Below are 56948 nucleotides of genomic sequence, written 5' to 3'. Positions count from 1 at the left end.
AGAAAGCGTGGCGCAGCTGGAAGGCGGGCACGCCGCCATTGTGTTTCCCTCGGGCCTGGCCGCATGCACCACTTCCTTGCTGGCACTCGTGCGGACCGGAGACCATGTGCTGCTGTCGGACAGCGTGTACGGGCCGACCCGCCAATTCGCCCTGAGCGTACTGGCGCGCATGGGCGTGGAGGTCGAGTTCTTCGACCCGTGCCTGGGCGGCAACATCCGCCATCAGGTGCGATCGAACACGCGGGTGGTGTTCCTTGAATCCCCCGGGTCCATGACCTTCGAGGTGCAGGACACGCCGGCCATTGCAGAGGTTGTGCACGGCGTGGGTGGTTTCGTGGTGATGGACAACACCTGGGCCACGCCGTTGTACTTTCAGGCGTTCGAGCACGGTGTCGACATCTCCATCCAGTCGGCCACAAAGTACATCGTTGGCCACTCCGATGCGCTGCTGGGTGTGGCGACGGCCAACCGGCGCGCCTGGGACTTGCTGCGTGACGGCGCACATGCGCTGGGCCAGACGGCAGGACCGGATGACCTGTTCCTGGCGCTGCGCGGCCTTCGTACGCTGTCGGTCCGGCTGCGCCAGCACGAGAAGAACGCCCTGCACCTGGCCCACGGTCTGCTTGGGCATCCCGCGGTGGCGCAGGTGCTGCACCCGGCGTTGCCAGATAATCCCGGCCACGCCTTGTGGAAGCGCGACTTCAAAGGTTCCAGCGGCCTGTTTGGTCTGGTGTTGAAACCGATGGAACGCGAACAACTCTCCCGCTTCTTCCTGCATTTGCGCCTGTTCGGCATCGGTTTGTCGTGGGGCGGCTTCGAAAGCCTCGCCCTGCCGGTAGGCCAGCCAGTGCGGTCGGTCTCGACGTTCTCTGCGGAGGGCCCGCTGCTTCGCATTCACGCTGGCCTGGAAAATGCTGAGGACCTTCTCCTCGATTTCACCGAGGCCTTGCACGCAGCCTGTTGCAGGTCGCCCGCGTAGCTGCTCAGGCACCCGGGCGCTTGACTCTGTTTTCCCCGCTCTTGCCATTTCTTCCTCCCCTTCAAAGGACTTCCCCCATGAAAGCACTTTTCCTGCGCGTGGCGATCGTCGCGGCCGCCACGCTGACTTGCTCCCTGGGCATCGCCCAGAACGACGCTGTCGACAAGCGTCCGGTGCGTCTAGTGGTTCCGTTTTCGGCCGGTGGTCAGCTGGACGCCCTTGGGCGTTACTTCGGCCAGAAGCTGGCGGCTGCGCTCGACGTGACTGTGGTGGTGGACAACCGTCCGGGGGCCTCCGGCATGATTGCCGCCGCCTACGTGGCGAACGCGCCTGCCGATGGAAAAACCATTTTCTTCACCACGGGTGGCCCGGTATCCATCGCACCGTCCCTGCACAAAAAGATGCCCTACGACCCCGCCGCCGACCTGGTGCCGGTCGCGATGGTCGCGGACATGCCGATGGTGTTCGTGGTGCGACCGGACAGCCCCTACAAGTCCATGAGCGACCTGCTGAACGACGCACGTGCGAACCCCGGCAAGATCACCGTGGGCAACACGGGCATCGGTGCGGTGTCGCACCTCGCGACGGAGTTGCTCTCGCAAAAAACGAATGCCCGTTTCATCCAGGTGCCCTACCAGACCACGGCCACCCTCACGGACCTGATGGGTGGGCAGCTCGACGTCCTGTCCACCAGCGCCACCTCGGTGGAGAAGCTGGTGGCTACGCACAAGATGCGCCCCCTGGCCACGTTCACAGAGAAGCGGCTGAAGACCATGAACGACGTGCCCACGGTGGCCGAGGTCACAGGGGTCAAGGGCGTGGCGTTTCCCGTCTGGCTGGGTGTGATGGTTCGCCAGGGCACGCCGAGCGCGGTCGTCGAGAAACTCTCGAGCGAGCTCATGGCTGCGTGTGCACTGCCAGAGACCAGCGCGCGCTTCACCGACATCATCGTCTGTGCCAACGCGAAACAACTTGGACAAGTCATCAACGAAGACACGGCTCGTTGGCGCGACATCATCACCCGTGGAAACATCAAGGCAGAGTAATCATGATTCGATTTACGGACGAGCATGTCTGGGTCACGCTGGACGGCGGCATCGCCACGGCGGGCATCACGGCTCATGCGCAAGACACCCTCGGCGAAATCGTCAGCGTTGAACTGCCTTCCGTGGGTGCCCGGTTCGAAGCCGGAGCCGCTGCGGGCGTGGTGGAGTCGATCAAGACGGCATCGGACGTGCACATGCCATTGGCAGGCGAGATCCTCGAGCTGAACGAGGCATTGGTCAACGACCCCTCGCTCGCCAACTCGGATCCGCTGGGTGCGGCCTGGTTCTTCCGGTTCCGTCCGGACGAGCCTGCCGCCATCGAAAGCCTGATGGACGAGGCCACCTACACGGCCCTCACCCGGTGACCAACGACCGACCATTCCCCCTCGCCAAATGACCACGCCTTCCATCCTGCTGATCCAGGGACCGAACCTGTCGTACCTGGGCAAGCGCCAGCCCGAAATCTACGGCACCACCACCGCCGCTCAACTCGACGACATCTGCCGCGCACACGCTCAGTCCCGCGGTTACAAGCTGGACATCTTCTACACGCACAGCGAGAGCGCGGCCATTGAGCGCATCTATGCCGCCGAGGGCGAGGGCGTGCAGGGCATCGTCATGAATCCCGCCAGCTTTTCCCGCAACGGCTACGCCATCGCATCGTGCCTGCGCGCCGTGCCCATGCGTTACGTTGAAGTGCACATCTCCAACATCGAAGCACGCGGCTTTCCATCCATGCTCGCCGCCGTGGCCGACGGCGTGGTCTATGGCTTTGGCCTGCGTTCCTACACCATCGGTCTGGACGCCATGCTCGGCCTGCTGGAAGACAAGCCCACACCATGACCCAGAACACATCTTCCGATACCGGCAGCGGACTGGCCGGGCTGGAGGCGCGCCTGGCCGAAGACCTGGATCGCCTGGCTCTGCCTGCCAAACCGTGGCTGCTTGCGCACTCGCACGAGGGACAGCCCGTTCTCGACGTGGCCGTCATCGGTGCCGGGCAGTTCGGCCTGGCCGCCTGCGCGGCCCTGCGCCATCTGGGTATCGAAGCGATCGCCTTCGACGCGGCGCCCGAGGGCCTCGAAGGGCCGTGGGCCACGACGGCGCGCATGGAAACACTGCGCTCACCCAAGGAGCTGACCGGCCCCGCGCTAGGCTTTGCCAGCCTCACGTTTCGCGCCTGGTTTGAAGCTCAGTTCGGCAGGCAAGCCTGGGCCACGCTGGACAAGATTCCGCGCCTGCAGTGGATGGACTACCTGCGCTGGTACCGCAAGGTGCTGGCGCTGGACGTGCGCAATTTGCACGAAGTCATCAAGGTCGAGCCGCTGCCTGGCGGTCTCGTCCGGCTCCGCATGAACACGCCTTCTGGCGAGATCGTGCACTTCGCCCGGCGCGTGGTGCTCGCCACCGGTTACGACGGGCTCGGCGGGCGGCGCCTGCCCGCATTTGTGGACGGGTTGCCAACCGATCGCTGGTGCCATTCATCGGATGTGTTCGACTTCAATCGCCTGCGTGGCCTGCGCGTTGGCGTCGTGGGGGCAGGCGCTTCGTCGATGGACAGTGCGGCGTCGGCATTGGAAGCCGGAGCGGCCAGCGCCGACCTGCTGATCCGGCGCCACGACATTCCGCGCATCAACAAGGTCAAGGGCGCCAGCAATGCCGGTTTCATGATTGGCCACTGGGATCTGCCGGATGAAGACAAGTGGCGCATCCGCCACTACATCAACGTTCAGCAGGTGCCACCGCCACGCGCCAGCATGTTGCGGGTGTCCCGCCACGCCAACGCGCGGTTTCATTTGGGCTGCCCGGTGCTCGACGTGCAATCGGTGGCTGACGGCCTGCGCGTCGTCACACCGGAACAGTCCTTCACCTTCGACTTCATGGTGTTCTCCACCGGCTTCCACATCGACTGGTCCGAGCGCGATGCGTTCGCGCCATTCGCTGCCCACGTGCGCTCGTGGGGTGATCGCTTCTTGCCAGAGCCTGGTCAGGAAGATGCCGAGCTGGGCGCTTCGCCCGACCTGGGCCGGGCGTTCGAGCTGCAGGAACGCGTTGCTGGTGCGTGCCCGGGGCTGGATCACATCCACTGCTTCAACTTCCCAGCGTCGCTCACACACGGCTACATATCCGGCGACATACCGGGCATATCGGTGGCCGCGCGCCGGCTGTCCGAGGGCATCGCCAGCCTGCTGTACCGCGAGGACTTTGCGCAGCATTTCAAGGCCATCGAGGCATTCGCCGAACCCGAGGTGTTTGGCGACGAATGGACCGATCAACGAAAACAGAAAGAGAGCTTTCCTTCATGAACAACGCTACGAACCCCGTCTTGGAACAGGACCTGATCGATGCCATGGCATCGCTGGCCGAGGGCTCTCCCGCTCATGTGTTGCGACACCAGCGCGACAAGGTCGTCGCCACGGCCTCCCGCTCCTATGAGGCGTTCTTTGGCAACAGCGTCAGCGATGAAGGCCCGCTGTCCCTCCAGCGCCGCCTGGCGATCGCGCTGTATGCCTGCCGCCTGACACCGGCAGAAGCGTTGTCCGGCCACTACCGGGACCGCTTGCTCTCGTGCGGTGCCGATACCGCCTGGGTTCGACTGCTCGAATCGGGCGCACCCGCCGACATCGCGGCCAGCACCGACGCGCAACTCGCCGCGATGCTGAACTTCACGCGCATTCTGGTCGCTCGCCCCATCGAAGGTGATCGCGAAGAACTCATGAAGCTGCCCGCAGTGGGCCTGAGCACACCGCAGATCGTGTTGCTCGCGCAACTGGTGTCGTTCCTGTCGTACCAGACGCGCATCGTGGCGGGCCTGCTTGCCATGGACGCTGACGACGGCGCGCCGGACACGGCGATCACCGCGGCCCCGGATCACGCCATGCTCTCCAACGACATGCTGCGTGTGAGCGCGGACGTGGAAGCCAACGGGTTCAGCAACCGCATGCTGCTGTGGCGCGCCTGGCTTGACGTGGTGAATCTCGAGACGGCCACACCCGAGCAGATCGCCGTGCTCGAAGCGAGCCACCAGTCGGCAAAGACCGCCGACTACTACCTCACGCTGGCGCACTGCCCGGATATCCTGGACATCCGTTCGGCCGCGTTCAACGCCGTGATGTACGCGCCACGCGGGCTCTCGCGCGCCGAACGCGAGCTCTGCGCCGTGGCGGCGTCGCGGGTCAACGGCTGCGTGTATTGCTGCTCGGTACACTCGCGCTTTTTCGAGCAACTGGCCAAGCGCAACGATGTGATCGCACAGGTTTACGCCGACCCGTCCACGGCGGGAACCAGCGCCCGTGAGCGCGCACTGATCGCCTTCGCCATCGAATTGACCCTCACGCCGCAGACCATCAATACGGCCAGCGTTCGCAAATTGAGAGAGGGCGGACTCGCGCCGCTGGAAATCCTCGACGCCATCCACGCCACCGCCATGTTCGGCTGGGCCAACCGGCTGATGCTCAACCTGGGTGAGCCCTACGAGGCGGAACCCGCCGCCTGAGCTCACTCCCCGTCACCCACAAGGAATACCGATTTCATGACCGTTTCAAACACGCCCTCCACCCCATTGCGCCTGGGCATTCTGGGATGTGCCAATGTGGCCAAGCAGTTCGCTCGCGACGTAACCCCAAGCGAGAGCGTGAGCCTGGTGGCCGTGGCCAGCCGCGATGCGGACAAGGCACAGGCCTTTGCACAGGCACAGGGCATCGACAAACACCATGGCAGCTACGAAGCACTGTTGGCCGACCCCGACATCGAGGCGATCTACCTGCCGCTGCCGAACAGCCTGCACGCCGAGTGGGCCATCAAGGCCGCGGCGGCAGGCAAGCATGTTCTGTGTGAAAAGCCCTTGGCGATGGGACCGGACGAAGCCCGCGCCATGTTCGATGCAGCCCGCCAGAACCGCGTGTTGCTGCTGGAGTCCTACCCATATGCCTTCCAACCCCAGACAGCAGCGATGATGCGTCTGATCGAAGACGGCGCGATCGGCCAGGTGCAGTCCATGCAGGCGGTGTTCGGCTTCCGGTTGATGAACCTCCAGAACATCCGCATGCAGCCCGAACTCGGCGGCGGGAGCCTCCTGGATGCCGGCAGCTATGTGCTGAGCCTCATCCGTCTCGTGATGGGGGCTGCGCCTGTGCGCGTGATGGCCGACGCCACCTGGACCGACAGCGGTGTGGACATCAGCACCATGGCCACGTTGACCTTTGCCGATGGGCGCCGAGCGCAACTGTCCTGCGCAATGGACGTGGCCAACGTGCGTCGCGCCACCATCTCGGGCTCGGACGGCACCATCGAAACCGAGTTCCTCAACCACACCAGCGCACTCCCTGCCGGCAATGACGTGGGTTACCTGCCCAGCGAGCTGCGCCTGCGCCGAGGCATTGCCGCGAACCTCCCATTCGAACTGCAGCAGACTGCCACGGGCAGTGGTTTCCGCCTTGCTGCCGAGGCATTTGCACGCATGGTGCGCGAGGGCAACACCCAGGCGATGGAAGACGCAGCAGTGGTCAGCATTGAGAACGCGGCCACGCTGGTGGCCTTGACGCAAAGCGCCAAGCTGGGCCAATCGGTCGACGTGCGCTTGTGAGCCCCGTCACTTTGCCCATTTCTTCGGGGCATGTGTCGCCATGAGCGACAACGGCGTCTTCGCCATCTACTGCAGGGACAGGCCAGACACGGCCTCCCTGCGGGCCGAGAACATGCACCTGCACCGCGCGTACCTCGGCGCCACCACCACCCGCATTCTGTTGGCGGGCCCACTCATGAATGAAGACCGCACGCAAGCAACGGGCAGCCTCTTCATCATCGAAGCCAGGGACCATGCCGAGGCCCGGGCATTCAATGCACAGGACCCGTTCCACGGCCTGGGTTTGTGGAAATCGATCGATATCGTGCCCTTCGTGGTCGTTCGCCACGACTTCCACGCCGACTGAGCTGAGCGTTCTTGCCGCATCGCCCGGCCGTCAGGAGCAGGTCCGGGATCCGATTCAGCACCGCCTTTGCAGGCGGCGCTGGAGTGCGATCTGGCACTCCTGGCGCAACCGTCCGATTTCCCGGTTCAATCGAAGTCGCGTTTGAGGCCGCGCTTACAGGCCCATTTGCCAGCACCCTGGATGGAGCCCGTTGCCGGTCTGCGGTCTGTGTTGAACGCGGCAAATTCCCAGCTTGCGACAGCCCCCTCAAAACGCGCATCTCACTCGGTTTGCTTGGGGACAAGCGTGCTTTGCCTCAATGATTCCCAGTGAGCTTGCGCGTCTTCACCGCGGGCTCTCCTGACTCAAAGATGGGCCCTCGATCATGCCGACTCCCGGTTGCCGAACAGCACGAAAACCGCGAAAGGGTCACAGGCATCCCCAAACGACGAAGCCCTTGAAGATCAAGGGCTTGGACGTGGTTGGTGCGGCTGGCGGGGATTGACCCCAACTCTCTCGCTCCCTGTGACAACTCAGCTACGCCCCTCGCATTTGCACCACGAGGTTGCTATAGCGAGATTTTATCGCTGTCTCTTTCCAGATCCCTGCCCGCCTTGGTCATGGTCTCTTTTACCCAGTCCGCGATCGTGTCTATGCCCATCCCAATGTTGTCCACGCTGCAATGCTCCGACGTCCCCCCGTTTTCAGTAGCACTGGGCTTTGGAGTCCGGGGGGTAATTTAACGGGTTTTGTATCAACTGCTTGGCGTAGGCTGCCGGGGTCAATCCGCCCAGGGTCTTCTTCGGGCGTTCCTCGTTGTATTCCCGACGCCAAGCATCGACGATCACACGGGCGTGTGCCAGGCTGGTGAACCAATGCTCGTTCAGACATTCCTCCCTGAATCGGCCATTGAAGGATTCGATGTAGGCGTTCTGGTTGGGCTTGCCGGGTTCGATGAGGAACAGCTGAACACCCCTGGCGTGGGCCCAGTTCAGCATAGCCCGGCCGCAGAACTCTTTCCCGTTATCTGTCCTGATCGCTTTGGGCAGTCCCCTCGTGGCGGCGATCTGATCCAGGATGCGCGCCACCTGGTTGCCACCCATCGCACGCTCGGCCACGATGGCCACTGCCTCGTGAGTCGCGTCATCGATCACCGTCAGGTTCTTGATGCTGCGTCCTTCGGCCGTGCGGTCAAAGACGAAGTCCATCGACCACACCTGGTTGGCTGCCATCGGGCGCTGCAGTGGGTGACGATCGGCCAGCGGGATCTTCTTGCGCTTACGCTTTCTGACCTGCAGACCCGCCTGGACATACAGGCGCTCGACGCGCTTGTGGTTGACCACCTCACCGGCCTGACGCAGCTTGAGGTAGATCATGCTGGCCCCATACCGTCTATGACGCTGAGCCAGAGTCATGATCTTTGCCTTGAGTGCACCGTTGCGGTCTGCAGCGGGTTCGTACCGGTAGGCGCTGGCGCTCATGCCGGTGATGCGCAGTGATCTGCGTTCGCTCAGTCCGCAGCCGATCATGTGGCGCACCAGCTCGCGCCGTGCGGGTGCGCTCACCACTTTTTTCTCAAGGCTTCTTTCGTCACCTCGTTCTCCAGCATCGACTCGGCCAGCAGCCGCTTGAGGCGTGTGTTTTCAAGCTCAAGTTCCTTAAGGCGCTTGGCGTCCGAGACGCTCATGCCGCCGAACTTGTTGCGCCAGAGGTAGTAGCTGGCCTCCGAGAAACCGTGTCGTCGACACAGCTCGGCCACCGGTAGACCCGTCTCGGCTTCGCGCAGGAAGCCAATGATCTGTTCTTCCGTAAATCTCTTCTTCACGTCCAATCTCCTGTCTTCGGGATTGGACTACATCACGGCCCACGCGGCGAAAGTGTGGGGCCTACCCGTCGAGCTCGCCGTGCTGGCCGGCACCGCTTTCGCTGCGCTGCTCGGCGCGGCCATCGGCGCGCTGGCCATACGCCGACAAGGCATCTACTTCGCGATGACCACCCTCGCTCTGGCGCAGATGGTCAGCTTCCTGGCCCTTCAGTTGCCATTCACCGGAGGTGAGGATGGCATCCAGGCAATACCGCGCGGCAAATTGCTCGGAATGTTCGACCTGGAGAATCCGCTGGTGCTCTACCACGCGGTGCTCGCCGTCTTCGGCCTGGGTCTGTTCGCTGTGTGGCGGATCGTGAACTCGCCTTTCGGACACGTGCTCAAGGCGATCCGCGAAAACGAACCGCGTGCCGTGTCTCTGGGGTACCGTACGGCGCGCTACAAACTGCTGGTCTTTGTGCTGTCGGCCGCACTCGCCGGCCTGGCGGGCTCGGTGAAGACCATTGTGTTCCAGTTGGCCAGCCTTACAGACATCACCTGGCACATGTCTGGCGTGGTCGTCCTCATGTCCCTCCTGGGCGGAATGGGAACGATGGCAGGCCCCGTGGTCGGCGCGGCGATCATCATTGGCATGGAACACTTTCTGGCCGACACCAACTTTCCGGTGGATGTCGCCAACGGATTGCTGTTCATGGCATGCGTCCTCGCCTTCCGCAAAGGTATCGTCGGAGAGGTCGGCAACTGGCTGAACCACGTGAAGCGCCGCAGCGCCACGGCAGACAAACAGGAAGGCGCCAACACATGAAAGACTTGATGGGGAAGCACGCCGTGGTGACGGGCGCAGGATCGGGCTTGGGGCGCGCCATCGCATGCGGCCTCGCTGCTTCGGGAGCACGGCTGACGCTGCTGGATCTGGATGCCGACGGGCTGGCCGGCACCGCCAGATTGGCAGACCAGGCAGCCGCCGCCATCCAGGCATCGGTCGACGTCACCGACGCAGCGGCAATTGGGCAGGCACTGATCAGGGCCACGGAGATTCATGGGCCTATCGGTGTGGTCATCAACTGCGCTGGCATCATCGTGCGGCAGGGATTCGTCGAATCCGACGCAGCCGTCTGGCGAAAAGTCTTCGACGTCAACGTCATTGGCTACGTCAACGTATTGCAAGGTGCTCTGCCCTTCATGGAGGAAGGTGCCTCCGTTGTCCAGGTGGCCTCCAGTTCGGGCCACCGTGGCGGACATGGCTATGCCTCCTACTCGGCATCCAAAGGAGCCGTGCTGGCACTGACGCGTCACCTCGCCGGTGAGCTCGTGCCAAGGCAGATACGGGTCAACTCCATCAGCCCGGGACCCGCCGTCACAGGACTCAATCGCGACGTGTTCGCCAGCGCCGACGCCGTAAGGTCGATTTCGGATGCCGTGCCTCTAGGGCGGATCGGCGCGCCTGAGGACGTCGTGGGCGCAGCGATTTTCCTCGCAGGCCCCCAGAGCCGTTACGTGACGGGTATCGACATACCTGTGGACGGGGGCCTCACCAGCCAAATACGTCTCGGCACCACCGCCAGCGCTTATCTAGCGTTTCGAGCCGAAACCTGATCGTGAAGCACAACAGCCTTGACGACTCGGAACGCCTCTACTAACTGGTGCGCTGCATCGCAAGCAGCCACATTGGAGCAGCGCAAACTAACTCTGAAGCTATTGGGGGGCTTATTCGGTGCACAGTGGGCCACGCGCACAAGCATTATCACTGAACGCCCCTGGTCCGGTAGACTAACCCCTCCTATCCTTTGAGCATAGGAGGGAGTGTATTGACCCAGCAGAACCTGCACAGGTCAGGCCGCTAATGCGAATGCCTCAGCGAGGTTCTCATGTGGAGCGCTTGGTGTGGGCGCCTGTAGTTGTAGAAGTGAATCCAATCGTCGATCAGGCGGTTGGCGTGCTGCAGCGATTCGAAGCGGTGGCGGTGCGCGCACTGCTCCTTGAGGGTGCGGATCACCCGCTCGACCAGGGCTTTCTGCTCGGGGCTGTGCAGCGTGATGAACTCCTGGCGCAGCCCGTAGCTTCTGACCAACGCCGTGAAGCTGCGACTGGTAAAGACCAAGCCATTATCCGAACGCAGCAGGAACGGCTCTGGAACTCGGCCCAGCGTGCCGAAGCGCGCGATCAGCGCTTGCTCCAGCGCCGACTCGGCCGTCTTGGATCGGCCGCTGCGCGAGAGATGCCAGCCCAGCAACTCTCGGCTGGAACTGGCCACGCTGGAATGGGTGGCTTGGTTCAACCACCACCGATTGATGGAGCCGCTGGGCTACATCCCGCCGGCTGAGTTCGAGGCCAACTACCATCAACAACGCGCTGGTCGGACCGCAACCGTCTGACTTAAACCAACGGGCCTCCGCGATACCCGGGGCGGTTCAGGAGACGCAACGGTGATTCTTGACTAGGGAATGGCTCAGGGGCTTTAAAAAGTGGGCGCGCGTACAAACTGGCCGACTCTGGCAATCTGGCTTTGCATCGCCTGCTAGCGGACGCTTTCAACAACGACGCCAAGGTCCCTTGAAACCGCGCCGAACGCATTTTGCAGCGTCAGCATGCGAATGCGCCCCCGTACGACAACCCCGCAACCCATCGGCGATGCATCGCAATGCAGAAGCATCGACCTAGAGTCCCTCGTCGCCTCAGTAGTAACAAGAGGGATTAAGGCGCTTGGAATGCTATGCGCGCGTTCAGTCCACATGAGCGCGGCGAGTTGACTAGAGGCAAGACGCTTGCCTTTGCCAACGTACACCCCATACACGGCAACCTTAGTGCCTTGCATCTTCGCCGCATCCAACGCGAAGTCCTCAAACGACAGGTGTTTGTACCCCGCGCGCTCATCTTCCTGCACTGCGGCCTTTTCGCGCACTTCTTCCTCACGCAGCCGCTGCCGCTCGAGCTCTCTACGTGCCATCAGCTCCGTTTCACGAGCCGCAGCAAGGGCTTGCGCATCTGAGCGGCGTTTTGCCGCCTCAGAATCATCGCGTGCCTTTGCCCAATCGAGACAGTCTGTCGTCCAAGAGTTGATCTTTTCCTGCTCGACACACTTTTGCTTCAACTGCTCGGGCGCAAGTCGGGGTTTCGACTCATCCTGTCCCATCAACTGCTGAAACGCCGTCATGTCTGCACAGCCCACCAACAAAACCGACGAGAGCCAAACTTGGGCTAGCGCCAATGGAGCGTTCTTCATCTTGTTTTTCCTCGACCTTGAATGGATGCGGTTTGCAGCAGCGAGGAAACTCCCGCCACCTCCTTTTCATCTCCCTGGTACGTAACGTGCAACAGCGCAGGGCGGTTCCAGTATCCCCAACTGGATGGCTTGCACTGCTTCCAGATGCGCCTCATGAGTTGAAGATCACCTGCCGTGATGCTGACCGCCGGCGATTGCGGTGCCTGCCCTGGCGAAGCTATGACGCCGCCTACGCGTATGTCCAAGGCCCCTACCAGATTGCACACCTCGGCCGCGTTGTTTTCAACACAGGCCCCCGTGCCGCACTCTGCATTCAGATGCCCGTACAGACGGCTTTTGACGTCACCTACGGAGTGAATCGAGGCAACATAGACCTCCACCCCACTTTCAGCCTCCGTGGCCCACAAAGGGCTCATGAAGACCAGGCAGATCGCCGGAGTGACTAAGAGCTGAAGTTTCATCGCGGTTCTCCACCAGTTGGCTCAAACAAGAAATTCGAATTTCGAATTATTGTAATCAGAACAGATAAAGGCGGCTTCCAACAGCGAACCGCCCTTGAAATCCAACCGCGACACCGCCTACGTCGATTTGCTGAAGAAGCTGAAGGCGAAAAGAAATCAACTTGGCTGGACCCAAGCGGACCTGGGGAAGAAGCTTGAACGTCCCCAGCCCTACGTGGCCAAGATCGAAACGGGGTCACAGCGCGTGGACCTTTTGGAGTTCTACAGGTGGACCAAAGCGTTGAAACTTGATCCCCTTGCATTGGCCGAGGTGCTGTTCTCCGCACTGGGATCGTTTCCTAGAGGGCAGTCATCCATCGCCACCAGCAAGGAAAGCACCGAATCGCCCACGCGCAGGGTAAAGATTGTCAACACAGCGCACCCTACCCTTGCTTCAGCACGTCAGTCAGGTAGTCAGCGCAAAGCCCAATAGCGCTTGCCACTGATCAATGCCTGAGGGATGAGAAACCACCTATCAGGTCATCACATGGCGATGGTCGGCAGCAATGCTTATTCGCAATCGCGATGTAGAAAGCACTTCCTAGAACAGGCTAGCCATCCTGCGGATCACCTACTACGAGATGCTCGGAATAAATAATTGCCAAAACCTCAGCGTCTTAAGGAAGGGGCTTCAGGCTATGAGCCGACTGACGAGCTTCGCCACAGCCTCGTAGTAGCGAACGGTGTGCTGTCAGTGCGTATTGATTGTTTTCATGAAATCAACCTCCCACCGGCCTCGCCGCTTCAAGGCAACAAGTACTCCACCTACTGTTGCTCGCCGTGTTCGGGACTCAACGCTGCGCGATAGCTAGCGAGCGACTGTGCATGCTTCGAGGATCCCAGCTCATGGGAGGTGATCGTCCGCCACCTCCCGAATCAACTGGCGGAACCACCGGTGCAAGCTCGCCCGATGGCTGCGCCCGTGCCACACCATGGATACCGTGTACTCGTAGGACGGAAACGGTAGATCGAGCACCTGCAGCGGGAGCCTTTTCGCGTACCGAAGCGCCGCTTGGCGAGGATAGGTGGCAATGAGATCGGTGCATGCCACCACCTCGGGCAATACGGTCGAACTGGACGCGGAGAATCCGATATCTCTCGAAACGCCCAATGACTTCAGAGCGCGGTCGGTCATCATCTCGAGCGTGCTGTTGAACAGCGGAGAGGCGCCGAGATAGACGTGCCGATTCTCGCAATAGACGGCCAGGGAGAGGTGGCCTGCGATCAGGGGATGTGGGTCGCGCGCGATGCAGGCCATCCCGTCCTTGCTCAGTTGGGTGGCATAGAGTCCGTCGGCCATCTCGACAAAGAAGCCGATCGACACGTCGCACACGCCATTCTCCAGCAACTCCCTCAGGCGCGGCGCATCAGGCGGAACCATGTTCAACCGCACACCGGGAGCTTCGCGGGTCAGGCGCTCCATGAGGGGTGGAACTAGCGAGGTGCCGATGTAGTCGGTGGCGGCCACCGTGAGCGTGCTCACAGCCAACGCGGGCTCAAAGTCGCCTGGGTCGGCCAGCGCTTCCCGGATGTGTTTCATGCCGGTGCGAATCTGCAGCCGAAGCTCGATACCACGGGGTGTGGCCACCATGCCCTGGTTCGTGCGCACCAGCAATGGATCGTTGAACACCACGCGCAAGCGCGTGAGGGCCTTGCTCATGCCAGGTTGGCTCATGCCCATCACCGTCGCCGCCTTCGTCACGGAACACGTGTCGACGAGCGCCTCGAGGCAGCCCAGAAGGTTGAGGTCGATCCTGCGCCAGTCCGCAGGCGATGGAGGAGGACTTTCGGCCGGAGGTTGCATCGTGGTTACCAGGTTCGCTGCCAGGGACGTCAGCCTCCCTTCGGCAAGCCGCCGTGTGAGCGCGGGAGGACCTGCCAGCGACCCTATCACGCTTCGGGCCGATCGACATGCGATGCCCGGCGGTGGCGGGGTCGCAGCGAGACTGAACACCGGATCGCGCATGCCGGGCAGTTATGCGGGAATTCCACCGCCTTTATTGAAGTTCGTCGACCAGGGACCTCTAATGCCCTGCACAAGAACCCAGGAGACATTTCATGACCCCATCGCCTCGCTTCTCACGTCGCCAACTGCTGGCCGCCGCGGCGGCCGTGTGCGCCACGGCGCACGCCCAGCCTGCCCCGTGGCCGGGTCGTTCCATCCGCATGGTCACGCCGTCGCCGCCCGGCATCGCCCCCGACGTGTTTGCCCGGTTGTACGCCGACCACCTGTCCAAGGCCCTGGGCGTCAGCGTGGTGGTGGACAACCGCCCCGGCGCCTCGATGATCATTGCGACCGACCACGTCGCCAAGGCCGCCCCGGACGGCTACACCGTGCTGTACGGCTTCAACTCGCCCTTGACGATGAATCCGGCGCTGTTCTCCAAGCTGCCCTACAACGCGCAGAAGGACTTCACCCCCATCGTCCAGAACATCACGGGCGCGTACTTCGTCCTGGCCAGCAGGGACTTCGGCCCCAGCCATCCCACCGAGCTGGTGGAAGCGGCCCGGGCACAGCCTGGCGAAATCACCTACGCCTCATACGGCGCGGGTTCGGCGGCCCACCTGGGTTTCGAGCTGTTGCAGGACGCCGCGAAGATCCAGTTGCGGCACGTTCCCTACAGGCAGGGTGCCTTGCAGGACGTGATCGCCGGGCGGGTGCCGCTGGTCATCGAACCCGCGGCCACCGCGCTGCAGTTCCTCAAGGCGGACAAGGTGAAGGCCCTGGCCTTCACCGGGACCGCACGCCACCCACTGGCGCCGATGGTGCCCACGCTCACGGAGCTGTTTCCCGGCGTCGAGCTGCTGGGCTGGCATGGCGTTTGGGCACCGGTCGGCACACCGCCGGCGATCGTCGCCCGCCTCAACACCGAACTTAACCGCATCACACAGAGCCCGGAGATGCGCACCCGGGTGATCGAGATGGGATTCGAGCCCACCACCAGCACCCCCGAACAGCTCGGGGAGATCGTGGCGCGCGAGTCGGCGGCCTGGGGCCGCCTCATCAAGGCCAAGGGCATCCGCCTCGATTGAACGCGCCCGTCTTCAACCATTTTTTGGAGTTCCGATGCAAACCATCCCATGCACCCCTGAGCAGATGAAGGAACGCATTGCGCGGTTTCACGAAGTGCCATCGCGGAAGAGTAGCGCACTGGAGCGCCATGAGATTCCGGTGGAGGCCATGGAGATGGTCGCCGCCAAGGACATCCGCTACTACCTCGGCCCGGTGGATGCGCTGGCCCGACGGGCCCTGCCGTTGCGGGCACCTCCGGCCTCTCCGTGTTCGTGGTGGAGTGTCCGCCGGGCAATGGCCCGATGCTGCATGCCCACATGCCCACATGCGCACGCGCGAGACCTTCTTCTGCGTGGACGGCCGTTTCGAGGTCCGCTATGGCGGCCCGGGGAAGCACCGCACAGAGCTGGTGCCCATGGACATGATCGCCGTGCCCACCGGCGTCAGCCGTGCCTTCAAGAACGTTTCACAGGCACCCGCCCACCTGCTGGTGATCATCCAGGGCGATCCCAACGACATGGCCGACATCGCCTATGCCCCGGAGGTCGGCGAGGAAGTGGTCCGCCAGTTCGGGCCGGGGGCCAAGAGCGGCTTTGAAAAGACAGGCATCACTTTCGACGCAGGGGTCGCCAGCGGCTGACCTGACACCTTGCGGCCCTCGGGTCGCACCCCTTCCTTTTATCTCCAGGAGCCACCATGACACTTCCCGTGATCCGCCCCACCGACGACGACATGCAACTCTGCATCGCCCGCGCGAGCGATGTCGACGGCACCTTCGATGGGTTTCCTGACAGCGATATGCCCGGCTGCCGCCGGCAAATGTTCAACTACCTGGGCTTCGCTCCCCCGCGGGATGCACTCAGCCCGGTCGGGGCCACTGCGCAGCCGGTGATCCGCCATCTCCACGCGGGCTTTGGCGTAGCCTTCATCAAAGCCATGCCAGGCAACGGCGTGCCTTTTCACGTGCACGACACCAATGAGACCTTCATGGTGCTCGCGGGACGCTGGCGCGTGGAATGGGAAGGCGCGGAAGGCGTGGGCGGGCAGGACCTTGGGCTGCACGATCTGATTTCCTACCCTCCCGGCGTGCAACGCCGCTTCGAAGCCACCGCGCTGGCCGACGACGGATCGGAAGCGATCCTGCTCGGCGTGGTGCAGGGCGAGAGCCCCAAGGCGGAGTATTCCCCCGAAGCCCAGGCATGGTTGCAGGCGGCCGGCAAATTGGCGCCTCCTGCCAGTGCGGCCCAGCTCGCCGAGGCCTGAATTGGGATCAAGCAAGTTCGCCCCACCGGCGCTGAAAGCATTTCAGGACAGTCATCCCGAGATCGAGGTGGGCGTGCCCGGTGGCCCGTGGCGATACCGCGAGACGGCCCGCGAGGGCGACGCGCTGATTCTTCTGCCCGGGGCGCAGGGCACGGCCGACATGTTCTACCGCATCGCCCCCGCGCTGGGCCAGCACCTGCGCGTAGTCACCGCCACGCCACCGCCAGTCGCGGATTGCGCCGCGCTGGCGCAAGCGCTGCCCGCCTTTCTAAATGCGATGGGCCTGACCCGGGCGCATCTGCTGGGCTCATCATTGTCAGGCCACGTGCTTCAGTTGTTCGCGGCACAGCATCCGCACCGGGTTAATACACTGTTTCTGGCCAACACCTTCTGCGATGCGAGCCCCTACCAGGGCAGCATGCCCACGGCCGAGGCCATCGCGGCAACGCCTGCGACCCAACTGCTCGCCGGCATGCTGGCAAGGATGCAGGCAGGCCCCGATGACGAGCCCTCCCAGCGGGAACTGAAACAGGCGGTACAGGCGCTCATGGGCCGCCATCAAAGCCCCGAGGCCCTGCGCACGCGCCTGCTGGCGCTGAGGTTGTCAGGAACGGCGCCGGTGGTGCCCTTGCCCTCGAATCGCATCGTGCTGATCGACGGCGACGACGATCCGGTAATCCTGCCCGTGATGCGCGAGGCCTTGCGCCGACGCTATGCACAGGCCGAACACCACAACCTGGCAGGCGGCGGGCACTACCCGTACATCCTTCGGGCTCCGCAATACGCCGATGCGATCGCCATGCGCCTGCTGGGTCGCACGCCGTGAGTTGGCAGCGACCGTGACGCCACACCGTTTCATTGCCAGTTGCCCGACGAACTGTTGCGGGACCTGGAGCACCGCCTGTCCCGTGCGCGCTGGCCCGACGATCCGCCAGACGGGCAGGCGGACACCGGCATCTACGGGGACCACCTACGCGACCTCGTGAGGCATTGGCGGCACGCGTTCGACTGGCGCCGACAGGAAGCGCTCATCAATGGCGTCACGCACCACAGGGTAACCCTGGAAGCCCAACCGATTCATTTCATCCACGAGCCGGGCCGCGGCCGCCGCACCTTACCCCTGCTGCTTTACGGGTGGCCGGGTTCGTTCTGGGAATTCCACAAGGTCCTGCCCATGATGACGGACCCCGCGCACTTCGGCCTGGAGACGCCATCGCCTTCGACGTGGTGGTGCCTTCGTTGTCGGGCTTCGTCTTTTCCCACGAGCCCGGCCAGCGCAGGCTCGATCGAGCAGGCATGGCGCGCGTGCTGGTCCTGCTCATGCGGGACGTGCTGGGATATGCCCATTTCGGCATTCAGGGCGGCGACCTGGGCGCGCACATTGCCACCAGGATGGCCGAGCAGGAGCCCAAGCGGGTGACCGGCCTCCATCTCAACTTCCTGGGGTTTCTGCGCAGCCTGCCACGCCCCACCCACCCGAGCCGCGCCGCGCCGCGCCGAAGCGGATCACTATCGCGCGCTCGACGCATGGCTGTCCCGGGAGTCGGGCTATCAATGGATCCAGGGAACGAAACCCCAGACGCTGGCGTACGGATTGACGGATTCACCCATCGGGCTGGCGGCCTGGATGGCGGAGAAGTTCTCCAGCTGGACGGACCACGGCGAATGACCGGCTGCCGCCCGCTCGATGGACGATCAACTGACGGCCATCATGCTGTACTGGGCCACGCGGACCGTGAACGCCTCGTTCTGGCTGTACCAAACTGCACAGCGATGTGCTGGCGCCGCAGGCCCGGCGTATCGAACCACCACTGACCTACATCGAGTTTCCCGAGGAAATCATGCGGCCTCCGCGCTCCATCGGGGAGCGCGTCTTCGATGTGCGCCGTTGGACGATCGCCGAACGTGGCGGGCATTTCGTGGCGCTCGAACAACCTGCGGCGCTGGCGGAGGACTTCCGCGGGTTCTTCGCCACGCTGTGAGGCATGGACTTCGTCCCTTGCGCTCTCCATTCGCGGCAGTCATGTGCGCATGAGCGCGCGGTTATGGCATTGCGGCGCGCTTGCCCATGTAATCTGGGTGAGGAGACCTCCGAATGAATGTACTGATCGTGCACGCCCACCCCGAACCGGCATCGTTCTGCGCCGGCATGAAGACCGCCGGGGTTCGATCCCGTGGCCAAGCGCGCCGACTTCTCGAACCCGGCCAATTCCGACTACCTGGTCTATGCGCTCGAGCAGCGGCATGCGGTGCAAAGCGGCACGCTGGCCCCCGATGTGCGCGAAGAACTCGACAAGCTGATGCGCTGCGACCTCCTGGTGCTGAACTTCCCGATCTACTGGTTCTCGGTGCCTGCGATGCTCAAGGGCTGGATCGACCGCGTGCTCGTTTCCGGCAGGGTGTATGGGGGCATGCGCTTCTACGACCGCGGCGACCTCAAAGGCAAGCGCGCGCTGGTCTGCGCCTCACTGGGCGGGCAGCCGCACATGTTCGGACCCGGCACGGTCCATGGCACCCTGGAGGACATGCTGCGCCACCTCCTGCGCGGCACGCTGGCGTACAGAGGGCTGTCCGTGCTGCCGCCGTTTTTCGCCCACCACGTGCCCTACCTGAGCGACGCCGACAGGGCCGCGATCATGCAACGCCTTCGTGAGCGGCTGCGAACGCTCGACATGCACGAGGCGTTGCCCACTCCCACGCTCGACGACTTCGACGCCCGCCTCCATCCGCTGCCAGGCGGTCCAATCCGTTTCCCTTTCGTCATGAACGCCAACACCCACAAACCGATCGACACGACGATCACCCTCGACGACAAATACACCGCCTCTTCGGGCCGCGTCTACATGAGCGGCACCCAGGCGCTCGTGCGACTGCCCATGCTGCAGCAGGAGCGCGATCGCCAGCGCGGCCTGCGCACCGCCGGCTTCATCAGCGGCTACCGCGGCTCACCGCTGGGGGGCTACGACCAGGCGCTTCTGAAGGCGAAGGACCACCTTGATCGACACCACATCCGGTTCCTGCCAGGTGTGAACGAAGAGTTGGCGGTCACGGCCGCCTGGGGCACGCAGCAGGCCAACCTGAAGTCCGATGCCAAATACGACGGCGTGTTTGCGCTCTGGTATGGCAAGGGGCCGGGGGTCGACCGCAGCGCCGACGCGCTGCGGCACGCCAACCAGGCCGGCACCTCCGCACACGGAGGCGTGCTTGCGCTGGCGGGGGACGACCACAGCGCAAAGTCCTCCACGATGGCGGCGCAGACCGACCACCTGTTTCAGGCGGTCTCCATGCCGGTGCTGGCACCAGCGACGGTGCAGGACTTCATCGACCTCGGCCTGCACGGCATTGCGATGTCGCGCTTCAGCGGCCTGTGGGTAGGCTTCAAATGCGTGACGGATTGCGTCGAAAGCACGGGCGTGGTCGACCTGTCGCCCGAGCGCGTGCAGCCGGTGCTGCCAGAGCACCTGTCGCTCCCGGAAGGTGGCTTGAACATCCGATGGCCGGAGCAGGGCTTCGTGGCGATGGAGCAGCGCCTGAACCGACACAAACTGCCCGCCGCCCTGGCATATGCGCGCGCCAACCGGCTGGATCGCACCCATTTCGCCTCATCGAGAGCCCGGCGCGGCATCGTCACCAGCGGAAAGTCCTACCTCGATGTGATGCAGGCGCTCGATGACCTGGGCATCGACGCAATGGCCGCCCACGAGCTGGGCTTGAAGGTGTATCAGGTGGCCATGCCCTGGCCGCTCGAACCGCTGGGTTTGTCCGAATTTTCCGAGGATTGCGAGGAGCTGCTGGTCGTCGAAGAGAAGCGCGACCTGATGGAAGGCCAGATCAAGCAGATCCTCTACGGGCAGCCCGGCGCACCGCGCGTGATGGGCAAACGCGACCGGCAGGGCGACACGCTGCTGCCCGATGCGGGCGAAATCGACCCGGCCATGGTGGCCCGTGTCATCGCCGCCTGGCTGGGCCTGGGCATGGGCGCCGCCGCCCGGCGGGTGGCACAGATCGAGCACGCCATGACATCGAGCGCGGCGCTGAAGCCGACGGTGAACCGCACGCCCTACTTCTGTTCCGGTTGCCCGCACAACAGCTCAACCAAAGTGCCCGAAGGCTCTCGCGCGCTGGCCGGCATCGGCTGCCACTACATGGCACAGTGGATGGACCGCGAGACCGAAACCTTCACCCACATGGGCGGAGAAGGCGCGAACTGGGTCGGACAGGCCGCATTCGTGCACACCGCCCACGTCTTCCAGAACCTCGGCGACGGCACGTACTTTCACTCTGGCTATCTGGCGATCCGGCAGGCGGTGGCTGCTGGCACCGCCATCACCTACAAGGTCCTGTTCAACGATGCCGTGGCCATGACCGGCGGCCAGGAGCACGATGGGACGCTCACCCCGGCGGCCATTGCGCGCCAAGTGCTGGCCGAGGGCGTGAGGGAGGTGGTGGTCGTCACCGACGAGCCGGACAAATACCCCAAGGGCTACTTTCCCTCGGGCGTGTCGGTGCACCCCCGCACCGAACTCGACGCCGTGCAGCGGCGCCTGCGTGAGGTGCGCGCCGTGACGGTGCTGGTGTTCGACCAGACCTGCGCCGCCGAAAAACGGCGGCGGCGCAAGAAGGGCACGATGGCCACGCAGCCGCGGCGGGCATTCATCCATGCGGCAGTCTGTGAAGGGTGTGGCGACTGTGGCGTGCAGTCGAACTGCGTTTCCGTGGAACCGCTCGACACCGAGCTCGGGCGCAAGCGCCGCATCAACCAGTCGTCCTGCAACCAGGATCTCACCTGCGTCCAGGGTTTCTGCCCGAGCTTTGTCACGGTGACGGGTGGCCAGTTGCGCAAGGGAAAAGGGGTGGCCGCCAGCCAGGCCGGCAAGACACTGCCAGCGCTGCCCACCCCCAGCCTTCCAGCGCTGGAGGGCCGCTACGCGGTCCTGGTCACCGGCATCGGTGGCACGGGCGTCGTCACCATCGGCCAGGTGCTCGGCATGGCGGCCCATCTGGAAGGCAAGGCCGCCAACGTCCTGGACATGACCGGCATGGCGCAAAAAGGAGGCGCCGTCACCAGCCACGTGCAATTCGCACCGGACGCCTCGCAACTGCGCGCGCCCAAGCTGGCCATGGCCTCCGCCGATGCCGTGATCGGCTGCGACCTGCTGGTCACTGGCAGCCAGGATGTGCTGGCCAAGCTGCGGCCCGGGCACACGCGCGTCGTCGTCAACACCAACCGCACGCCCACGGGGGACTTCACCCGCGACACGCAATGGGAGCTCCCCGCCGACCAGTTGCAGCAGGCCATCCGCCAGATGGTCGGTGAGGAGAACAACTGGGCCGTGGACGCGGGCGCGCTCGCGACCGGGCTGCTGGGCGACGCGCTCGCCACCAACCTCTTCCTTCTCGGGTTCGCCTGGCAGAAAGGTGCGCTGCCCCTGAGCGACCAGGCCATCGAAAAGGCCATCCAACTCAATGGCGTGGCCGTCCCGATGAACCTGCAGGCCTTCCGCTGGGGCCGGGCCGCGGCCGCGGACCTGGCGAAAGTTGAGGCGCTGGCGCGCCCCGCGCAGGTGATCCAGTTCGTGCCGCGCAAGAAGAAGCCATCCCTGGAGGAACTCATCGCGCACCGCACCGCGTTGCTGGTGAAGTACCAGGATGAACGCTACGCGCAGCGGTACCAGGACCTCGTGACCCGCGTCGCGGATGCGGAAGCGGGCATGGGTCAGACGAAGCTGACCGAAGCGGTGGCGCGCGGATACGCCAAGTTGCTGGCATACAAGGACGAGTACGAGGTGGCCCGCCTGTTCGCCGATCCTGCATTCGCCGCAGAGCTGGCCCATACATTTGAAGGCGACTACCGCATCGCATTCAACCTCGCGCCGCCGTTGATGCCTCGCCGGGATGGCCAGGGCCGCATGCTCAAGCGCGAATTCGGCCCCTGGATGCTGCATGGCTTCCGGTGGCTGGCGCGGTTGAAGCGCTTGCGGGGCACGCCTTTCGACGTGTTCGGCCATACCGCGGAGCGCCGCGAGGAACGCCGCTTGATTGCGGCTTATGAATCCTCGATGGAACAGGTGATTGCGGGTCTGAATCTTTCCCGGCATGCGCTGGCCGTCCACATCGCGGCCTTGCCCGAGAAAGTCCGGGGCTTCGGACACGTCAAGCAGCACAACATTGACGCGTTCCACCAGGAGCAGGCGGCGTTGCTGAAACAGTTCAGAAGCCTGCCCGACCGCGGCGATCTGCCGCAGGCCGCTTGAACACCATGCGATGAAACGGGACAAGGTGACCTCTCACTGGGCTGTCAGACAAGCCACACAGCCCGATCACAAGCCACACAGCCCGATCAACCACCACCCCTTTTCACCATGACCGCCTACTGCATTGCGAACGTCGAGGTTCATTCCCCCGACGTCTATGAAACCTACCGGCAACACACCCTTGGCACGGTGCAGAAGTACGGCGGGCGGTTCATCGTCCGTGGCGGCGATGTGCAGGTGATCGAGGGCACCTGGATGCCCAAGCGGCTGGTCGTGATCGAGTTCGTCTGCATGGACGATCTGGTTCGCTGGTACCGATCGCCGGAATACCAGTCGATCGTCAAGGGTCGGCACGACGGTGCCCGCACGGACTTGGTCTTTGTCGAAGGGGCCGTGGCGGCCTGACCCGCAGCTTTAGGAAGAATCGATGGATCTCGGATTGCGTGGCCGGCGGGCCTTGGTGTGTGGGGCCAGCAAAGGCCTGGGCCGCGCGTGTGCGGCGGCGCTGGCGGCCGAAGGGGTGCTGGTGACGATCGTCGCACGCGGGGAAGAAGAGCTTCGTCTCGCCGCACACGACATCGGGTGTTCTAGCGGAATGCCTGTGGGCTACGTCGCCTGCGACATCACAACCGAGCACGGGCGCAGCGCGGCGCTCGCGAGCCTGCCTCACCCGGACATTTTGGTGACCAATGCGGGCGGGCCCCCACCGGGCGACTTTCGAGATTGGTCGCGAGATGACTGGCTTGCGGCGCTGGATGCCAACATGTTGGCGCCCATCGCGCTGATCCGATCGACCCTCGATGGCATGATCAATCGCCGGTTCGGACGCGTTCTCAATATCACCTCCGCCGCCGTGAAGGCACCCATCGGAGAGCTCGGCCTCTCCAACGGCGCGCGCTCCGGCCTCACAGGCTTCGTGGCAGGCTTGGCGCGCACGGCGGTGCGCCACAACGTGACCATCAACAACCTGCTGCCGGGCTACTTCGAGACGGACCGCCTGAAGGCCTTGTTCGACGCGCGTGCGCGCCAAGCCGACATCGCCCCGGAAGCCGGGCGGGAAGATGAACTGGCCCAGGCGCCCGCCAGGCGCTTTGGTCAACCCACGGAGTTCGGGGCGGCGTGCGCGTTCTTGGCCAGCGCCCACGCGGGCTACATCACTGGCCAAAATCTGCTGATGGATGGTGGCGCCTACCCTGGCACTTTCTAGAATCCGCCGCGGGCTTGTCGATCAGCAGCAGGTGGTTTACATCGGACCTCGTCGCATTGCGCAAGCGCTCGCGCAGCTTGAAGCTATGGAAGCGGGAGTGTATCTCGTGGTTGGTGCAGGCTCTCTCGTCGACGATGGGCGTGGAGGCCGTGTTTTCAAGGCGGTTGAACTGGCCGCTGCGGAAAATCGCTGTAAGGGTGGCCGCGTCGTCGGCGGATCGTTGGCCCATGGCCATCCAATTGATGTCGCGTCCGCCAATCCCTCGTTCAGGTCGAGGAACTCATCCACGGAGATTTCGCCTGCAGCCGACGCCTTGTAGCCGTATCGAACACCGAAGTTGTCGTAGGGCCGTTTGGCATAGCCGTCGGCGCAGGCAGACCACTCAACTTGTTAGCCAGCTTTGTGGCGCGCCCGGTCGCCACACTGCCTTCAGCGGCCTACTTGCTCAGCGTTGGACTTATCGTTTCTAAGCCCAGTGCTTCCCAGATATTCGTTTTTCAGCTTGCTCTGAGGAAAAACGTCCGCTTGCCCACTAATCATCCCAGAGCGCATTTCCAGGAGCCGGCAACGCCCATTCGTTCGACACCGACTTGTAGAGGCGCGAAGGCTTTGGATGAACTCCGTCGAGAAGATACTCGTCCAGTCCTTGCGCGAAGTATCGGCCTTCATAGTCCTGGCTGATTCTTGAAAGCGCGTTCTGCAAGCCTTGGATCTGCTTTGCACTCATGGGCCTGCCGCTTCGCGCTGCTCTGAGCTCTAGTACGCGTACTAGTCTCGGAAGCGTCGGCATGACGTTTAGCCGCAGATGTTTCGCCCAGAAAGCTCTGTAGTCAAGTTTCACGACCTGGTCTGCGGCAGCCATTTTTGCCCGTTTCAGGGCTTTCGCTCCATGGACACGCCACTCCAAGTGAACTCTGGACGAGTCAGGCCGGACTTTTCTCTCACCGTTACTGTAGATAGCGACCTCGTTGCCGTTTGTCCTTTTTCCGACATATGAAGTCTCGACTTCCTGGTCATGATCGGTCGTACCTAATCGCGCAGGTGTGTGCACAGCAAGTACCGCTTCGTGCAGCTTGGCGGCGTCAGATTGACTGCGTGTCGTGAGATCCAGCGCAACGTGCACGTCCAGAAGATGGAGCAGCTTAGGGTCGCACTCCTGGATATCTTGCAGCAGTTCGAGCGTTGCCCTCATGGGCTGATGAACCACATGCACATAGTGGAACAGGGTTCTTCCCGTTACTGGATTCGTGTACGGCCGCTTCGCACCGAAGTATCTTCTTTTCGAGAACCGTTCGTCTGGAATCAAAGTCTTTTTCAAGCGCATCAAGTCCGCTTCGTCCAGCCTTCTGATGGTTCTGAAGAAGATGGAATCGATATAAGAAAGCCTCTCGACCACATACGCCCCGAGCTTAGGCGTACGGACAGCAATCTTTTCTCTAGGCACGCGATCTCCTCAACGTTGGGCATTGCCGGTGCGTGTAGAAAGCGAGACATCTCAAACGAAGTATCGAGAGGCGGCGCTCGTCAGCTAGCTCAACCCACATACTCACTAGCTCCTCGTCCCCCATTCTTGCGCCTCAACGCATCGCCGATCGCGAGGGATCCGACAGTAAGATTGAAGGGGCTAACAGACGGCAGCCCTCCCCCCATCTCACCGATGAACCCATAAATCTCCTTCGGCTTGGGCTCGCTGAGGTAGTGGCGCTCGTTCACACCTTCGCCAGGTTCGTGCCCCATCATCCGCTTCCTCATGATGTCCGGCATTGAGGAACGCTTTTGAAGGAGGTCATTCACTCCGTGCCTGAACGAGTGAAAAACCTTCGTACCGTCGCGCGGCATGCCCAGCTTCTCCAGAAACTGCGACATGGCCCGGATAGGCTCCTTAGCGTAGCGGTTCGTGGGATTCCAGGACAACTCAGGAAACACGCGCTTGTACCCAGCCTTGCGCAGGTGGTCACACCAGCCAACGAAGCCCAGCTCAACCAGTTTGGGGTGAAGGGGTACATGCCGCTTCGACCACTCGTTCTTCAGGCTCTTGTCGACACTTCGTTGATTGATGTCGATGAACCAGACACCCTCTTCGCAGCGGACATCGTCCAGGTAGAGTTGGCACAGCTCCCCTATCCGCGCACCGGTGAACAGTCCCAGCAAGGGGAGCCAGTAGTGGAACGGCTGGAACGTCCTGAACGTGCCCGCTTGCGTCGCCTTCCAGGAGTCAGCTCGGTAGACCGGCGCCGCAAAGATCTTCGCGACCTCTTCCTCGGTGAATGCCGTACGGTCCTTGCGCGCGACCGCGGCCATCTTGCGCTGCGACTTGGTCAGAACCGACTCTCCCCTCAACCCTGTGCAGGGATCGTCGGGAATCCACTTCTGAGCGTGGAACCATCGAAACATGCGATAGAGCCACTGCATCCGGACATCTCGCTCATTCGGCGACATCCGAGGCCAGTCCGAGCCTTCAATGGCGAGAATGGACTCCGTCATGGTTGACGTGCCGAACTTCTGACGCACCTGGTTCTCTTTCGCAGGCATCTGCGCAAGGTGCGTGTCGCGGAAGCTCCTGAGAATGTCCGCACTGAACTGCCCGATCGCCAGATCGCCTTCGAACTCGGCGAGCAACAGGAGCCCGTTGCGAATGCGTGCCACCTCCTTTGGAGAACTGATTGTCTGTGGGAGATGTGCCTTGCAGTACTCTTCGATGGCCTGGGTCAGAGGAAGCGAGCTCTTCGCGTTGGCAGGCGCTTGCGGAACCACGCCCCGCTGGGCCTGACGTACCGCCGACAGCGCCGCAGGCGGCAGCGCATCGGCCATCTTCCGGCGCAGGGCATCGACCTCGACCGCCGAGACCTCGATCAGCTGGTCCGTGAGTTCGAAAATCCTTTCTGGAACGAACGCCAGGTCATCGGTACTCGCTGACGAATCAGCGAAGGCCAAGATAGTGACCGCTCCCTCCGTCAAGAGCAGGTTCGCTGCCGACGTGGTCTCGTCCTGCGGGATTCGGTACATGCCGAATGCGCGGTGGAGTTTCGATTCAGGCGGCCTGTAGCAAGTCCTGGGCACCAGCACCGTGCCCAGCTCAGGATCGTCCGGCTCGAACGACCAGAAAGGCGTCCTGTAGCCTGCTTCGCCCTGTAGTCGGCAGTGCAACGCGAGACGGCCTTCGGCGGCCTGGCGCAGCAGGTCGTGGGTGGTCAAGCCGATGATCGTTGCCGCCTGAACGAGCGGGATGTAGCCGCCCGCCAGTAGAAGCGGGTGGCCATCGGCAATCTTGAGGATGTTCTCGGGGGTCATCGAGGGTCCCATCAGGCTGAGGCGATCGAGGTCGAACAGGTGGCGGCGCCAGCGCGCGATCTGCTCGGCAGCCAGCATCTTGGCAACCGCTAGATTACGGCTTCCTGTGCTTGCTACCAATGTGCTCGCGCCCACCACCGTGCGAAGTCGCATGGGGACCGTCAATCGTGCGACGTAGACGCCACTGGGACGTCTTTCGAGGTTCTGCATACACGCCCTTTGTACTAGGGTGGTGCTGCAGAGGGCGTTTAGCCGAGAAAGTCCTGTTGGATTAAGGACTTGTTGAGACTTGGTGCGGCTGGCGGGGATCGAACCCACGACCCTTGGCTTCGGAGGCCCGAATTCCTCTGCGTATATGCATTGATTTCAAGATGAATTGAATGGCGCCAAGCGTCACAATTCAACGAAATCAACGACTTGCGCGAACTCAGTTGTGACACCTTTTAACGTCGCATGGCGACTATAGGTCCATGCGTGTCACAACTCTCACCGCAAAACTTTGCTTGCTCGTCCGGCGGAGTGAGTCGCTGGAAATGACTACAACCCTTTTTTATTAACTTCACAAGCAAAAACTCGGGTGCCGCATTGAAGCATCTCAACATGTTGCAAAGCAGTCGAATGCATATCAATAGCGAGCAGAGCAGTTGGTAGGCGTTACAACTACACGAGCAGTTTGCGAGCAACCGTCGAAATGCCTGCACGGGGCACGTCGAACGATGCAATCTCTTCATCAAAAATCGAAAAATTCCTTGTAAATCAAAGATTTTTCTCCAGTTTAGGGACGTAGATGCCGATCCAGCCTAGCGCTCGGTTTGTCGAATGCGCTTCGATTGGATATCTTGTATTCAAGCAAAAAAGAAGTGAGCTCGGCCGCTCAAGGACGACCTGAAAGTCGGTACAAGTGCCGAGCAAGCGGACTGATTTGCGAAACCCTTGCCAGCCGTCAACCTCATCCGGACACGGCGGGCCATTGCTTCAGTAATCAAGGTATCCGTCATGTCAGCTCTTAGTGTTTCCAGTCAACCCTCGACTCCTCAAATTGAATTCCTCGCCAATCTTCCGCCGCACCTTGAATCAATTGCCCACGCATTAACTGGCCTCATTCCAACGCCCATTGATCAACCGCAATTCAGCAAAGTGATCCTAAATCTGAGTGCCGCGGTTCTTTCATTTGGCGACGATGAACCTCACCTTGGCGAGTTGGGCAAGGAACTGATTCAGCAATGCCAAGAATTAGCTGAATTTGCTCAAGGAGAAAGCCAATTCGATCGAACGGCATTCGCGCAAATCGAGGGCAGGATTGGTGACTATCCCGCCTGGGCTTTGTGCATGCGACTTGCGCCATCTCAGCTTGGGATATCCGTGCCCTTGGGCGCGGAGGTTTGGCTAGCACTCCTGGAAGGCCGCCAACTGCGCAAGGACTACGTGAGCCACCTGCGACGTGATCTGGAATTGCTCCCGGCGCCCGACTCGCAGTGCGACATCAACAGTGACGACCTGATGTTCCTTGAGTTCGGCAAGCGTTGGCAGAAGACCTTTGAGCAAATCAGGAAGCGTCTGTCACAAAAGCTGGCATTCAATCCTGCCGCCACAAGTTCCACAAAAACCCCGATCTCTGCTCCAGCGGATGAACACTTGCGGCACATCCTGGGTGCCAAAGCATGCACTACCGCCAAAAAGCGCTCGGCCGTATCGACGCGCCACACCCTCACGTCCGAGCAGTTTCGGGTCTACGAGGCTGATCTGCAAAGGAGGCTTGGTGCCCGGCAAACAGGCTCGCTGTGTGAGGCTCTTTCCATCCTGACGGGGTTGTACGCCCACGGCGTCATGGGTTTGGCGATCGGGCGGGGCCCCTTGACCGGCGAAATTCTGGTGCTCGACATCGAGGGTGGCCACTTGTACGTGGCGCTCGACGCGATCTTGAAACGCAAGATGTCCAGGTCGCAGATGCCCAGCATCTACGCGCTCTCCGATGAAAACTACCGTGTGCCTTTGCCGCGTGAGGTCCTCGCGCCGCTGGAGGATCTGCTGGCGAGTTGGCGCGCAGAGCCGGGATCACAGGAGTTCAGGTGCCGCCTGGTCGACATCCTCCCGCAGGCCGACCGTGATCATCGTCCCGCCAACGGCCAATCCGCCATTGAGGATGCAGACACTTATGCCCCGGGATTTGAGCCGACGCTGGCACGGGCACGAAACACCGTGGCGAACGAAGCGGTCGCCGCAGGCCTTTCCCGGCTTCATCTCGCATGCGCTCGACTGGATTTTGGTCAGGTCAGCAAAGCGCGCCCTTGGTATGTGCGCGTACAAGCAACGGAGTTTGAGACACAGTGGAGGGAGTTTCTAGAAGGAAAGGCGTGGACATTCGCAACGACTGCCGAAGCCGTTGATCACGCTTTCGGGTCGCCTTATGTTGTGACGGACAAGGCGCTCCTGGACATCTGGAACTTCTACCAAGATCGTGTCAACGCCATCCCCAAGGGCAACAACATGGGTGCTGAGCGGCTGCGGCTGTTTCACAACGCGTTTGCTGATCAGACGGCTGCTGCACTGAGCTTTCTCCTGGGACTCAGGGCCTCCACTCACTACATCCTTAGCGCCGCCGCACTGTCCGGTAGCGTTGATTTCACGCACATAGACGACAAGGGGACATCCACCCTGGGAACGCGCGTCGGCATTGTTTGTAAGTTCGCCTCCGCGGTCCTTGCAAACTGGGTCGCGCACTGCGCATCTCTGCTGGCCCGGTACGCGCGCGACAGAGTGTTTAGCTCCGGATCCAGCGGCCGCTCCATCATTTCCCGGCTTCAGCATATCGTTGAAGGCCAGGACGTCGGCCTGCTCTTCAAGATTTTTCCTGACGGCATCCGCAACGTGTCAAGCAAGTCCACTTGGGGAGGTCTGCCGCCGGCTCTGCGTTGTGAGGCGAATGCCGGGCGCCACTACTGGGCGACCCATCTTCATGCGCAAGGATGTCCCGATGATGCCGTGGACGTGTTTCTGCGTCATATCAATACCGGGACGAGCCCGACCAGTGCATACAGCAACCAGTCGATCGAGGCGCTGGTCTCCCAAGTTGCCTCGCTTCAAGACAGAAAGCTCACGGAACTGGGGCTCACCCCTCCCGTAGGCCTCCGTGCTGCTCGCTGAAGGAGAAGTGCTCATGACGAACGCCCAAGCTCGCCAGCGGCATCAACGCCAAAACACGCTACTCAATCCTCAGAGCACGAGCGAAATGCACCGGTTCGAACCGTTTCAGCGGTTCGTTCTCGATGCTCAGCCCTTGCTCTCACCCCCTACCCTTGCGCTCGCAACGCTGATCGCGTTCGACGCCGTCGTGCAAGCCCAGGATGTGGAGTCGGCATACAAGGCCCTGCAATCCCTCCACGAATACAGGTCACATCCCACCATCAGGTGGCCTTTGGAAAAGGGAGGCGTGGCCCATACACACAAGGTCAATTCCGGGCAGACATCCACCAACACCACCGCTGACGTCTACGACGAGCGCGTCGTAAGCTGTTTCACAAAAGTCGCGGTGGATCAGGTCGCGACTTGGATCACCTTTAGCGCAGCGATCGATGAACTGGAACAGGCCCTCCAGAGGGCTCAGAAGTATCGAGACCTTCCACGCTCCTACGCGCAGCTGCTGCGCGCGGCCGACGGTTACGCCGGGGCGACGCTGAGCGGTGCTGGGCGAGCTCACGCGCTTGGTCAACTCCGGATGGTGGCGCTGGATCCCATGTGTGCTGCGCGCGAGACCAGCAAGTTGATCATTCCCTCAGCCCCCGTTGATTCGGAAGCGGAAGACGTCATCGCAAAGAATGAGGCGCATATTGCCAGGGCGGTGGCGCTCGCCGCCCGAGCCGGTGGATCTGCGGCTTCGCCAGACCCTCGGGAGTCGGATCTGGTTGAGGATCTTGTTCGCGCGTTCAACGCCGGCAACGCCCTGAACCCTCATGCCGGCATGTCCGCTGTTCGAAGAGCGCTGGCGGGCGTTGAGCTTCGCATCGCTGAGCATCATGCGTGGGCACGTGTGCTGCTGCTCGCTGGATACCAAATGCTCCGAGAGGGCGATTTGGCCATGAGCAGCATTGGCCGCTACTTCACCGGCGGTGCGGCCCGGGTGTTCCGTGCACTGAGGTCGATGCCACTGGCCAAGCTGGACAGCAAAACCCTTTGCGACGCATTGGGCACAGCTGAGAATGAAGCCGAGCCGTCCAACAAGGCATCCGTACGTGCCGTCGCGCAGGCGGTGATCGGCCAGTTGGTTGAGCAGGATTTGATCGATCCCTTGCGATTGCCCAGAGGTGGCGCCGCGCGCTACCAGGGTGGCGTTAGGGCACAGGTGGTCTGGCCACATGAAGTCGCGCGCGCCGACGCCTGGTTGAGCGAATCGATTTCCCTTTCGCCCGCCGACTCCATCTTGCCAATGGTGAGATGCGCGATCTCGGTGGGTGCGGACACCGGCATGCGTATCGGTGAGGTGATGAGGATTCGCCTGAAAAACATTGCCATCGTAAACAACAGCGTCCAGATCACAGTGGCCCCTACCCGGATGGACCCGAGCCTGAAATCCAAGGACTCGCGCCGAATGTGTCACCTGAACTCCCCCCGTGCCTTCGAGAATCTGGTGACGTTCATGTCCCAAGTGCACGGACTTGCGTTGCCAGTTGCCCACGCGACGGGGGAGATTTCATCGTTCGATCACGACGCGTTCAACCGGTCCCTTCAGGGCCGGGAGGAGCTCCTGTTCGGTGACCCCCACAGACGCAACGAACTCTGGCATGAGAATGCAGTTAGGAAGTGGATATCAGTAGTGCTCAAAGCTGCTACCGGGGATTCGAAGACCACCTTCCATGATCTGCGCCATAGTTGGGTGAGCCTGGGCAATGAAGCGGATTTCTCACTCGGCGATCAGAGTGCCCAGAACAGCTACGCCAAGCGCGCCAACGCACTGGGTCATGCGGTCAATGACCTCATGTACACCACGTATACCCATATTTTTGGTATCGGGTTGCGGCGCGCGGTGGATCAACGAGTGATGCGCGCCGGACTGCTTCGGACTGCATCCGTTGCCGCATGGGTCGGCAGGAGTGATGCCGCTCTTCGCAAATCTCTTTCTCGGAAGGGATTCCAGGTAGATGCGGCGCAAGGCCAACGCCGCCTAATGGATGAGATCGAAACTTTCTCGCGGTCGACAGAGTTGCCTCTGGCCCACAGCGTGGCTCCAGTCCGTTTGGTGGAAGCTACTCCGCCTCTGGCCTCGTTCAAACCGGCCAGCAGCCGGATTGACGTCCTGCTCAACAGTTTGCGAAACCTCGTTGACGACCGGATTGGCCCACAACACCACATCGAGATTGCGGCTCGTGCAGGGCTTTCGCCGCATGAGTGGAAGTCGATCCGCGGAGCGTTTAGGTATCTGAATCGAGATGTCAAGGGCGTCAGGAATCCCCCGGCGGCGGAGTCGGAACCCGAGGCCTGGCTCGTCGACCGACACTGGACGGAGTTGATTGACAACGCGTCGGCGCAGAAATGGACCCGCATTGCGCGGTATCTTGAATCGCACGCATCTCAGAAGGAGGTTCGGCGGGCCGGCGACTACGTGGTGAAGTATCTGGGAGTGACGCGGTATCTCGAAGTCCACTCTGCCGATCCCGATTTCGTTTCGCTGCTGGCTGTACTGAAGGCGTCTGGAACCAACCTTGCGCGCTTTGCGTTGAACTTCGTCTCCGCGCCAGGAGACATGTCACTGAAAGTCCGCCACGCGGCGGTAAAAATTCGTAGTGAGTTCGGTATCGACATGCCCCTCCGTGAGCGAAAACCTCGCGACGGTCGGCCGAACATGTATCTCACAATGAGCAGCGGACCATCACCGAATTTGGGCCGAGAAGCCAGTCAAGACGGTAGCGCGTACTCCATGAAAGGACTCGCTGCGCTCTTCCTGGCTACACAGCTGATCGCTGCACTGGAAAGCGAGGTTCGGCATGCGGCGTAAGGCAAAGGGAACGCTCCAGCACCACGCGATCGCACAATTCAAGCTGCGAAGTCTTACGCACAGTGCGGAGAGCGCCTCAACTATGCACGATCAGTACCAGGTTGCCCGCCGTTTTGTCGAATCGCTGAACGAGGTCATGAGCAAAGAACTGGGCACTATTGTGACGGCTCTTGAAGGTAGGCTAATCTCGAAGGCGGACGAACTAATCGTTGAGGTAGTGTGCGTACTTCCAGCACAAATGCACTTCGATTGGAACGTGTCAGGCGGCAACTTTGATCTGGATCCCTACGTACTGAAGGAGCGAGCGAGAACCGAGTGGGCCTCCGCGTTGAGGAACGCCCTTTTGAATGAGGAGACGATCCGCAACGCGTTGCCAGGCCTAGCAACGGCGGCGACGCGCATCAGGGGCTCAGAAGTTGATGCGCTTCAAACATTGATAGAACTTCCCGTCGCTGCCTACACAACCGGTCGAGAAGTCCCGGGAGAAGTTGTCCATGCCACGCAAGGAAGCGCCGAGTTCGATCTCACTCAGAATTTCGCGTTTCCAGTATGGGACGAAAAGTGCACGATCCGCGCTAAACCATCGCTTGCCAGAAACGGCGTGGTCATGGAGTTGATCCAAGCACCCTTGGGGTTCATTGGAAGAATTGCCCGTGCCCACATAGATGACATTCCAGCCCACTGCTTTCAAGTAATCGCTGGCATGGTCAAGCGGCGCGATGCGATAGATCTTGAAGTTCAGCTCGCCAAGTCACCTACCAAGTCCAAAAATGCTCTATGCAAAGTGCATGACGTCGTCGTGGTGACGTAGCGGTGGTTTACGGGTCGCGTCACCTTGAATGAGATGGGGTCGGAGATCGATGGAATTCAACATCACTGACATCACTGAGTTCCAGATCCCAGGTGGTAAGAGGGGTCGGATGAAGTCTTGGATGTGCGGCATAAACCATTCCAAGTATTTGTCCGCCCCCCGCTCGGGTCAGAGATCAATGGAATGAGCAAGCTCATGGGAGCCTCCTCCCTCTCCATCTACAAGTGGGAGAGCGGGAAGGTCATCCAAAGAGTTGCGCAGCTCGAGAAGATTCTTGCTATTCGCAAGATCGGCAAGCGCGAAGCACTGGCACGGATTCAAGACTAAGCGCTTCGCTTGCCCGGAGCCTCGGGCGAACACAGACACTCGCTCATGGCCCCGCGTCAGCTGTGTTCGTCAGCTTTGGCAAGCAACCGAAGCACGCGCGCATTGGCCGCGGCCAGCAGATAGATGTCATCGACCAACTGCGGCAAAGGCACCTGGTAAAACGCGCCTGCCCACTTTGCCATAGCAGCCGATCAACTCACACCGCCATGGCAATGCACGATCAGCCTCACCTCCTCAGGTTCGTTACGGTATTTGTCGATGAACTCGGCGATGCGCTGCGCATCGCTGAGCTCAGACGCCTTGCCTTGCAGGGTGCATTGGTGGGTAGCTGAAGGTGAACATCGATGGACTACCCAGTTGATTGCGCACATCGGCTATAGGAATGCGATATGGACGACGTCAGGTCAGGACCTGATTCTCGGACGAGCCCAGACAGGTATCGCCGCGTTAAGAAGTACGTCAGCAGGTCGCACGTGCCGTCGCCGCAGGTACGACCTGCGCGCCCGACCTCGTTAGGTGCCGCACGCCTCGCGCTGCGAGTTTTTGCAGAACATAAGCGGTGAACTCGACCGCTACTCCCTCCCCAACAGCAGAAGAAGACACCATATCTTGTCGCTGCTGCAGTGGCATGGCACGCCACCCGGCAAAAAAATGCGTTGCCCCGCGTGATCGAGTTTGAACCGAACGGCGAGCGGCATCCATTCGATGCCGCTGAACCTCTGGCGGTTCGAACGCAAGGACCCGGTCGGGAGCGTACTGGGCTTCTACTCCCATTCGGCTACCGCACTCACGCGGCAGGCGATCCCCTTCAGGTGCGGGATGCCTTGCTCGCGGTCCAGGTGGTCCGCGTCGTCCGGGCAGATCTGCGCATCGGCGTGGATCCAAGCGCCGGACAGCGTACCGTCGCCTTCTGCTCGTTCCGGAAGCCACCAGCCATGCGGCACGCGCACGACCCCTGCCGGCATCTCCAATCGGATGGCGGTCTTGAGCCGGACTTTGCCCTGACGCGTTTCGACGTCGACCCAGCGGCCTTCGGGCAGCCCAAGTGTCCCCGCGTCTGCAGGTGAAATGTGCATGAGCGGCTCGGGATTGCGCGCACGCAGGGCGGAAATGTGCCGATGCCCCGTCTGGAAATACTCATCCTCCCGCACACCCATGAAGAGCGTCAGCGGGAACTCCGTGTCGAATGGCAGGTCGTCGCGCCAGTACGGGAGCGGATCGAAGCCCAGCCCATCAAGCAGGTCCGAATGCAATTCGACCTTCCCGCTCGGGGTGGCAAAGCCCGTTCGCTCGTACTTGCGGTACTCGAGTCCCCGCATGTGGTATGCGTGCTTAGCGGCGAATTCCTCAAACGACATGCCAAGACCGGCCAGCCGCTCGTCAAGCAGGGACTCGTGGGTCTCCCACGGGAACTGCTCCACCATTCCCATGCGCTGGGCCAGGCCGCTCCAGAAATCGAATGCGCCACGGCAGCTGCCCGGTGGCTCAACGACCTTCTGCGACGGTCGGTAGATGGCCGTCCAGCCGAAGCCGTCGGAGAGGCAATTGCGCTCTAGCCATGCGTCGCCAGGGAGAATGTAGTCCGCTAGCTGTGCCGTCGGCGTGCGGAAATGTTCCAGCGCCACTACAAGATCCTGATTCAACAGCGCGCGCTCGATCAACTGCATGTTGGCAAAGCTCATAAGGGTGTTGTTCCCCAGCGTAAAGAAGGCCTTCACGGGATAGGGTGCACCGTCCGCCATGGCCCTGAACACCGCCGAAGGATTCGCCATGTAGCAGCCATTGATCAGGTTGGGCCATTCATGCCCCCACACGCGCTGGCTCGGCTCCCGCAAGGCAGCCATGCCTCGGTAGGTAAATGCCGGGTGCGTGTCGCTACCGAGCTGCTTGGCGCGCTGGACCTCGGTGAGCGCGCCATGCAATTCAAGTTCGGACTCATGTACGACGTCTGGATGAAAACCATGCAGCACCTCGCCGCCTGGGACATCGACATTTCCGCAGATGGCGCGGAGCATGCACATCAGGCGAATCGCGGAGGTGGAGTTACGCTGCTGGTCTGTGACCGGCGTCCACGGGATTACCGCAGGGCCACTTGTGGCGTAGAGGCGCGCAGCGGCGGCAATCTGCTCGGCCTGCACGCCAGTGAGCTGCTCGACGCGCTCCAGCGGGAATTCGCTCACCCGGGCGCGCAAGGCCTCGAAGCCAGTGGTCCAGTTCGCAACGAACTCCCGGTCGTACAACTTCTCTTCGATTATTACCTTCAACCAGCCGAAGCACATGGCCGCATCGGACCCGGGCTTGAGCGGCAGCCAGAGGTCGGCCATTTCCGCATTCTCGCTGCGCCGAGGGTCCAGCACGATGAGCTTCGCGCCACTCTCCTGCGCACGCCGGATCGCGTTGTAGACGGGCGTCCAGGAGTGCCGCTTGGGATTGTGTCCAAACAGCACGATGCATTTGGTGTTTGGGTAGTCCGGGTACGGAAACCAGCCGTACACCATCCGGTTGATCGCCGCCGTGTTGTCCGCGCACATGGCGACCCCGCTGATCCAGTTCGGGCTTCCCAGCAGGTTCATGAAGCGGCGCCCCAGGCCGTTGTCGCTCTGGGTGTTCCATTGGGAAGTGGACACGGCCAATGCCTCGGGGCCGTGCCGCGCGACGATGTCTGAGAGGCGCTGGGCAATGTCGTCCATCGCCTCGTTCCAGCCTACCTCCTTCCACTGGCCGCTGCCGCGTGCGCCAGTTCGTTTCAAAGGCTGAAGAATGCGATCCGGGTGGGACAATCCTGACGGAGCGTGAACACCCTTGATGCAGATGTTCGCTCTCAGCGGCCGCGTGTCCATCGCATGAACCCGGACATCGCCGACTTGCCCTGACAGGGGCACTTCGGTCTTCACTTGGCAGTAGATGTCGCAACCGGAACAGAGGGTACGCTTGGTGTTCATGCTAGGCAGTCTAGGCTTGGCTTCTTGCAAAGTTTGTCCGCACACAGACAATTCAGGGTTACTCCATGCCATCCCAGTCGCATCTCTCGTCCGACCACCAGCTCAAGATTCCCTGGTTGCCCATTCTCGCCACCGAACATCGGAGCTGGGTGATTCAAGCCCTGCAGGTCAGCGAGGCTACGGCCGGTGAACTCGTCTGTCGGGTGGGTGCCGAGCCGACGCATTGGATCGGGGTGCTGGAAGGTCTGGTCAAAATGAGTGGCTTCGCTGCAAACGGTCGAACAGTGACCTTCGCCGGCTTTCCGTCGGGCGGGTGGTTCGGCGAGGGAACGATCCTGAAGGGCGAGAGCTACCGCTATGAAATCCAGGTGCTTCAGCCTGGCCTTCTGGCAAGGCTGCCGGTGACTGTTTTCCATCGCCTGCTCGAAGAGAGCATCGAGTTCAACCGATTCCTGATGCGGCAGTTCAACGAGCGCCTCGGCCAGTTCATCGCCTACAAGGCGGCCGAACAGACCCTGGGCGTGGAGGAGCAACTGGCTCGGGCCTTGTGTACACTTTTCGATCCTGTTCTTTATCCGGCGGCGGCCCCCGTTCTGAGGATTACCCAACAGGAGCTCGCGTACCTCGTTGGCACCTCCCGGCAACAGATCAACCAGGCCTTGGGTCTGCTGCGCGAGGCGGGTGCAGCCGAGGCGGCTTATGGTGGCGTGCGGCTGCTGGACTACCAGTGCCTGCGAAATGTCGGCACGCGAGGCTGAGTACGCTCAGAGGCGCCTGTGGGCTTCTTCCGACTTGGAGGAGGTGCGTGTGGCGCACTACTTGAAGCCGCGCGCCTTGAAGTGACGAGGCCAACGATGTACCACACCCGGGAAGACCATCCACAGCAGAGTTGTGGCACCCATGCCGAGGCAGAGTGTGTACGTAAACGAGCCAGTGACAGGGAGCCAGAAGGTGGGGGTGGAAGAGGCTGCTGCTGATCGGCCCACTGGATGCTCGCAGTTCTGAGGCCAAAACTGGCCGAATGCGTACTGACGATCCTCAAGACTGTGGCGCATTGGAGGCGCGATGAATGCCGCCTCCCATACACAACTCTTATACCTTCCATCAAAAACCTCTCTTTGATCAATCTATGCACGACACCTAGAGTTCAGCGGCCTCAGTAAAAAACATTATTGGAGACCACATGAAGCTAAATCGTCGTCAGTTCGTAGGCACCGCCGTCGCTGCCACCGCATTTCCAGCAATTGGCCAGTCTTGGCCGACGCAGCCCATCAGGGTAATCGTTCCCTTCGCCGCAGGAGGCCCTACAGATTTCGTGGCCCGCATGATCGCTATCCCCCTGTCGAATATCTTGGGGCAGCCTGTGGTCGTGGAGAACAGGGCAGGGGCAAGCGGGAATATCGGCGCTCAATCGGTTGCGGAGAGTCCTGCGGATGGGTACACCCTCGTGCACACCACGGCAGCTATGCAGGCCCTGAATCCACTCATGTATCCGAGCGCTCGATTTGACGTAAGCAAGAATCTGACGCCGATCGGCATCACGGCCGCGCTACCGAACGTACTGGTCGTGAACCCTGTAAATCAAAAGTTCCAAACAGTGGCGGAACTCGCGGCCAAAGGAAAAGAGCGGGAGAACGAGTTGACGTACGCCACCTTTGGCAATGGAACGTCTCCTCACATCTATGGTGCGCTGCTGCAGAAACTCGCCCAGTTCACTGCGTTGGCAATTCCCTACAAGGGAAGCGGCCCTGCTGCGACCGACCTCCTCGCCGGAAGCGTCGATTTTCTCTTCGACAACATAACGACTTCGCTTGGGTTGGTGCAAAGCGGAAAGCTGAAGGCGCTCGCCATCACTTCCAACAAGCGCACGCCCTTGCTTCCCGATGTACCGACCATGAAGGAGGCGGGCTATCCGGATTTTGAGTTGCAACAATGGTTTGCCCTCCAGGCGCCTGCGTCGACTCCAGCTCCTATTGTTGAGCGACTCCGTCAAGCGGTCGCGAAAGCAGCGTCCGAAGTTGGCTACCAGAAGAATCTAACCGAGCGGGGCGCCGAGTCCGTTGTTGTGACAGCGAGCGAGGTGGAGAGGTTTGTGGTTACGCACGCGCGGAAATGGAGCGAAGTGGCGAAAACCATCAACTTGAAGCCTGAGTAAGTAATGGCGCAACCTCTCCAAGGTCTCAAGGTCATGGACTTGAGCAAAGTCCTCGCAGGGCCTTTGTGTGGACAACACCTCGGTGAACTCGGCGCTGAGGTCATCAAGGTGGAGCCCACCGGGACGGGCGACGATACCCGCGCTTGGTTGCCGCAGCGGGCGGGGCAGTCTGCGACTTTTCTCTCGGTAAATCACAACAAGAAGAGCCTGGCGGTTGACCTGAAGTCCCCAAAGGGCCGAGAAATTGTCCATCGGCTCGCCGCAGAGGTAGATATTGTTCTGCAGGGGTTTGGCGGGGGCACCGCAGTGAAGTTGGGGGTCGACTACAAGACACTGTCCACCATCAATCCGAGAATCATCTACTGTGAGATATCCGGGTACGGCCGAACCGGCCCCCTTGGGAATGAGCCTGGATATGACGTGATGTTGCAGGCATTCAGCGGGATGATCAGCACGATTGGGTTGCCAGGTGGCCTGCCGACTCGAGTGAGCTTTTCTCCAGTGGATCTTGGCACCGGCATGAACGCTGTTGCGGGGGTCTTGGCAGCGCTACTGGAGCGGCAGCGTACGGGGAAGGGTGTCTATGTAGAAGTCTCTTTGTTTGACACCGCCATGTCGCTGATGGGTTACATGGCGCAGAACTTCTGGATGACCGGCAAGGTACCTCAGCCTATGGGTACCGCACATCCTGCAATGTGTCCGTACCAAGCATTTCAAGCGAAGGACGCTTACATGATGCTGGGGGTGGGCAATGATGCACAGTGGGCCAAATTCTGTCAGGTGGCATCGATGGAATCCATGCGCGATGACCCACGGTTTGCGACGAACAGCGCTCGTGTAGAGAACTTTGATGCCACGGTTGCATTGGTCGGCGAGAAGATGAAGGAACGTACTGTCCAGGAATGGATGGCTGCACTCTCTGCGGCGGGCGTGCCATGTGCACCGATCAACACCCTTGATATCGCACTCGTGCATCCTCAACTTGCCGAACGCAAGTTGGTGGTCACCACAGCGCATCCTGTATTGGGCACGGTGAACAACATGGCCATGCCGGTGCGCTTTCAAAACGAAACACGACATGCGCGGCTCCCCCCACCGTTGCTGGGTCAGCATACTCAAGACGTCCTGTCCGATCTAGGGTTTGACAGTGCCGAAATCCAAGAACTTCTGAGAGACGGAATTGTCTCGAACTTCGATCAATCAGCTGATGCGAAAACTGAATGAGCAATATTCTGTACAAGGTGCACAAGGGCATCGCTGAAATCACACTCGACAATGCACCCGTGAATGCTCTGACGACCGCGATGGTGACTGAGTTGATAGCGGCACTGCACCGGGCTGCGAAAGACGACTCTGCAAAAGTTATTGTGATCTCCAGTGCAGTAGCCCGCCGATTCTGCGCAGGGCTAGACCTTGCTGCTCTCCAAGACGCGGCGCCGGAACAGATTCGCGCACTATTGGAGCAGCTCTACACGGGACTTTCCGAGGCGCAGTTCGCACTTGGAAAACCAAGCATCGCGGCGGTTGCCGGTGCTGCTCGCGGAGGCGGTATGACGCTGGCGATCTCGTGTGACATGCTGGTTGCAGGAAAGAGCGCGTCATTTGGCTACCCCGAGATTGATGTGGGCGTTCTTCCGGCCATTCATTTCACACACCTTCCACGTATCGTCGGAAGGCACCGAGCCTTCGAACTGCTTTTTACCGGTCGCACCTTCGGTTCGGACGAGGCTTTCGCACTCGGCCTTGTGAACAGCGTGGTTGATGACTCACAGGTTATGGATAGCGCCCGCGAGCTCGCCGCAACGCTAGTGGCAAAGCCCCAGTATTCCCTCGCAATGGGTCGTCGTGCCTTCATGAACGCCACGGACAATGGGTGGCGCCAAGGGGTGGCGGGCGCAGTAGAAACCTTCTGCAATGTGGCTGTGTCGGCAGAGGGCCGAGAGGGCGTGGCGGCCTACGCAGAGAAAAGGACGCCCTCCTGGGTTTCCAAAAAGTAGCGCGTTATGCTTGTGGTTTTGCCTCCAGCCTTTTGCGGCTTGGGCAGACCATATGCCAGTCGACGTACGCGCGCTCAGGTGTTTTGTGGCTACCGCTACTGCCGGTTCGATTTCTCGAGCCGCTGAGATGGTGCATCTTGCGCAACCTGCTCTCAGCTTGCAGATCAAGAACCTTGAAGAGGAGCTCGGGGTCATTCTCTTTGAGCGAACTTCCAAGGGCGTGGTCCTGACGGAGTTGGGGCAGAGGTTTTTGACTCAGGCCGTCGACATCCTCAAACGCTTGGACTACGCCTGTGAGGATGTGCGAGAGGGGGCGAAGAACCCTTCCGGCACAGTTTCCATAGGTCTTTCCCAATCCGTAGCGAAGCTGCTAACGGTCCCGTTGGTCCGCGAGACTTTGGTCCGTTGGCCAGACATCCGTCTGCAAGTCGTCGAGATGAGCACAGGGTACATTCCCAACAGTTTGATCAGCGGCCATCTGGATATTGGGGTTACCTTTCATGCTCAAAGTGCAGCAGGGCTGCATTTTGAGCAACTGATAGAAGAGGAGTTGGTGCTGGTCGGTTCTCCTGGCAAGCTTTTCACCATGACCAACGGCCGGCCAGAGTCGCTACTGTCTATCCCTGCTGCGCAGATTTCAGGTTATCCGCTAGTTCTTCCGGCGAAGCTGCATGGGCTCAGAACCCTGGTTGACAGCGTCCTTCTGGGCAACGGCGTGGAACTCAAAGTAATCGCCGAAGTGAATGCCATCCCCGAATTGATCCAGCTCTCGGCTGCGGGCGTTGGTTACACCATTCTTTCATTGGCTGCGGTTCGAGAGGAGCTGCAATCGGGTCTACTTTCAGGTGCCCGCATCAATCAACCAACAATCTCTCGGCCTGTTTACCTAGCTCGCGCCACAACCCGGCCTCAGTCGGCCGCTATGTCGGTGATCCTGGATCTGATGGCTTCACTTGTGCACGGTCTGGTGAGTCGTGGAGATTGGCCAGCGCGACAGGCACAGGCTTACCCTCGACCAGGTGCGAAAGCTCTATAGGCCTACCTGTAGCACCCGGCGCGGCAGGCGCAGAGAGAACTCATGGCGGTCTCGTTCATGAAGCGGTACTTCACTCGGGTTCCCTGGCAAAGTACCGCGCGGTTTCTTAACAGGTCGCCTTCCTCTTCGAACCGACGTATCCTGGCATCACATTCATGGTTGCCTTCTACGTAGATATTCGCGTTCCTTGAGCTGCCGCTCAACGCATTCAAGCAACGCGAACGCAGCGAGCGATGGACGGGTGGCGGTGCGTTGTACCAGCCACAGCTCCAGCGGATGCTTTTGCGCGCCTCGAATGTCAACGACGACCAGGCCCAGGTGGCGAGCGAAATCGCAGATGTAGCCGGGAATGACCGTGATGCCCAGCCCTGAGCGGACCATGCCCAGAACCGATGTCACCATGCCCGCTTCAATCTTGAATTGGATGTCCAGATGAAGTTGCTCGCAGATTCGATCGAAGCTGCGGCGCACGTTGTATGCGCTGTGCAGCCCGACGTGATCATACTTGGCGAGCCCGGCCCAGGAGACCTTCTCAGTCTTCGCGAGAGGGTGATCGGGTGTGCAGACTGCATACATGATGTCCTGAAAGATTGGGCGCGTTGCCAACTCTGCGTCCTCCAGCTCCAGCGAGACGATCCCCATGTCGACCTTGCCATGGCGAACGTGGGTGATGGTCTCGTCTGTGGACAGTTCGTAGAGGTCGAGCTTGATGCCTGGGTAATTGCGGTGGTAGCTGGCCAGTGCATCGCCAAGAAGGCCGTACATCACCATGGGTGAAGCCGCCACGCCCACGATGCCTCGCTCCAGCGAGCGCAGACTGGACATGCTGCGCTCTGCGGCACGCACGGTGCTCAGAATCTGCTGCGCGTAGGCGTAAAAATCGGCGGCTCCTTCGCAGGGCATCACGCTGCGCGTCGAGCGCTCAAACAGCGGTTGTCCGACTTCGCCCTCGAGCTCGGCGCACAACTTGCTGACAGCCGACTGCGTGACGAACGCAGCGCGTGCCGCAGCCGTGAAGCTACGCAGCTCGTACAGAGCGCAGAAGACGCGAAGCTGCTTGAGGGTGATGTTCATGCTAGTGGTTCAAGCCCCGCCGAAAGCCTCCGGCTTCTTAGTCATGTTTGGGGCCTGAGATGGCGCCAGACTGCGGATGGAGCCGGGTGTGCGGGAAAAGCGGACCGAGACATCGGGCGTGACAAGCATGCCTTCGGTGGGGTGCTCCACGCGCTTGAAGAAGCCGGTGGCGGCAAGGTGAGGATCGTCGAAAAGTTCCGGGATGCCTAGTATCCGTGAATGCGGGATGTCGGCGTTCTCCAGCAGATCGAGCCACGCCTGGGTCGTGCGCTGCGCCACCAGATTGGCCAGGTCCGCATAGAGCTCGTTGAAGCAGCCAGCCCGGGCTTGCGCCGTGGCATAGCGGGGGTCGAGGGTGAGGTCGTCGCACCCCGCCAGTTTGAAGAATCGCTGCCACTGCGCATCGGTGTATGGTAACAACGCGATGAAGCCATCGCTCGTGCGGTACGGCTTGCGGTGGGGCGACAGCACGCGCGCATAGCCGGCGTCACCACGCGGGGGATCGAAGGTGTATCCGCCCATGTGTTCAATCAGCGAGAACGCCACCATGGTCTCGAACATGGGCACTTCCAGGGTTTGGCCCCAGCCTGATTTTTCGCGTTCGTACAAGGCCATCGGAATGGCGTAGGCCAGGGTCAGGCCTGCCACCTTGTCGGCCAGGATGGTGTTGATGTAGGCTGGCGCATCGCCATTGGCACCCTGCAGCGCGGCAAGCCCGCTCATCGCCTGGATGATGTCGTCGAACGCCGGCCGTCCGGCGTAGGGGCCGTTCTGCCCGAAGCCGACAGCAGAGCAGTAGATCAGTCGGGGGTTGCGCGCACATAGCGTTTCAGCGTTCAGACCCAGGCGCGCGAGAGCCTGTGGGCGCACGTTGGAGACGAACACATCGGCACTGTCGGCCAGTCTTAGCAGCTCTTCGCGGTCCGCAGTCTGCTTGGCGTCCAACGTGACGCTGTGCTTGTTGCGGTTCAGGTTGAGGTAGACGGCGCCCATGCCGGTGTGGACGCAAGGGCCGGCTGTTCTGAACACGTCGCCCTCGGGCGGTTCCACCTTGATCACCTCGGCGCCCATGTCGCCCAGAATCTGAGTGGCGAATGGACCCATGCCGACGGTTGTCATGTCGAGCACGCGCACGCCGGTGAGCGGCCCGGCGCTGCCAATGGACTGTGCATTCACGACGCAACCCCTTCGCGCTTGCGCGCCAGAAAAGGGGCCATGTACTCGCGGGGTTCGTTCGTTTCGAAGGACGCACCGAACGTTTGCACGCTGCGGTCCAGCCCGGCTGAGATCGAATCGCTTTCCCAATGGCGCAGCAGCATCTTCTGTGCGCGAACAGCGAGTGGGCCGCTGGCCGCGATGGGCGCGACGCTGTGCTCGACCAAGGCGTCGAGTTGCTCCAGTTCGCAGGTGAACTCCAGAAAGCCCCATTGCCTGGCCTGTTCTGCGTTGACGGTTTCGCCGGTCAACAGCAACCAGTTGGCGGGGCCAGGGCCGATGAGTGCGGGCAACAGCACCGCGTGGATCACGGACGGAATGCCAATGCGCACCTCCGGCATGCCGAAGAGACCGTCGTGCGCGCTCAGCCTGATATCGCACGATGCCGCCAGCTCTAGGCCGGCACCGAGACACAGGCCCGAGATGCGCGCGATGGTGGGCACAGGAATGTCGCGCACGGCATCGCAGAGGTCGCGCAGGTGGGTGATGAAGGCGCGCGCGCTCGCAGGATTGAGTTCGGCCATCTCGAAGATGTTGGCGCCACCCACGAAGGCCTTGTCGTTGACGCCGCGCAACACCACCGCCTTGGCATCGGGCTGGGCGGCGATCCAGCGGCAGGCCTCGGTGACGCCAAGTGTGACGGGCGTTGACAGGATGTTCAGGCTCTTGATGCCCTGGATGTGCAGCGTGTAGACGCCGCGCGCATCGCGCGTGACGCGACTGTGTTGGAACTCGGGTATGGCGGTGTTCATGTGATCGATCTCTGTATGAATGCCGCTCATGCGGCTGCTTGCAGCAGGCTCAGCGACCGCTGTGTGGTGATGGCCAGGTGATAGACACGCTTGAGGTACAGGTGGGCGTCGTGTTCCCATGCGAAACCGATGCCACCATGAACCTGGATGGCCAGCTTGCAGGCGCGTCGACCGACACTGACGGCGAGTCGGTGCGCGGTGCCGGCGAGGTCTGGCGCGAGCGTGCCGTCCGTCGTGGCGCTCAGCAGCGCCCGCAGGGCATACCGGGCGCTGTCCAGCCCCATCCAGGCATCGACCAGCGCGTGCTTGACGGCCTGGAACTGCCCGATCGGGCGACCGAACTGTTCACGTTCCTTGGCATAGGCGATCGCCATGTCGAGCGATGCGCCTGCCGCACCCATCAGGTGGGCGAGTTCAAAAGTGAAGTGCCGCTGCAGCACGGGCAGCACAAGCTGTGATGTCGACGTGCCGGAGGCCACCGCTGCCGGGCCCAGTCGCCCCAGACCGATGGTGGCGTCCATGCCCGGCAGCACATCCACCGTGGACGGCGCATGGCGTTCCAGGCGCCAGGTGCCGTCTTCCACAGGCAGCAGGCGCAGGTATTGCGCGGCCTCGCCGAAGTGCTCGATCCAGCCGTCGTCCTGTTGCACCGAGCTGCACCGCACACTGGCAGGGCAGTCGCGCAGCGGCGACACCAGCAGCCCATCAGCCTGCAGGCTGGCATCGGCTTCCAACAGCGGCATGAGCAGGAAGGCCGTGCTGGCGTAGGGCAATGTCATCAGCGCGCGTCCGGTGATCTCACCCAGCAGCAGTGTGTGGGCACCGTTTTCCTGCTGGAAGTCCCGGCACCCGGCGTCGAGCCAGCCGCCGTCGACCAGTTCCGCCCAGAGCGCTTGCTGTGCCGGTGCGTCGCAGGGCAGGGCCTTGCGCGCATGCGCGATGGAATGCTGTTCACCCACGAGCCGGCCGAAGGTGGACAACAGAAGGGTCGTCATTTCACTTTGCATGGGCACCTCGGTCTTTGGGCAGTCCGAGCGTGCGCTCGGCCACGATGTTGCGCTGGATCTCGGACGTGCCCGCCACGATGGTCTCGGCGCGAGACCAGAGGAACTCGCGGACCACGGCGGCCGGTTCGGGATGGCTGTCGATGGCTTCTGGGCCCAGCAGGGCCGATTCGCCGAGCAACTCCAGGCGGAACTCCTGAACCTGCTGTCGGGTTTCGCTCCAGAGCAGCTTGAGCATGGCGCCTTCGATACCGGGTGTTTCACCCGCCGCCACCGCGTCGAGCACCTTGTCCACTCGCCATCGAACAACGCGGCACTGGTCGACGATGGATTGCAGTCGGTGTTCCAGCACGTGCCGTTCGGCGGGAAGCACGGCGGCGGCGGCCAGTTCGCCCTGCAACTGCGCCAGCTCCTGTTCGAGCATGACCACGCGCGGCAGGAAGTACACGCCACGCTCGTACTCGGCGGCGGCCATCGCGATGCGCCAGCCCTCTCCCTCGGCACCCAGAACCTGATCGGCAGGCACCTCGACGTTTTCGAAGAACACCTCGGCGTAGTCGGCTTCACCAGTGAGTTGCCGTATCGGTTCGACGCGAACGCCCGGTGCTTGCATGTCGACCAGCATGAAGCTCAGGCCGCGGTGCGCCACGCTGGCGGGATCGGTCCGAACCAGTGCGAAGCACCATTTCGCCAGGTGTCCCTGGGTGGTCCAGATTTTGTGGCCGTTGAGAAGCCAGTTGCCGTTCGGCTGGCGGGCCGCTCGCGTGCGCACCGAAGACAGGTCGGAACCCGTGCGGGGCTCGGAGTAGCCCTGGCACCAGATCTCCGTTCCGTTGCGGATGCCCGGCAGGAAGCGGGCCTTCTGTTCCGCCGTGCCGAACATGAGCAGCGTCGGCGCGAGGATGGCGTGCGCGATGCTGTTGATGGGTTGTGGCGCACGGTGCCGTGCGCACATCTCGTGAAATGCGATGAGCGTGGCGGTCGGCAGGGCGCGGCCGCCCTGGTTCTGCGGCCAGGTCAAGGCCACGAGGTCCGTGTCGCACAGCATGCGGTTCCAATCCTGCCGGCAGGACGGCGTGTGTGAGGCGGCTTCGACATGCTGCGTGCGCAGCAGCGTCAGCGCATCGCCCAGCCAAGCGGCCGCATCGTCCAGGAAATGGGATGTTCGGATCATGTGGGGATTTCCTTCAAAGGCGGTGTGCGCGGCAGATCGATCACAGCGACCGGGCCGACCAGGCGAACAGGTCCGGCGATCCACTCGTGCAGCGCGCTGGCGTCCAGGCCTGGAACCAGCGCCCGGGGGACGAAATGGCCATCTCGCAGATCGAAGACACCAATGTCGGTGTAGACCCGGTTGACGACGCCAGCGCCCGTCAGCGGCAGGGTGCAGTGCGGCACGAGGCGCGGTTGGCCTTCGCGCGTGCGCGCTTCCATCATCACCCACAGCGCGCGGGCGCCGATGGCCAGATCCATGGCGCCACCCACCGAGGGCAGCGGGTCGTTGGGGCCGAGCGACCAGTTGGCCAGGTCGCCGCTTGCGGACACCTCGAAGGCGCCCAGCACGCTCACGTCCAGGTGACCGCCGCGCATGATGGCGAACGAACAGGCGTGGTCGAAGATGGCGGCCCCTTCGGTCAAGGCGATGAACTGTTTGCTGGCGTTGATGAGGTCGGAGTCCGGCGACTCGTCGGCACCCAGCAGCCGCATGCCGAGGATGCCGTTCTCGCTGTGCAGGAACACGCCGTGCTCAGCGGCCAGGTGATCAGTCACTTGCGTCGGCATGCCGATGCCCAGGTTCACCACGGCGTTCTTCGGCAGGTCGCGGGCCACCAGCGCGGCCATCTGTTGACGGGCCAGACGTTTCATGCGGTACCGTCCTGCAGGAGTCGATTGACGAAAAGACTGGGTGTGACGATCACGTCGGGCGCCAGCGCACCCAGTGCCACGATCTGCTCGACTTCCACGATGGTCGTGGTCGCGCCCATGCACATGATGGGACCGAAGTTGCGCTGCGCGTACCGGTACACCAGGTTGCCCGCGGCGTCAGCCTGACTGGCGCGGACAAACGCGAAATCCGCCGCGAGCGGCTCCTCGAGCACATAGCCGCGTCCCTGGTACATGCGGGTCTCCTTGCCTTGCGCCAGTGGCGTGCCGAAACCGGTGGGCGTGAAAAACGGACCCAAGCCCGCACCGGCGGCACGGATGCGTTCCACCAGAGTGCCTTGTGGCATCACGTCCACTTGCAGCCGCCCGGCTTCGATCTGTTCACGCAGCACCTCGTTGCCGGGCATGCGGGGGTAGGAGCACACGATGCGGCTCACGCGCCCGGCACGCACCAGACCGAGAAAGCTCGTGTCGCCCGCGCCGGCGTTGTTGTTGATCAGGGTGAGGTCTTTCACACCTTCCTTGTCCAGCAGGCCGAGCAGCAGACGGGCTGGAATGCCCGAACCGCCGAAGCCACCGACGTAGATGGACGCGCCCGACATCACGTCACGCAGCGCCTCGGGGACCGAGTGACAGGTCTTATCGAGCATCGTGGTGTTCCATCTGAATCCAGTTCGCACTGCCCGTGGCCAGGTCTCGTTGGTCCTGTTCGCAGCGGCAGCGGAAGATGACCCCGGATGGCGTGCGCCAGAGCGCCACGGCCACGGTTTCACCGGGGAAAAGGGGGGCGCGAAAGCGCATGTTCAGTTCGCCCAAGCGGTGGTCCTGGTGCTGCCGCAGCTCGTGCTGCAACACACGGTCGACCATGCCGAGCAAGGCGGCGCCATGCAGGATGGGGCGGTCATAGCCGGCACGGCGCGCAGCTGCCGGGTCGATGTGCAGCGGGTTGCGATCGGCGTTGAGCCGGTACAGTGCGGCCTGCTGGGCACTGGTGGGCACGCGCACCGTGTGATCGGGTTCACGCGCCGGGGGGCTGGAGATGGGCGGTGGCATGGCATCGCTCAGCGCCGGATCGCCGCCAGCATAGCCACCATCACCGCGGCAGACGTTGCTCTGCTCGATGATGGCCACGGGCATTTGCGTGATGGCGTCGGACAAGATCCGCCGCGTCAAGACGATTGCGCCCTTGCCTTCGCCCTTGTCGGCGACGTGGCTGACCTCCATCCGGCAGCGCACCTGGCCCGTGGGCGCCAAGTGTCCCGGGAAATGCATGCGCTGCTCGCCGTGCACCACCTGTTGCCAGACAATGCCGTGCTCGGGCGAGCGCATCCAGAAGCCTGGATAGGCCAGCACCGAGGCCTGGGTGGGCAGCGCTCGCAGGACTTCCTCGTACAGGAATTCCGTTTCATCGCCCAGGCCGCCCTCGCCGCCCAGACCGGCGCCCACACCCAATGCGTACAGGATGGTGGCATCGGCGTCGTTAGTCTGCGAGATATCCTCGAAACGCGTGGCCTTCAGGCGGTGGTAATCCAGCATGGGTGTGGCCTCAGATCGGGTCCCAGGCGAACACCTGCGCCGATGTGTCCAGCGGCATGAACGAGGCCTGCAGCGCGGCCATGCCATGCGCGGCGATGGTCTGAGGCGTCCAGCCGTCCGAATGGTGGACCGAGCGCACCGGGCGCGACTGGCTCATGAGGAACATCTCGTTCAACCGGATCGCGAAAATCTGGCCCGACACGTGTGCCGACGCATCGGAAGCCAGGTAGCAGATAAGAGGAGCGATCGTCTCCGGGCCCATGCTGCGGATCTTCTCGACGTGGCGCGCCTGCTCCGGTGTCTTGGACGGAATGGTTTCCGTCATGCGGCTCCAGGCCAGTGGCGCGATGCAGTTCGACCGCACATTGAAGGCGGCCATGTCGAGCGCGATCGCTTTGGACAGGCCGACGATGCCCAGCTTGGCCGCGCAGTAGTTGGCCTGCCCCCGGTTGCCGATGACGGCCGAGTTGGACGTCATGTTGATCAGGCTGCCACCACCCTGCTTGCGGAAGTGCTCGGCAGCCGCATGACACAGGTTGAACGTGCCGTAGAGATGGACCTTGACCACCGCGTCGAAATCCTCGGGCGTGAGGCGGTGGAACATCTTGTCGCGCACGATGCCCGCGTTGTTCACCACCGCATCGACGCGGCCATAAGTGTCGATGGCGGTCTGAATGATGCGTTGCGCCGAGGCGTACTCCGACACCGAATCACCATTGGCCACCGCCTCGCCACCAGCCTGGCGAATCTCGTCCACCACCTGCTGCGCGCTCTGGCCCACGGCGCTCGTGCCGTCCAGGCTCACGCTCAGGTCGTTGACCACCACTCGGGCGCCTTGGGCCGCCAGCGCCATTGCCGCGGCACGTCCGATGCCATTGGCGGCACCGGTCACGACAACCACTTTTTCTTGCAACATGAATTTATCCTCGATGAATGGAAAGTACAGTGCTGGCCTGTGCGCTCAGAACGCCGCCGTTGCCATGCACCAGCGCGGTAGCCGCACCCGAAATCTGGCGCGCGCCGCAGTCCGCGCGCAACTGGCGCACCGCCTCGACGATGCCGAACAGGCTGTACATGCCGGGGTGCACGCAAGACAACCCCCCGCCGTTGGTGTTGACCGGCAATGCACCGCCGGGTGCGATGCGGCCATCGGCGACGAACGCACCGCCTTCCCCCTTTTCGCAGAAGCCCAGGTCTTCCAGGAACAGGATGGGGTTGATGGTGAAGGCGTCGTACAACTGGACGACATCGATGTCGTGCGTCGTGACGCCCGCCCGTTCCATGGCCTGCGGACCGGAGACCCGGGCAGCGGTCACGGTCAAGTCCTCCATGCAAGCGATCTGTCGATGCGAATGCGCCATGGCTGTCCCCAGCACATGGACCGGCTTGCGCGGCCCATCCAGGGCAACATCCGCCGCCTGCACCACCACCGCCGCAGCGCCATCGGTGACCAGGCAGCAGTCGCGCACGGTCAGCGGTGACGAGATCATGCGCGCACCCAGCACGTCTTCCAGGCTCATCGGCTCGCGGCGATAGGCCTCCGGGTTGAGCGCGGCCCAGGACCGGGCCGCCAGTGCCACCTGGGCCAGTTGTTCGCGCGTCGTGCCGTATTGATGCATGTGCCGCTGCGCCACCAGTGCGTAGCCCGTGGGCGGATTGAACGGTGCGTAGGGTTCCTCGAAAGGGAATGGGTCCAACTGCGCGCGGGCGGGGGACGTCGCGGCGATGCTGCCACCGCTGCGCGGCGTGGCGCCATACGCAATGACCACGTTGCGGCACAGACCGGCACGGATCGCGGCGGCCGCGATCAGCAAGTGGCCCACGAACGAGGCGCCGCCGATGCCGGTGCTTTCGGAGAACGCAGGCTGTATGCCCAGGTACTCGGCCAGTTTGACCACCCACATGGAAGATGAGAGGCTGGCACTCATGAGGCCGTCCACCTCGTCCATCTGCAGACCCGCGTCTTGGACTGCGGCATGCACGGCCAAGGACGTCGCTTCAAGATCGGTCAAGCCGCCGGCATCGCCGATGGCCGCGGTCGCGCAGCCCGTGATGGCGATGCTGCCGCGCAGTTGTTGGTCCCAGTGGTTCATGTCGCCATCCTTCGAAACACCACCCGCGCCTGGTCGGTCAGGCGTTCGACCGATGCCCGAACGCGCAGGCCGATTTGCAGATCCGCGCTGCCTGCGTCGAGCAGCGTGGACATCATGCGGAACCCGTCGTCCATGTCGACCAGGATGACGTTGCGTCCGGGTGTCTTGCTGGTGGCGGGAATCTCCGAGTGGCTGTACAGGGTGCCGACCCCCGTGCTCGTGCGCCACTCATGGTCCGCACCGTGGCAATGTGGGCAGTGCGTGCGCGGGAAAAAGAAGGCCCGCGCACACGCTGTGCACCACTGGACTTCGAAGCGCCCTTCGGCCAACGCGGCCTGGAAACGCGCCTCGGGTGATGCAGGGGAATCACTCACCTTTGACATCTGCTTCGGTGATGACAGCCTTCCATTTGGCGAATTCCGCGTCAACGAAGGTGCGGTACTGCGCAAGATCCAGATTGCCGGGCTCGGAGCCCGTGGAGAGGATGTAATCCCGCGTGGCGGTTTGGGCGATGGCGGCGCGCATCTCGCGATTGAGCAGTTCCAGGATGGGTTGCGGGGTACCGGCCGGCGCGTAAACGCCGACCCAGGTGGACAGGTCGAAGTCCCGGAAACCCAGTTCGTTCAGCGTCGGGACGTCGGGGTACCGGGCCTGCCGCTTGGCCGAGGCCACTGCCAGCGGGAGGATCTTGCCGGCTTCCAGATAAGCATTGGCCGTGACCGACTCGGAGATACCGAAGGGCACTTGGCCCGCGACCAAATCGGCCATGGCAGGACCGGCTCCGCGATAAGAAAGGTGAACCAACGAGAGTCCGCTCTGCTTGCGCAACAACTCACCGACGATGTGCGGTGCGCCGCCTGCGCCAGCGCTTCCGTAGCTGACGGAGCCCTCAGCCTTAGCGTGAGCCTGGAACTGCGCAAAGCTCTTGATGCCCTTATTCGCGTTGACCAGCAGGAAGTTGGGGCTCATGGCCAGAAGAGCGACAGGTGCGAAGGCCGTGCGAGCTTCGTAGGGCAGTGGCTTCATTGCGGGGTTGATGACGTGGCTGGTGGCGCCCACCAGGATGGTGTAGCCATCCGGTGCCTGGCGCCTGACGTAATCCGTGGCGATCTGGCCGGTGGCGCCTGCACGGTTCTCGACGATGAACGGCTTGCCCAGCTTGACCTGCAGCGTGGCCGCGATGCGTCGGGTAAGAATGTCCGTCATGCCGCCAGGCGCATACGCAACCACCAGCGTCACAGGTTTGGCCGGGTAGTCGCTGGCCTGCGAAATCGATGCTGTCAGCGCGACAAGGCCGGCGATCACGAAAGTTCTGAGCTTCATCTTTGTCTCCTGGGATGCCCACGCTGTGTGAGCTGGGTGATTGAATGCGATTTCGGGCGAGTGAACTGCAATGCGGTTTGCCATCCGAACTCAAATCATGGGCGTCTTGCATGATTCCATCAAACGATTAATTGTCATCAAGCAATCTATATTTGGAATGAATGTAGGTGCTGTGTACTTATGAAGCGTGGAGCATGAGCCGTCAGGTCGGTTTAGGCCGGCGACTTTCATGGCGGTGTCTTTAGAAAAACCTGTGGTTGATCGCGCGCGATCGCTGGATGAGTCACTTTGAACTCGAGAGCATCAAAGGGGAGGTGATGCCCACCGCTTCTGCCAGATCAATCAAAAGGAGGTGGGCCAGGGATGGTGGGCTGGCGGCGACTGGACCGACAAGGCTTTTGCACTCGATCGTTGGTAGCGCCGGACTTTTTCTGCCGGTCAATCGACCTCGATGACCCGTTCATAAGCGATGAAAGCCATAAGTTCCTGCGGCGCTGACGTCGCAGCAGACTGAGGGCGCGGTCTGGCGCGCGCCAAGTAGACGGGTCTTGAGATCGTTGGTTGGCTGATGTGCGCGCCGGACGGGAGTCCAGATCGCAGTTCCTCTCGAGCCGCAGTCCCGAGCGAGGATGGAGTGGCCCACGCCCGCTGCCGTTGCTCATCAGGCCACTGTCAATCAGGTTCCGAAGTCCAAGCAGCGCCACGCGAACCAAGTGATGGGTTGCAGACCGGGAGCGGCTACCAGCGGATCAGGGTGTGCGATGCACACGTGGTGTCTTGGGGAGGGTGGCCAGTTTGCCGCTTGCGGGGATCCCGTCGGGGGGAGTGGCCAGGTTGCTCTTGCTCCAGCTGCGCATGTGCGCAACGAACTCCAGGAGGACTGGTTCGGTGCTGTCGCGCCTCCAGACAAAGTAAGCGACCGATTGTGACGTGGATCCCTTCAGTGCGACATAACGAACACCCTGCAGGCCAGCATGGATGAACGCGTCTGGAACGACCGCCACACCCCCACCGCGAGCAATGAGGACCAACGCCGTCAGCCAGTGTGTGACCTCGTGTCGCACGCGCGGTGAGAAACCGGCGGCGGCGCACAGGGCGATCACGCTGTCGTAGTAGCTGGGTGACGCGTCACGTGCGAACAGAATCATATCCTCGTGGGCTATGTGCTGCAGGTTGAGTTCACGTTGACCCGCGCGAGCGTGGGTGGCCGGCAGACAGGCCACGAACAACTCTTTGCGGAGGACCAGCGTTTCCATGCCGGCGGGCACGACGCCGGCATGCAGGAAGCCCGCAGCAAGTCGCCCATGAGTGATGGCATAGAGCTGTTCCGCAGAACTCATTTCCCGAAGAGACACGCTTACGTCTGTCGTTTCGTATTCATAGCGGGATATTGCTTCCGGTATGCCGCGCAGAAGCATGCCACCGACGAACCCGATGCGCAGTTGGCCGCGTTTGCCGGCCCCCACATCGCGCGTCATGGCGCAGGCCTGTTCCAACTGAGCCAGCACCTTTAATGCCTCCGGATAGAAAGCGGTGCCAGCGGATGTCAGCGACACCATCTTGGTGTTGCGCTCGAACAGCTGCGTACCAAGTTCCTCTTCGATCTGCTTGATGGCGCTGCTCAAAGGGGGTTGCGACATCGACAACCGTGCCGCTGCCCTCCGAAAGTGCAACTCTTCTGCGAGCGCAATGAAGTACTTTAGTTGTCTGATTTCCATCCTTTGATGATATCTTAACGCTATCAATGGAGTCGAAAATTCAATTGGACTGAATCGTTGGAATTTTTTAAAGTGTTTTCACTCCAGCCAATTGAGAGCGCTGGCGACTATGGAGACATCATGGCAAGTCAGGCGTTTTTGCCGCGCGACGCAGCGCAGCCGGGGGCCCTTGCAGGCATTCGAGTGCTCGACTTGTCGCGCGTTCTAGGTGGACCTTTCTGCACACAGATCCTTGGCGACCACGGCGCCGACATCATCAAAGTAGAGCCGCCGAAAGGCGATGAAACCAGAACCTGGGGACCTCCCTTCAAGGAGGGAACGGCGTCGTACTACATCGGCATCAATCGCAACAAACGCACCATGGTTGTGGACCTGGCCAGCCGGCAAGGGCAGGCGGAGGTACTCGCGCTGATCGCCGAATGCGATGTGCTGGTAGAAAACTTCCGCTCGGGCACGATGGAGCGATGGGGGCTGGATCCAGAGACGCTCCAGCGCAGGTTTCCGCGACTCGTGTATTGCCGAGTCACGGGCTTCGGCGAGACCGGTCCACTGGGCGGGTTGCCTGCTTACGACACGGCCATGCAGGCACTCACTGGCTTGATGAGTCTCAACGGTCCTTCCGACGGTGGGCCGTGCAGGGTCGGCTTCCCGGTGATTGACATGGTCACGGGTCTCAATGCTGCGTTGGGCGTGATGTTCGCCCTGCAGGAGCGCGAGCGCAGTGGAACAGGGCAGTTCGTCGAGTCGGCGTTGTACGACTGTGGTTTGTCCATGCTGCACCCTTACGCTTCCAACTACTTTCTGTCAGGCCAGGCACCGGCCCGGGTCGGCAATGCGCATTCAAACATCTACCCGTACGACGTCTTCGAGACGCAGTCCGTCTCGGTGTATCTGGCCGTCGGCAACGACGGGCAGTTCGCCCGTCTGTGCGGCTATCTGGGGCAAGAGGAATTGGCGAGCGACAGGCGTTTCCGCTCCAACAGCGATCGGTCCATGCATCGCGACGCGTTGCGGGACGTACTCACCGACCTAATCCGGCCTTTCGATGGGAGCCGACTGGCCATCGAACTCATGAAGGCGGGCGTTCCCTGTGGACCGGTGCTCACGGTCGATCAGGCGTTGGCGCACCCGCAAACTGCCGAACGCGGCATGGTTGTGGAGATCGGAGACGGCTACACCGGCATAGGTTCACCTATCAAGCTGTCACGCACACCTGCCACCTACCGGATCGCGCCATCGCGCTTTGGCGATGCGTCTTGAAACCGCGCACTGCAATGGAATGACGGCGGTGCCTTCTTTTTCTACATCCACCTGAGGTCGACAATGTCACACACCCAACCCGACGCGGTACTCGATCCCATCCCCGACAGTCTGGGGCAGAACTTGTATGTGGCCGACGCAGACCTGCATGCGTTGCTTGCGCTCTACCTCGACGCGGCGCTGCTCACGCACCTGACGCCGCACCTGCACCGATTGGGCGAGTTGGCGGGCGGCAAGTTCGAGGAACTGGCATCCATTGCGGACAAGAAGCCGCCGGAGTTGGTCGTTCGCACGAGGCAGGGCCACGATTGCAATGAAATC

At 62.1% G+C, this 56948-nt stretch carries 53 protein-coding genes and 3 pseudogenes (2 of these 56 cut by a window edge); 33 read left to right on the top strand and 23 right to left on the bottom strand.

What is annotated here, in order from left to right; genetic code table 11:
- The 8 genes from metC to HPA01S_RS11475 form a co-directional block, all read left to right on the top strand.
- On the top strand, positions 1-979 hold the 3' portion of the coding sequence (metC, locus tag HPA01S_RS11510) for a cystathionine beta-lyase (RefSeq protein ID WP_066270032.1). The gene continues 224 nt to the left of window position 1, outside the view; the window shows 979 of its 1203 coding nt (coding positions 225-1203); its start codon lies beyond the left edge, outside the window; its stop codon occupies positions 977-979.
- Positions 980-1056: 77 nt separating this feature from the next.
- A complete protein-coding gene (locus HPA01S_RS11505) occupies positions 1057-2025 on the top strand; it encodes a Bug family tripartite tricarboxylate transporter substrate binding protein (RefSeq protein WP_066270030.1) in 969 nt (322 codons plus the stop codon).
- Between the two features lie 2 nt (positions 2026-2027).
- Entirely contained in the window at positions 2028-2390 is a 363-nt protein-coding gene (gcvH, locus tag HPA01S_RS11500) for a glycine cleavage system protein GcvH (protein WP_066270028.1), read from the top strand.
- Between the two features lie 28 nt (positions 2391-2418).
- The gene (locus HPA01S_RS11495; RefSeq protein ID WP_066270027.1) at positions 2419-2868 is read left to right on the top strand and encodes a type II 3-dehydroquinate dehydratase; all 450 of its coding nucleotides are present in this window, start codon (positions 2419-2421) and stop codon (positions 2866-2868) included.
- Positions 2865-4331 carry a SidA/IucD/PvdA family monooxygenase gene (locus HPA01S_RS11490; protein ID WP_066270025.1) on the top strand — a complete coding sequence of 489 codons (1467 nt, stop codon included), beginning with the start codon at positions 2865-2867 and terminating at the stop codon, positions 4329-4331. The genes HPA01S_RS11495 and HPA01S_RS11490 overlap by 4 nt, the downstream gene beginning before the upstream one ends.
- Positions 4328-5521 (top strand): CMD domain-containing protein, encoded by a 1194-nt coding sequence (locus tag HPA01S_RS22725; protein WP_084360635.1) that lies wholly within the window; start codon positions 4328-4330, stop codon positions 5519-5521. The genes HPA01S_RS11490 and HPA01S_RS22725 overlap by 4 nt, the downstream gene beginning before the upstream one ends.
- 36 nt (positions 5522-5557) lie before the next feature.
- On the top strand, positions 5558-6610 hold the full coding sequence (locus HPA01S_RS11480; protein ID WP_066270023.1) for a Gfo/Idh/MocA family protein: 1053 nt from the start codon (positions 5558-5560) through the stop codon (positions 6608-6610).
- A gap of 40 nt (positions 6611-6650) precedes the next feature.
- Positions 6651-6956: a YciI family protein gene (locus HPA01S_RS11475; RefSeq protein ID WP_066270022.1), complete on the top strand. Its 306-nt coding sequence runs from the start codon at positions 6651-6653 to the stop codon at positions 6954-6956.
- 683 nt (positions 6957-7639) lie between these two features.
- On the opposite strand, the gene HPA01S_RS11470 is transcribed toward HPA01S_RS11475, so the two are convergent.
- Positions 7640-8760 (bottom strand): IS3 family transposase gene (locus tag HPA01S_RS11470; protein WP_157084984.1). Its coding sequence is split into 2 segments (ribosomal slippage): positions 7640-8502 and positions 8502-8760, totalling 1122 coding nucleotides; the frame shifts between segments, so codons are not numbered across the junction.
- A 22-nt stretch (positions 8761-8782) separates the two neighbouring features.
- Here HPA01S_RS11470 and HPA01S_RS11460 point away from each other — a divergent pair.
- Both HPA01S_RS11460 and HPA01S_RS11455 read left to right on the top strand, forming a co-directional pair.
- Entirely contained in the window at positions 8783-9565 is a 783-nt protein-coding gene (locus HPA01S_RS11460) for a branched-chain amino acid ABC transporter permease (protein ID WP_245638628.1), read from the top strand.
- Complete coding sequence (locus HPA01S_RS11455) at positions 9562-10356, top strand: SDR family NAD(P)-dependent oxidoreductase (RefSeq protein ID WP_169801525.1); 795 nt, start codon at positions 9562-9564, stop codon at positions 10354-10356. Before HPA01S_RS11460 ends, HPA01S_RS11455 begins: the two co-directional genes overlap by 4 nt.
- 244 nt (positions 10357-10600) lie before the next feature.
- Here HPA01S_RS11455 and HPA01S_RS11450 read toward each other — a convergent pair whose 3' ends face one another.
- Positions 10601-11014, bottom strand: coding sequence for an integrase core domain-containing protein (locus tag HPA01S_RS11450; RefSeq protein ID WP_157084983.1), 414 nt, complete (start codon positions 11012-11014; stop codon positions 10601-10603).
- Here HPA01S_RS11450 and HPA01S_RS23090 point away from each other — a divergent pair.
- Positions 11001-11135: pseudogene (locus HPA01S_RS23090) on the top strand (IS3 family transposase); the annotation flags it as partial. The gene HPA01S_RS11450 and the pseudogene HPA01S_RS23090 sit on opposite strands and share 14 nt — an antisense overlap.
- Positions 11136-11278: 143 nt before the next feature.
- On the opposite strand, the gene HPA01S_RS11445 reads toward HPA01S_RS23090, so the two are convergent.
- Positions 11279-11983 carry a hypothetical protein gene (locus tag HPA01S_RS11445; RefSeq protein WP_066270018.1) on the bottom strand — a complete coding sequence of 235 codons (705 nt, stop codon included), beginning with the start codon at positions 11981-11983 and terminating at the stop codon, positions 11279-11281.
- On the bottom strand, positions 11980-12444 hold the full coding sequence (locus HPA01S_RS23085; protein ID WP_157084982.1) for a hypothetical protein: 465 nt from the start codon (positions 12442-12444) through the stop codon (positions 11980-11982). The genes HPA01S_RS11445 and HPA01S_RS23085 overlap by 4 nt, the downstream gene beginning before the upstream one ends.
- Before the next feature lie 94 nt (positions 12445-12538).
- On the opposite strand from HPA01S_RS23085, the gene HPA01S_RS22720 reads away from it, so the two are divergent.
- Positions 12539-12916 (top strand): helix-turn-helix domain-containing protein, encoded by a 378-nt coding sequence (locus HPA01S_RS22720; RefSeq protein WP_169801524.1) that lies wholly within the window; start codon positions 12539-12541, stop codon positions 12914-12916.
- 411 nt (positions 12917-13327) lie between these two features.
- Here HPA01S_RS22720 and HPA01S_RS11440 read toward each other — a convergent pair whose 3' ends face one another.
- Positions 13328-14287 (bottom strand): LysR family transcriptional regulator, encoded by a 960-nt coding sequence (locus HPA01S_RS11440; RefSeq protein WP_169801523.1) that lies wholly within the window; start codon positions 14285-14287, stop codon positions 13328-13330.
- 254 nt (positions 14288-14541) lie between these two features.
- On the opposite strand from HPA01S_RS11440, the gene HPA01S_RS11435 reads away from it, so the two are divergent.
- From HPA01S_RS11435 to HPA01S_RS11395, 10 genes and pseudogenes are all read left to right on the top strand, one after another.
- Complete coding sequence (locus tag HPA01S_RS11435) at positions 14542-15516, top strand: Bug family tripartite tricarboxylate transporter substrate binding protein (protein WP_245638625.1); 975 nt, start codon at positions 14542-14544, stop codon at positions 15514-15516.
- 305 nt (positions 15517-15821) lie between these two features.
- Entirely contained in the window at positions 15822-16136 is a 315-nt protein-coding gene (locus HPA01S_RS23345) for a cupin domain-containing protein (RefSeq protein ID WP_066270015.1), read from the top strand.
- A 56-nt stretch (positions 16137-16192) separates the two neighbouring features.
- Positions 16193-16759 carry a cupin domain-containing protein gene (locus tag HPA01S_RS11425; protein WP_066270014.1) on the top strand — a complete coding sequence of 189 codons (567 nt, stop codon included), beginning with the start codon at positions 16193-16195 and terminating at the stop codon, positions 16757-16759.
- A gap of 1 nt (position 16760) precedes the next feature.
- A complete protein-coding gene (locus tag HPA01S_RS11420) occupies positions 16761-17585 on the top strand; it encodes an alpha/beta fold hydrolase (RefSeq protein WP_157084981.1) in 825 nt (274 codons plus the stop codon).
- 39 nt (positions 17586-17624) lie between these two features.
- Positions 17625-17858, top strand: a pseudogene (locus tag HPA01S_RS23825) (epoxide hydrolase N-terminal domain-containing protein); the annotation flags it as partial.
- Between the two features lie 35 nt (positions 17859-17893).
- Positions 17894-18574, top strand: a complete 681-nt coding sequence (locus HPA01S_RS23820) for an alpha/beta fold hydrolase (protein WP_157084987.1) — start codon at positions 17894-17896, stop codon at positions 18572-18574.
- Entirely contained in the window at positions 18535-18741 is a 207-nt protein-coding gene (locus tag HPA01S_RS11410) for an alpha/beta fold hydrolase family protein (protein WP_066270008.1), read from the top strand. Before HPA01S_RS23820 ends, HPA01S_RS11410 begins: the two co-directional genes overlap by 40 nt.
- 192 nt (positions 18742-18933) lie before the next feature.
- On the top strand, positions 18934-23013 hold the full coding sequence (locus tag HPA01S_RS11405) for an indolepyruvate ferredoxin oxidoreductase family protein (protein WP_084360627.1): 4080 nt from the start codon (positions 18934-18936) through the stop codon (positions 23011-23013).
- Positions 23014-23121: 108 nt separating this feature from the next.
- Positions 23122-23418 (top strand): DUF1330 domain-containing protein, encoded by a 297-nt coding sequence (locus HPA01S_RS11400; RefSeq protein ID WP_066270007.1) that lies wholly within the window; start codon positions 23122-23124, stop codon positions 23416-23418.
- A gap of 22 nt (positions 23419-23440) precedes the next feature.
- Positions 23441-24220: an SDR family oxidoreductase gene (locus HPA01S_RS11395; protein ID WP_066270003.1), complete on the top strand. Its 780-nt coding sequence runs from the start codon at positions 23441-23443 to the stop codon at positions 24218-24220.
- On the opposite strand, the pseudogene HPA01S_RS23815 reads toward HPA01S_RS11395, so the two are convergent.
- From HPA01S_RS23815 to HPA01S_RS11390, 3 genes and pseudogenes are all read right to left on the bottom strand, one after another.
- A pseudogene (locus HPA01S_RS23815) lies at positions 24168-24577 on the bottom strand (DUF6351 family protein); the annotation flags it as partial. The gene HPA01S_RS11395 and the pseudogene HPA01S_RS23815 overlap by 53 nt on opposite strands.
- Positions 24578-24752: 175 nt before the next feature.
- On the bottom strand, positions 24753-25664 hold the full coding sequence (locus tag HPA01S_RS23075; RefSeq protein WP_157084980.1) for a hypothetical protein: 912 nt from the start codon (positions 25662-25664) through the stop codon (positions 24753-24755).
- An 89-nt stretch (positions 25665-25753) separates the two neighbouring features.
- Positions 25754-27721: a site-specific integrase gene (locus tag HPA01S_RS11390; protein WP_084360626.1), complete on the bottom strand. Its 1968-nt coding sequence runs from the start codon at positions 27719-27721 to the stop codon at positions 25754-25756.
- Between the two features lie 723 nt (positions 27722-28444).
- Between HPA01S_RS11390 and HPA01S_RS11385 the strand changes: the two genes are divergently transcribed.
- From HPA01S_RS11385 to HPA01S_RS23070, 4 genes are all read left to right on the top strand, one after another.
- Positions 28445-30655 carry a hypothetical protein gene (locus tag HPA01S_RS11385; protein WP_157084979.1) on the top strand — a complete coding sequence of 737 codons (2211 nt, stop codon included), beginning with the start codon at positions 28445-28447 and terminating at the stop codon, positions 30653-30655.
- Between the two features lie 13 nt (positions 30656-30668).
- Entirely contained in the window at positions 30669-33500 is a 2832-nt protein-coding gene (locus tag HPA01S_RS11380) for a tyrosine-type recombinase/integrase (protein ID WP_066269998.1), read from the top strand.
- 82 nt (positions 33501-33582) lie between these two features.
- The gene (locus tag HPA01S_RS11375) at positions 33583-34311 is read left to right on the top strand and encodes a hypothetical protein (RefSeq protein ID WP_157084978.1); all 729 of its coding nucleotides are present in this window, start codon (positions 33583-33585) and stop codon (positions 34309-34311) included.
- A gap of 183 nt (positions 34312-34494) precedes the next feature.
- Entirely contained in the window at positions 34495-34638 is a 144-nt protein-coding gene (locus tag HPA01S_RS23070) for a hypothetical protein (protein ID WP_157084977.1), read from the top strand.
- Between the two features lie 56 nt (positions 34639-34694).
- Here the strand turns inward: HPA01S_RS23070 and HPA01S_RS23720 are convergent, their stop codons facing one another.
- Both HPA01S_RS23720 and HPA01S_RS11370 read right to left on the bottom strand, forming a co-directional pair.
- Positions 34695-34820 (bottom strand): hypothetical protein, encoded by a 126-nt coding sequence (locus HPA01S_RS23720; RefSeq protein ID WP_281193015.1) that lies wholly within the window; start codon positions 34818-34820, stop codon positions 34695-34697.
- Between the two features lie 582 nt (positions 34821-35402).
- Complete coding sequence (locus HPA01S_RS11370; RefSeq protein WP_066269991.1) at positions 35403-37580, bottom strand: molybdopterin-containing oxidoreductase family protein; 2178 nt, start codon at positions 37578-37580, stop codon at positions 35403-35405.
- 65 nt (positions 37581-37645) lie between these two features.
- Here HPA01S_RS11370 and HPA01S_RS11365 point away from each other — a divergent pair, with 65 nt between their 5' ends.
- The 5 genes from HPA01S_RS11365 to HPA01S_RS11345 all read left to right on the top strand — a co-directional run bounded on the left by HPA01S_RS11365 (position 37646) and on the right by HPA01S_RS11345 (position 42768).
- Positions 37646-38338: a Crp/Fnr family transcriptional regulator gene (locus HPA01S_RS11365; protein WP_066269989.1), complete on the top strand. Its 693-nt coding sequence runs from the start codon at positions 37646-37648 to the stop codon at positions 38336-38338.
- Positions 38339-38763: 425 nt separating this feature from the next.
- The gene (locus tag HPA01S_RS11360) at positions 38764-39735 is read left to right on the top strand and encodes a Bug family tripartite tricarboxylate transporter substrate binding protein (protein WP_066269988.1); all 972 of its coding nucleotides are present in this window, start codon (positions 38764-38766) and stop codon (positions 39733-39735) included.
- Between the two features lie 3 nt (positions 39736-39738).
- A complete protein-coding gene (locus tag HPA01S_RS11355; protein ID WP_066269987.1) occupies positions 39739-40959 on the top strand; it encodes a CaiB/BaiF CoA transferase family protein in 1221 nt (406 codons plus the stop codon).
- Positions 40956-41732 (top strand): enoyl-CoA hydratase/isomerase family protein, encoded by a 777-nt coding sequence (locus tag HPA01S_RS11350; RefSeq protein WP_066269986.1) that lies wholly within the window; start codon positions 40956-40958, stop codon positions 41730-41732. Before HPA01S_RS11355 ends, HPA01S_RS11350 begins: the two co-directional genes overlap by 4 nt.
- 52 nt (positions 41733-41784) lie before the next feature.
- Entirely contained in the window at positions 41785-42768 is a 984-nt protein-coding gene (locus HPA01S_RS11345; RefSeq protein ID WP_066269984.1) for a LysR family transcriptional regulator, read from the top strand.
- Positions 42769-42921: 153 nt separating this feature from the next.
- On the opposite strand, the gene HPA01S_RS11340 is transcribed toward HPA01S_RS11345, so the two are convergent.
- From HPA01S_RS11340 to HPA01S_RS11280, 13 genes are all read right to left on the bottom strand, one after another.
- A complete protein-coding gene (locus tag HPA01S_RS11340) occupies positions 42922-43842 on the bottom strand; it encodes a LysR family transcriptional regulator (protein ID WP_066269982.1) in 921 nt (306 codons plus the stop codon).
- Between the two features lie 9 nt (positions 43843-43851).
- Positions 43852-45018: a CaiB/BaiF CoA transferase family protein gene (locus tag HPA01S_RS11335; RefSeq protein ID WP_084360625.1), complete on the bottom strand. Its 1167-nt coding sequence runs from the start codon at positions 45016-45018 to the stop codon at positions 43852-43854.
- Entirely contained in the window at positions 45015-45809 is a 795-nt protein-coding gene (locus HPA01S_RS11330) for an enoyl-CoA hydratase (RefSeq protein WP_066269980.1), read from the bottom strand. Before HPA01S_RS11330 ends, HPA01S_RS11335 begins: the two co-directional genes overlap by 4 nt.
- A 26-nt stretch (positions 45810-45835) precedes the next feature.
- Positions 45836-46804: an acyl-CoA dehydrogenase family protein gene (locus HPA01S_RS11325; protein WP_066269976.1), complete on the bottom strand. Its 969-nt coding sequence runs from the start codon at positions 46802-46804 to the stop codon at positions 45836-45838.
- Position 46805: 1 nt separating this feature from the next.
- Positions 46806-47987, bottom strand: a complete 1182-nt coding sequence (locus HPA01S_RS11320; RefSeq protein ID WP_066269975.1) for an acyl-CoA dehydrogenase family protein — start codon at positions 47985-47987, stop codon at positions 46806-46808.
- Positions 47984-48679 (bottom strand): CoA-transferase, encoded by a 696-nt coding sequence (locus tag HPA01S_RS11315; RefSeq protein ID WP_066269974.1) that lies wholly within the window; start codon positions 48677-48679, stop codon positions 47984-47986. Before HPA01S_RS11315 ends, HPA01S_RS11320 begins: the two co-directional genes overlap by 4 nt.
- Entirely contained in the window at positions 48676-49347 is a 672-nt protein-coding gene (locus tag HPA01S_RS11310) for a 3-oxoacid CoA-transferase subunit A (RefSeq protein ID WP_066269972.1), read from the bottom strand. Before HPA01S_RS11310 ends, HPA01S_RS11315 begins: the two co-directional genes overlap by 4 nt.
- Entirely contained in the window at positions 49337-50233 is an 897-nt protein-coding gene (locus tag HPA01S_RS11305; RefSeq protein ID WP_066269970.1) for a MaoC/PaaZ C-terminal domain-containing protein, read from the bottom strand. Before HPA01S_RS11305 ends, HPA01S_RS11310 begins: the two co-directional genes overlap by 11 nt.
- 10 nt (positions 50234-50243) lie before the next feature.
- The gene (locus HPA01S_RS11300; RefSeq protein WP_066269968.1) at positions 50244-51149 is read right to left on the bottom strand and encodes an SDR family NAD(P)-dependent oxidoreductase; all 906 of its coding nucleotides are present in this window, start codon (positions 51147-51149) and stop codon (positions 50244-50246) included.
- A 4-nt stretch (positions 51150-51153) separates the two neighbouring features.
- Positions 51154-52326 carry an acetyl-CoA acetyltransferase gene (locus HPA01S_RS11295; protein ID WP_066269964.1) on the bottom strand — a complete coding sequence of 391 codons (1173 nt, stop codon included), beginning with the start codon at positions 52324-52326 and terminating at the stop codon, positions 51154-51156.
- Positions 52323-52700, bottom strand: coding sequence for a Zn-ribbon domain-containing OB-fold protein (locus tag HPA01S_RS11290; RefSeq protein ID WP_066269962.1), 378 nt, complete (start codon positions 52698-52700; stop codon positions 52323-52325). The genes HPA01S_RS11295 and HPA01S_RS11290 overlap by 4 nt, the downstream gene beginning before the upstream one ends.
- Positions 52693-53649 carry a tripartite tricarboxylate transporter substrate binding protein gene (locus HPA01S_RS11285; protein ID WP_066269960.1) on the bottom strand — a complete coding sequence of 319 codons (957 nt, stop codon included), beginning with the start codon at positions 53647-53649 and terminating at the stop codon, positions 52693-52695. Before HPA01S_RS11285 ends, HPA01S_RS11290 begins: the two co-directional genes overlap by 8 nt.
- A gap of 749 nt (positions 53650-54398) precedes the next feature.
- Positions 54399-55367, bottom strand: a complete 969-nt coding sequence (locus HPA01S_RS11280) for a LysR family transcriptional regulator (protein WP_084360622.1) — start codon at positions 55365-55367, stop codon at positions 54399-54401.
- 120 nt (positions 55368-55487) lie between these two features.
- Between HPA01S_RS11280 and HPA01S_RS11275 the strand changes: the two genes are divergently transcribed.
- On the top strand, positions 55488-56627 hold the full coding sequence (locus HPA01S_RS11275; RefSeq protein WP_066269958.1) for a CaiB/BaiF CoA transferase family protein: 1140 nt from the start codon (positions 55488-55490) through the stop codon (positions 56625-56627).
- Between the two features lie 63 nt (positions 56628-56690).
- Positions 56691-56948 carry the 5' end (the start) of an acyl-CoA dehydrogenase family protein gene (locus HPA01S_RS11270; protein WP_066269956.1) on the top strand. The gene runs 1398 nt beyond the window's last position, so 258 of the gene's 1656 nt are visible here — the first part of the coding sequence; its start codon is at positions 56691-56693; the stop codon falls past the right edge of the window.

The sequence above is a fragment of the Hydrogenophaga palleronii NBRC 102513 genome, assembly GCF_001571225.1.
Taxonomy (GTDB): domain Bacteria; phylum Pseudomonadota; class Gammaproteobacteria; order Burkholderiales; family Burkholderiaceae_C; genus Hydrogenophaga; species Hydrogenophaga palleronii.
The sequence above is the reverse complement of the archived record's forward strand: the minus strand, read 5'-3'. Positions and strand labels throughout refer to the sequence as shown.

Bases quoted from the DNA above. Each gene is read 5' to 3' on its own strand.
- HPA01S_RS11340 (WP_066269982.1), bottom strand. From the start codon at position 43,842: ATGAACATCACCCTCAAGCAGCTTCGCGTCTTCTGCGCTCTGTACGAG.
- HPA01S_RS11300 (WP_066269968.1), bottom strand. From the start codon at position 51,149: ATGTTGCAAGAAAAAGTGGTTGTCGTGACCGGTGCCGCCAATGGCATC.
- HPA01S_RS11395 (WP_066270003.1), top strand. From the start codon at position 23,441: ATGGATCTCGGATTGCGTGGCCGGCGGGCCTTGGTGTGTGGGGCCAGC.
- HPA01S_RS11360 (WP_066269988.1), top strand. From the start codon at position 38,764: ATGAAGCTAAATCGTCGTCAGTTCGTAGGCACCGCCGTCGCTGCCACC.
- HPA01S_RS11365 (WP_066269989.1), top strand. From the start codon at position 37,646: ATGCCATCCCAGTCGCATCTCTCGTCCGACCACCAGCTCAAGATTCCC.
- HPA01S_RS11490 (WP_066270025.1), top strand. From the start codon at position 2,865: ATGACCCAGAACACATCTTCCGATACCGGCAGCGGACTGGCCGGGCTG.
- HPA01S_RS11310 (WP_066269972.1), bottom strand. From the start codon at position 49,347: ATGCTCGATAAGACCTGTCACTCGGTCCCCGAGGCGCTGCGTGACGTG.
- HPA01S_RS11345 (WP_066269984.1), top strand. From the start codon at position 41,785: ATGCCAGTCGACGTACGCGCGCTCAGGTGTTTTGTGGCTACCGCTACT.
- HPA01S_RS11455 (WP_169801525.1), top strand. From the start codon at position 9,562: ATGAAAGACTTGATGGGGAAGCACGCCGTGGTGACGGGCGCAGGATCG.
- HPA01S_RS11475 (WP_066270022.1), top strand. From the start codon at position 6,651: ATGAGCGACAACGGCGTCTTCGCCATCTACTGCAGGGACAGGCCAGAC.
- HPA01S_RS11305 (WP_066269970.1), bottom strand. From the start codon at position 50,233: ATGCTGGATTACCACCGCCTGAAGGCCACGCGTTTCGAGGATATCTCG.
- HPA01S_RS11275 (WP_066269958.1), top strand. From the start codon at position 55,488: ATGGCAAGTCAGGCGTTTTTGCCGCGCGACGCAGCGCAGCCGGGGGCC.
- HPA01S_RS11320 (WP_066269975.1), bottom strand. From the start codon at position 47,987: ATGATCCGAACATCCCATTTCCTGGACGATGCGGCCGCTTGGCTGGGC.
- HPA01S_RS11480 (WP_066270023.1), top strand. From the start codon at position 5,558: ATGACCGTTTCAAACACGCCCTCCACCCCATTGCGCCTGGGCATTCTG.
- HPA01S_RS11390 (WP_084360626.1), bottom strand. From the start codon at position 27,721: ATGCAGAACCTCGAAAGACGTCCCAGTGGCGTCTACGTCGCACGATTG.
- HPA01S_RS11315 (WP_066269974.1), bottom strand. From the start codon at position 48,679: ATGAAACGTCTGGCCCGTCAACAGATGGCCGCGCTGGTGGCCCGCGAC.
- HPA01S_RS23720 (WP_281193015.1), bottom strand. From the start codon at position 34,820: ATGGCAAAGTGGGCAGGCGCGTTTTACCAGGTGCCTTTGCCGCAGTTG.
- HPA01S_RS23085 (WP_157084982.1), bottom strand. From the start codon at position 12,444: ATGAAACTTCAGCTCTTAGTCACTCCGGCGATCTGCCTGGTCTTCATG.
- HPA01S_RS11350 (WP_066269986.1), top strand. From the start codon at position 40,956: ATGAGCAATATTCTGTACAAGGTGCACAAGGGCATCGCTGAAATCACA.
- HPA01S_RS11355 (WP_066269987.1), top strand. From the start codon at position 39,739: ATGGCGCAACCTCTCCAAGGTCTCAAGGTCATGGACTTGAGCAAAGTC.
- HPA01S_RS22725 (WP_084360635.1), top strand. From the start codon at position 4,328: ATGAACAACGCTACGAACCCCGTCTTGGAACAGGACCTGATCGATGCC.
- HPA01S_RS11295 (WP_066269964.1), bottom strand. From the start codon at position 52,326: ATGAACCACTGGGACCAACAACTGCGCGGCAGCATCGCCATCACGGGC.
- HPA01S_RS11445 (WP_066270018.1), bottom strand. From the start codon at position 11,983: ATGAAGAACGCTCCATTGGCGCTAGCCCAAGTTTGGCTCTCGTCGGTT.
- HPA01S_RS23070 (WP_157084977.1), top strand. From the start codon at position 34,495: ATGAGCAAGCTCATGGGAGCCTCCTCCCTCTCCATCTACAAGTGGGAG.
- HPA01S_RS11440 (WP_169801523.1), bottom strand. From the start codon at position 14,287: ATGCAACCTCCGGCCGAAAGTCCTCCTCCATCGCCTGCGGACTGGCGC.
- HPA01S_RS11435 (WP_245638625.1), top strand. From the start codon at position 14,542: ATGACCCCATCGCCTCGCTTCTCACGTCGCCAACTGCTGGCCGCCGCG.
- HPA01S_RS11380 (WP_066269998.1), top strand. From the start codon at position 30,669: ATGACGAACGCCCAAGCTCGCCAGCGGCATCAACGCCAAAACACGCTA.
- HPA01S_RS23345 (WP_066270015.1), top strand. From the start codon at position 15,822: ATGCGCACGCGCGAGACCTTCTTCTGCGTGGACGGCCGTTTCGAGGTC.
- HPA01S_RS11330 (WP_066269980.1), bottom strand. From the start codon at position 45,809: ATGAACACCGCCATACCCGAGTTCCAACACAGTCGCGTCACGCGCGAT.
- gcvH (WP_066270028.1), top strand. From the start codon at position 2,028: ATGATTCGATTTACGGACGAGCATGTCTGGGTCACGCTGGACGGCGGC.
- HPA01S_RS11370 (WP_066269991.1), bottom strand. From the start codon at position 37,580: ATGAACACCAAGCGTACCCTCTGTTCCGGTTGCGACATCTACTGCCAA.
- HPA01S_RS11285 (WP_066269960.1), bottom strand. From the start codon at position 53,649: ATGAAGCTCAGAACTTTCGTGATCGCCGGCCTTGTCGCGCTGACAGCA.
- HPA01S_RS11505 (WP_066270030.1), top strand. From the start codon at position 1,057: ATGAAAGCACTTTTCCTGCGCGTGGCGATCGTCGCGGCCGCCACGCTG.
- HPA01S_RS11325 (WP_066269976.1), bottom strand. From the start codon at position 46,804: ATGACGACCCTTCTGTTGTCCACCTTCGGCCGGCTCGTGGGTGAACAG.
- HPA01S_RS11425 (WP_066270014.1), top strand. From the start codon at position 16,193: ATGACACTTCCCGTGATCCGCCCCACCGACGACGACATGCAACTCTGC.
- HPA01S_RS11400 (WP_066270007.1), top strand. From the start codon at position 23,122: ATGACCGCCTACTGCATTGCGAACGTCGAGGTTCATTCCCCCGACGTC.
- HPA01S_RS11375 (WP_157084978.1), top strand. From the start codon at position 33,583: ATGCACGATCAGTACCAGGTTGCCCGCCGTTTTGTCGAATCGCTGAAC.
- HPA01S_RS11495 (WP_066270027.1), top strand. From the start codon at position 2,419: ATGACCACGCCTTCCATCCTGCTGATCCAGGGACCGAACCTGTCGTAC.
- HPA01S_RS11280 (WP_084360622.1), bottom strand. From the start codon at position 55,367: ATGGAAATCAGACAACTAAAGTACTTCATTGCGCTCGCAGAAGAGTTG.